Genomic DNA, 57,671 nt, shown 5'->3' with positions numbered 1-57,671 from the left:
CTCGCCCACGGGCTTCCACTGGATGTTCGACACGTACTCGCAGTCGGCCGCCACCGCCCGCGCAGTGGTCGGTGATGGCGGCAAGTCCTGGTACTTCATCACCGTCGACTACGCCTTCGGGCACTCGCTGGAAAAGGACGCCGCCGATATCGTGAAGACGCTCGGCGGCACGGTTGTGGGCCAGTCGCGACACCCGCTCAATGCGTCTGATTACGCGTCGTTCCTGTTGCAGGCGCAAAGCTCGAAGGCGCAGGTCGTGGCACTCGCCAACGGCGGGCAGGACACCGTCAACGTGCTCAAGCAGGCACGCGAATTCGGCATCGTGCAGCGCGGACAGAAGCTCGCCGCATTGCTGGTGTTTCTGTCGGACGTTCACGCCCTCGGCCTCAATACGGCACAAGGGCTGATGTTTACCGACGGCTTCTATTGGGACTTCGACGACGCCTCGCGCAAGTGGTCCGACCGCTTCCAGAAGAAGTACAAGAATCTGAAGCCGACGATGGTGCAGGCCGGTGTGTATTCGAGCGTGCTGCATTACCTGCGCTCGGTCGCGGCGGCAAAGAGTGTTGACGCGAAGGTGGTTGCGCAAAAGATGCGTGAATTGCCGATTCGCGATCCGATCATGCACAACGCGTCGATTCGTCCGGACGGACGCGTGATTCACGACATGTATCTGTTCCGCGTGAAGTCGCCCGCCGAGTCCAAAGGCCCGTGGGATTACTACACTAAAGTGGCCACCGTCCCCGCGACGGAAGCCTTCCAGCCGCTGTCGAAATCGACCTGTTCGCTCGTGAAGACGAACACGGCAGCGAAGTAACCGACATCGGGCCGTCACCCGACGGCCCTCAACCCTTACCCGAATCCCTGCATTCGTTTCGATCTGGAGAGCGTGTCATGTCCCTACCCACCATTCCGCTGCTCATCGACGGCAAGCGTGTTGAATCGAAGACGTCGCAATGGCGCGACGTCGTGAACCCTGCCACGCAGGAAGTCGTCGCGCGCGTGCCATTCGCCACGACCGAAGAACTCGATGCGGCTGTGGCTTCCGCCAAGGCGGCCTATAAGGGCTGGCGCAACACGTCGCAAGCCAATCGCATGCGCGTGATGCTGCGCTTTCAGCAACTGCTGCGCGATCACACGGGCGAGCTCGCCGAACTGATTACGCGTGAACATGGCAAGACGCTGCCCGACGCCGAAGGCGAAGTCGGACGCGGTCTCGAAGTCGTGGAACACGCCTGCTCGATCGCGTCGCTGCAACTCGGCGAGTACGCGCAGAACGCGGCCGGTGGTGTCGACGTCTATACGCTCATCGAACCGCTCGGGGTGTGTGCGGGCATTACCGCGTTCAACTTCCCGGTGATGCTGCCGTGCTTCATGTTCCCGCTGGCCGTCGCCACGGGCAATACGTTCGTGCTGAAGCCTTCGGAACAAGACCCGAGCGCGTCGCTGCGTCTCGCCGAACTCGCACTCGAAGCCGGTCTGCCGCCGGGTGTGCTTAACGTCGTGCATGGTGGCCCGGACATCGCGAACGCGATCTGCGATCACCCGGATATCAAGGCTGTGTCGTTCATCGGCTCGACGCATGTCGGCACGCACATCTATCGTCGTGCATCGGAAGCGGGCAAGCGCTGTCAAGCGATGATGGGCGCAAAGAATCACTGCGTGATCCTGCCGGACGCGGATCGCGAGCAAGCCATCAACCATCTGCTCGGCGCGGCCTTCGGCGCGGCAGGGCAGCGTTGTATGGCGACGTCGGTGGCGGTGCTTGTGGGCGAAGCCCGCGAGTGGGTGCCGGAGCTGGTCGAGCGCGCGCGTGCGCTCAAGGTCGGACCGGGCACGGATCGTAAGGCGGACGTTGGACCGCTCGTCTCGAAGCAGGCCCGTGCGCGTGTGGAGAAACTGATCGGCGCGGGGGCGGAAGAGGGGGCAAAGCTGCTGCTCGACGGGCGCGGTCACTCGGTCAAGGAAGCACCTGACGGCAACTTCGTCGGCCCGACCATCTTCGACGGCGTGACGGCCGAGATGTCGATCTACCGCGAGGAAATCTTCGGGCCGGTGCTGTGCATGGCCGGGGCCGAGACGCTCGACGAAGCCATTGCCTTCGTCAACGCGAACCCCAACGGTAACGGCGTGGCGCTGTTCACGCAGGACGGCGGTGCGGCGCGTCAGTTCCAGAATGAAATCGACGTCGGTCAGGTCGGCATCAACCTGCCGATTCCGGTGCCGGTCGCGTGGTTCAGCTTCACCGGTTCGCGTGCGTCGAAGCTCGGCGATCTCGGCCCGAACGGCAAGCAAGCCATCTTGTTCTGGACGCAGACGAAGACCGTCACTGCACGCTGGCAGGCGCGCGGCACCGGCCCGTCAGGTGTGAACACCACGATCACGCTGAAGTAACGCGCCCTTCCACGGATTTCGGAGACAGACGATGGCTACGGAAACTCAACAAGGGACGCTGCGCGTGGCGTTCATCGGGCTGGGCAACATGGGCGGTCCGATGGCGGCGAATCTGGTCAAGGCCGGACATGCCGTGCGCGGCTTCGACCTGTCCGGCGAAGCGGTGGAGCGACTTGCAGCGGCCGGTGGCCGCCCGGCGAAATCGATTGCCGATGCGGTGCGCGACGCGCAGGTCGTCATCACCATGTTGCCTGCGGGCGAGCATGTGCTTGCGGCGTACGACGGCCCGCAAGGGGTGCTGGCGAATGCTGCACCGGACGCCGTGCTGATCGACAGCAGCACGGTGCCGCCGGAGATTCCCCGTCAACTGGCGAAGCTTGCGCGGCCCGGCACGTTGCTGCTCGACGCACCGGTTTCGGGCGGTACGGCCGGTGCGGCGGCGGGCACGCTGACGTTCATGGTCGGCGGCGATGCGGCGCTTGTCGAGCGCATGCGGCCGCTGCTGGGCAACATGGGACGCGCAATCCACCACGGCGGCCCGCTCGGCGCAGGGCAGACGCTCAAGCTGTGCAACAACATGTTGCTGGGCATTCTGATGGCGGGCACGAGCGAGGCGCTGCGACTGGGCATTGCGAACGGTCTCGACCCTAAGGTGCTCTCGGCCGTGATGCAGCAAAGCTCCGGACGCAACTGGACGCTGGAAGTGTATAACCCCTGCCCGGGCGTGATGGAGAATGCAGCGTCCTCGCGCGGCTACACCGGCGGTTTCGCGACCGATCTGATGGCGAAGGACTTGCGTCTCGCGCACGGTGCGGCCGAGTCGAGCGAGGTGGCGACGCCGCTGGGCGATCTCGCGCGCCGTATCTTCGAAGTGCATCGTGCGAACGGTCATGGCGGGCTCGATTTTTCGAGCATCTTCCAGGACCCGGTCACGCTGGCACAGGCGCTGAACGTGAAGTAAACGCCGCTGCGTCGCACGGCGCAAGACGAATGGCAAGAATGGCGAACGCCTGCCGGCCTTACGGTTGACGGGCGTTTGTCATTGCGACGATTTGACGCGCCTGACCCACGGCACGAGGTTCGGAGATTTCAATGACGCGAATATCGGCGTATCATCCGGCCCCAACGGCTACCCCCACAGCCAGTTTCTCAGCGCTTGCGAGCGCCCATTCGTCATCATGATCGTCCGTCCCAATCTGCATTGGCTGCGCATGCTATTCGTCGTGCGCGGCTCGATCTTGCCCAAGATCGCCCCGCAGCTCATTTTCACCACGATCATTTCGATTGTCGTCACGCTGGCGCACGGGCGCATCTTCGAATGGAAGATCCCGCTCACGTTCATCCCGTTCTCGCTGATCGGTATTACGCTCGCGATCTTTCTCGGTTTCCGCAACACCACCAGCTACGCCCGCTATTGGGAAGCCCGTGTGCTCTGGGGCAGTGTGCTCAACGAGACGCGGGCGCTGTCCCGTCAGTCGATGACGCTTGTGTCGGACACCTCCGATTCGCCGCGCTTCGTCGCCTATCTCATTGCCTTCGTGCATGGAATGCGTCACCAACTGCGCGGCACGGACCCGCGCGCCGACTTCGAGCGTCTGCTCGATAAGGAAGACGTGGCGTGCCTCAAGCGCAAGCAGTTCAAGCCGATCACTATTTTGCTGATGGCGGGCGAGTGGCTGCGCGAGCGCCGCATGCGCGGGCAGATCGAAGCACCGCTGGCGCAGGTCATGGAGATGCATCTGGACCGCCTCGGCGAAGCCATCGGTGGCTGCGAACGCATCGCCACCACGCCGATTCCGTTCACGTACGGCGTGATTCTGCACCGCGTGACGTATCTCTACAGCCTGCTGCTGCCGTTCGGGCTGGTCGACTCCATCGGGCCGATGACGCCCGTGATCGTCGCCTTCATCTCGTACACGTTCTTTGCGCTTGAAGCGGTGAGCGCCGAGATCGAGGAGCCGTTCGGTCTGGAAGCGAACGATCTGGCGCTCGACGCCATGTCCGAGACCATCGAGCAATCGCTGCGGGAAATCCTGCATCGCCAGCACACGGCGCAAGTGCGGGCGCGCGAGCATCACATCATCACCTGAACCGTCTGAGTCCTCGGCGGCCGGGAGATGGAGCGGGTCGCCGAAGCCTTTCCCGAAAAATTTAATACTAAAGTCTTTGCTTTAGTATTTATCGCGACTATACTCAAGCACATGCTTGACCATGACAACACCCTCGATCTGACTTTTCAGGCACTGGCCGACGCCTCTCGCCGAGCGATGCTCGTGCGGCTGGCGCAGGGGCCAGCGTCGGTGAGCGCGCTTGCGCAGCCCTTGTCGATGTCGTTGCAGGCGGTCATGCAGCACCTGTCCGTGCTGGAGAGTGCGGGGCTGGTGCGAACGGAAAAGGCGGGACGTGTGCGCACGTGCCGGATCGAACCTCAGGCGCTGAGCCTTGCAGAGCGATGGATCAACCAGCGCCGTCACGAGTGGGAGGGCCATCTCGACCGATTGGGCGAGTATCTGGCCAGCCTGCCGCCCGAAGGAGACCTTCATGACGACAGCAAGTGAAGCAAAAGCGAGCGCACAAGCGCGTCCGCTCACCGTTAGCCGGACGTACGCTGTAGCGCGCGACGTGGTGTTCAGTGCGTGGACCTCGACCGAGGCCGTCAAGCGCTGGTTCTGCCCAACCGGTTACACGGTGCCCGAAGCGAAGATCGACGCTCGCGAGGGCGGCGCTTTCGATCTGCGGATGCAGTCGCCCGAAGGCGAATCGCACTGGATTCGCGGGCGCTTCGTAGAAGTCGATGCACCGAAGCGTCTGGTCATCGACATGAAAGTGACGGACGAGAAGGGACATGCGTTGTTCAGCGCGCTCACCACGGCGAGCTTTGTCGATGTGGCGCAAGGCACGCAGCTCGACGTCGAGCAACGCTATACGGTGCTCGACCCCGCCTTCGCATGGATGCCGGAAGGCGCGGGGCAGGGCTGGACGCAAACGCTGGACAAGCTGGGACGCGAGGTCATGAAGGAAGCCGAAGCACCGACGCAACGCAGTGTCGTGCATTCGACGTTTCGTCTCGAACGCCAGTACCCGGCATCGCCCGCCCGTGTGTTCCGCGCACTGGCGGAGCGCGAGGCCAAGGATCGATGGTTTGCGCGAAGCGACGGCCTGACGCTGATCGAGCGATCGATGGATGTTCGTCCGGGTGGCCGTGAGACGGCGAAGGCTCGGTGGACGAGCGGCATGGTGTCGACTTTCGATGCGCTCTACTACGATGTGGTCCCCGACACGCGTCTCGTCTACGTGTACGAAATGCATCTGGATACGCGCAAGATTTCGGTGTCGCTCGCGACCATCGACATCAAGGCTCGCGATGGCGGTACCCATCTCGTCATGACCGAGCAAGGCGCATTTCTGGACGGTTACGATGACGCAGGATCCCGTGAGCGCGGCACCAATTCGCTGCTCGACGCCCTCGGCGCATCGCTCACCGACTGAGTCTTCACCCCCACCTTTCTCACCGCTTGCGACGCCGCTGCTCGCCGGGTCTTACCGGACGCAGCGGCGTTTCTATTTTTCTATCGCACCGAAGTGGTGCATTAATTCTCATCAAAAGACGCAATAGTTCCTCGACAAATATCGCGTTTTTCATTGCAAGCGCGAGTTCTAGACTTCTCTCCATCGACGGCGCAATTCAAAACAAAGTCGTCGCAACATGACAGGAGTTAGGAAAATGAACCGCAAGAACATCGCAATCGCCCTTATCGCCGCTGTGGCCTCCCTTGGTGCTGTTGCTAGCAACGCTGCCGAAAACGGCAACAACTACCCCGAAATCGCTTCGCAAGGCCAGCCGCTCACGCGTGCCGCCGTGCAAGCCGATCTGGCTCAGGCTCGCGCCAACGGCCTGATCCCGCAAGGCGATGCCGACTATCCGGTGTACGTCGCTTCGGGTGAGAGCAAGACCCGCGCCGAAGTGAAGACGGAATTGGCGCAAGCCCGCACTGAAGGCCTGATGGCACAAAACGACCAGGACTACCCGGTCGCCGCCGTCGCCCAAAGCTCGAGCGTGTCGCGCGCCGACGTCAAGCAAGAGCTGGCCCGTGCCCGCGCTGCTGGCCAACTGGACGAGTTCCAAGGCAGCTGATCGCCGCGCGGCTGATAGCGCCGCAGCAGTAGAGAGTTAAAAAGCCGTCCCGGGTGTGATGCCCGGGACGGCTTTTTTGCGTTTGCGATCCGTTGCCGACCGCCAATGATGACGGTGTTCGTCAGGCCGTCATGAAGCGCAGCGCCATGCGGGCGAGCCTCGGCACGAGCGTCGGGCGCAGCAGACGCTTGTCGTAGCCGTTCATGCGTCGCGCATCTTCTTCCAGACAAAGCAGGATCAGATCGCGCGGCTTCAGCCCTTCACCGATGTCGGCGGTACTTGTCGCCGGGAAGTTGATATCGCGTGCGACGCCGTCGGTGTCGATACCGCGCGCGATCGCAATGCGATCCCAGATCAGCGTGACCCAGACGGCCGCGACCCGCGCGTAAAACCACGGACGCTTCCAGAACGGCAGCGTGCGCCGGTACCAGGCCACCCAGTTCGCGAAAAAGAGAATGTGGCGCGCCTCCTCCTGAATCACCGGTTCGAACGTCTCGACCAGTGCTTCGGGAAAATAGCCGGAGCGCTGTGCCGAGCGGAACAGACCGAAGGCCACGAAGCTGTCGATGCACTCGCTGAAGCCGGTCTTCATCCACGCCCATTCGGCGTCTTTCGGCGGCGGATAAGGGGGCTCGGCGGCGAGTTCGATGCCATAGGCTTCGACAAGTTTGGAGAGCACGACCTTGTGACGCGCCTCTTCCTCGCCGTCCATGACGAGGGCTTCGCGCAGCAGCGGGTCCTGAATCGTGGCAGCGTAAGTGGCGACGCGAATCGATGCGCGTCCTTCCGTCTGCACGGCGATGTCCCAGATGGGCAGCGCGGTCAGACGCCTGAGGGCGTCGGGCGGCAGCTTCGGCCACTCGATGACGGACGGCTTGTAGGGGTTGTGAGACTCCAGCAGCATGCGGCAGAACATGCGTTTATGGGAGTCCGAACCAATTTTCACGGGGCCGTCGACATCGTATTGCCAATGCCGCATGACATGGTCGGCCTGCGCTACGGCAGCCGCTAACGTGTCGGACATCTGGTCGGGATATCGCATTCGGTATGAGGTCTGTCGGCGTCGACAAAAATCATATCACCAAGCGCCATGCGCGCGCCGTGCAGACCGTCTTGTGGATAGTCCGCACAGCGCCGACGGAACCCGTCAGAACAGATACATCCCCGCGATGAAGATGGCGCCCGAGAACAGCAGCGCCGTCACGCAGTAGCCCATGATGTCGCGCACGCCGAGCCCGGCGATGGCGAGCGCGGGCAGTGCCCAGAACGGTTGCGCCATGTTCGTCCAGGCTTCGCCGTACGCGATGGCCATGGCCGCCTTGCCGAGATCGGCATGCAGCGCCTGTGCGGCAGGCATGACGAACGGCCCCTGCACCACCCAGTGACCGCCACCCGATGGCACGGCGAAGTTGATCACGGCCGAGCTGAGGAAGGCGAGCAGCGGGAACGTGTGGACGTTGGCGATCTCGATGAACCAGTTGGTGATGACACCGGCGAGTCCCGAGTGATCCATCGTCGCCTGAATGCCAGCGTAGAACGGGAACTGAATCATGATGCCCGACGCGCCGCGTGCAGCGTTCGCCACGGCACGCGCATAAGCCATCGGCGTGCGATGCAACAGAATGCCGATGCCGAGGAACGCAATGTTCACGGTGTCGATATCGAGCGTAAAGCCCTTCGTGACGGTGCGCAGCACCAGATACGCGGCAATCAGCACGAACACAAGCAGCGACAGCAGACGGCTTTCTTCGAGCTTTTCGGCAAGCGTGGCGTTCGGGCCGAGTACGCGTTCATGCGTCGGTTCGTCGACCAGCAACTTCGGATCGACGGATACGACTTCGTTCGGACGCGGCATCATCGCGCGCGCCAGCAGCGGCAACATCACGATCAGGCCGATGGTGATAAAGGCGTTATAGCCGGTAAACAGCGTCTGCGAGACGGGAATCAGGCCGACGACTTTTTCCATCGGATTGCCATGCGTTGCGGCCACGAGCGGCACGGAGCCTGAAAGACCGCCGTGCCACGTCAGAAAGCCCATGTAGGCACACGCGACGAGCAAACGGTAATCGGTGCCTTTCACGCGACGCGCCACTTCACGCGCGAACATCGCGCCGAGTACAAGGCCGAAGCCCCAGTTGATCGCACAAGCGACACCGGCGAGCAGTGCCACCATCATCGTGGCCTGCGCGGGGGAGCGGGCCGAACCGGCGAGTGCGGCCATCGCGCGCTTCATCGGCGCGGAGCTGGCGAGGGCGTGACCCGTCACGAGAATCATCGCCATCTGCATGGAGAACGCGAGCAGATTCCAGAAGCCCGAGCCCCAGAGGAGCACGAGATCGCCCGGCGTCTTGGGGGTGAAGCCGAGGGCGAGGGCAAACGTGATAACGGTGAGGAAGATGGCGAAGATGAGCGGATCGGGCAAAAAGCGGTGCACGACCTGCGTGAAAAAACGGGAAATACCTTTGACCACGACTGTCTCTTCCTTTTTGTTAATTTGTTAACCTATTTCTAGCCGTGCATTGTGTCATCGGCTCGAGGCCACGGCATGACGTAAAACTGCGTAATGACAATGCGGCGAACGTTGTGGCAGGAAGGCCAGTGCAGCTATTGAAATATTTGGTAATTGTTGCGGCGCGTGCAACGCAGGTATTCGCGCGACGCGCTATATCGCGTGCGCAGACATGACTAGACTGTAGAGCCGCTGTCGCAGTTTTCGCAGCTACCTTGCAATGGACTCAACATGTCGCTGACCCTTGAGCAACTCTTTCCGCAGCATCGTCCCGAAGGTGAAGCCGTGGCTACGGCTCTCGATAGTCACGCTGTCGTACAGGCGTTGTCGCTCGCCGTTGCCGACCATCCGCTTGCCCTGCTGCGCATGATGTACCCGGCCACCGACGCGAACACGCACCGCAGCCGCGACGAACTCACGGAAGTGCTGCACCGTCACGGCCTGCATCAGGTCGCCGGGTTGATCGAAGAAGAATCGCCGTATCTGATGTTCACGTCGGCCGAGCACGCGCATCTCACGCTCGTGGAAATCCGCCGCTACTCGGCGGCCATCGCCGTGCATCTGTATTACCGTGGGCTCGCCGGTGTGGAAGCGGAAACGCGTCTGCGCGCCGACGCCCGTGTGCCTGCCGACGGCCACTTCAAGCCGTTCGACTGATTGTTCGGTTGATTGGCAGGATGGGGATGCACGCTATCGACGCGATAGCGTGCGTTCGGGAAGGGAGGGTCTCGACGAGAGATCGCTCAGGCGTGAGGTTTGTCGCCCGCGCGCGATGTCCCGGTGCGATCCGTAGACGTTGAGGTGTCGGCGCTGGCTGGCTCCGGCGTCTTTTCGGGGGCGCTGTCGCCGTCCCAACCAAACGTGACCTGTCGCTGCGCGCGACGCGTTGCCCGCTCGCGCGCCATCTGCTCTTCGAACTGACGACGCCCTTCCTTCGCGGTGGCGATCATCTTGTTGCGATCCTGGTAGGAGGGATACATTTCGTCCGTCAACTGCAAATTGGCGCGTCTGAACGCCATCGTCGCTTCACGGGCTTCGGACGCTGGCCACCCCAATGTTTCCAGCACCGAGCGCGCGCTGCGCAGCGACGACTCGAAGACTTCCCGCTCGATGTGCTTCACGCCACGCTCGCGCAACTGGAACAAGTGTCCGACGTTGCGCGCTCTGGCGATGACGGGCACGTCGGGGAAATGCTCGCGCATCAGATCGGCGATTTCGAGCGACTGATCGATATCGTCCACTGCGATGACCACAGCACGCGCGTTGGCCACGCCCGCAATGCGTAGCAGATCGAGACGCGTGGCATCGCCGTAGAACACGCGAAAGCCGAACTGACGCAGACTCTCGATGGTGTCCGGGTCGTGATCCAGCACGGTGACCGACACGCCTTGCGGAATCAGCGTGCGGCCAACGATCTGACCGTACCGTCCGAAGCCGCAGATCACCACATTCGCCGACTGCGGCTCCGAGATCTCCTCCATGCGCGGGGACCCCTTCACGCTGTAACGCGGCAGCAACCACTTGTCGATGGCCACGAGCAGCAGCGGCGAGAGCAACATCGATAGCGCGACGGCACCGATCAGGAACGACGACACCGCAGGTGGCAGCACCTGCGGACCGGCCGACTGGAACACCACGAAGGCGAATTCACCGCCTTGCGCGAGCAACAGTGTGAAGATCGGACGCTCCTGATACGGCAACTGCATCAGACGCGACAGACTGTAGATCGCGAGTCCCTTGAGCGCCATGAAGCCGATCACGACGGCGAGCATGCGCAGCGGTTGAGCCATCAGCACGCCGAAGTCGATGCTCATGCCCACGGCGATGAAGAACAACCCCAGCAGCAATCCCTTGAACGGCTCGATGTCGGTTTCGAGTTCGCGACGGTACTCGCTTTCCGCGAGCAGCACGCCTGCGAGGAAGGCGCCGAGCGCCATCGACAGGCCGACCAGTTGCATCAGTGTCGCAATGGCGACGACCAGTAACAAAGCCGCCGCCGTGAAGATTTCCGGCGTCTTGCTATTGGCAATCCAGCGCAGCAGCGGACGCAATGCGAGACGGCCGCCGAGAATGATGGCGGCAATCACGCCGACGATCTTCAGGGCTTCGAGCGCGCGCTCCGTACCCGTCAACGCGTGGCTGTCGACTGAATCGGCGAGCAGCGGCAGCAACGCGAGAATCGGAATCGCGGCGACGTCCTGGAACAGCAAAATCGAAAAGCCCGCCTGACCGCTGGCAGTAGCGAGCATGTTGCGCTCGGCCATCACCTGCAAGGCGATGGCGGTGGACGACAGTGCGAGACCGAGCGCGGCGACGAGGGCGATGCGCCACGGCGCGCCGAGCGCGACGCCCGCTGCAAACAGCAACACGGCGCACCCGATGACCTGCGCCGAGCCCCAGCCGAAGATCGGCCGTCGCAAGCTCCACAGGCGACGCGGTTCCAGTTCGAGGCCGACGAGGAACAGCATCAGCACCACGCCGAATTCGGCAAAGTGCAGGACATCTTCCACACGCGAGACGAGGCCGAGGCCCCACGGGCCGATGGCGATCCCGGCGGCGAGGTAGCCGATGATCGCGCCGAGACCGAGCGCACGGGACAGCGGCACGACGATGACGGCCGCCGCCAGATAGATGAGACTGGCGAGCAACCAGGACGGCACATGTTCCATCAGGCGGCCCTCCCGGGAGCGGTGTCGGTGGTGTTCTGTGTGGTGTCGCTCGTAGCGCAGCGCGGCCGATCCGTCGACGGGATCACCTGACATTCGTCGGCGTCCGCCATCGAGATCAGCTCGGGCCAGTGCGGGTAAGTGGCGAGACGTCCGGCGAATTCGCGCACGTGGGTGTCGAGCGCGGCGGCGTCACAGCGTCGTGCGCCAAAGAGCACGTGCGGCGGCAAAAAGCGCATGCCGCACAGATGCGACGTCTGCTCGTAAGCGGGCAGGAACGCGGAAAACTCGTGCTGGTTGTACCCTTCGGGACGGTAGCTTTCGAGCGGCCCGCCGGTGCTGGCCACGAGCCAGAGGTCCTTGTTGGCGAGTGCGTGGCCGTCCTGACCGTAAGCCCAGCCCCAGGACAGGACTTCGTCGAACCAGAGTTTCTGCAACGGCGGCATGCTGTACCAGTAGATCGGATGCACGAGTACGATCAGGTCGGCGCGCGCCACGCGCTCCTGTTCGGCGGCCACGTCGATGCTGAAGTCGGGATACGTCGAGTAGAGATCGTTGACGTCGACACCTTCGATGCCGCGTGCGGCTTCGAGCAGGCGTCGGTTGACGCGCGAGTCGCGCCAGCGCGGATGCGCCACGATGACGTAGACGGCGCGCTGCGGGGCACCGTCGCGGGTGTCCTGTGCGGCTTGCTGGAGACGGGAGGAGGCGGGGGCTGTCATGCGGGGGAGGATACTCCATTCGTATGACTCCATCCGTATGAAGTACGGCATCACCCGAAGGTGTGGATTCGGCGCGGTAAGATGCACGGCGCACACGCCACAGATGACCGGTGAGCGGCCGATGAGCGGCCGACGATTCGCTAAAGACTCGGCAGCCAGCGCCGTTAGGGATTAAGTGAGGAATTAAAGGCCCGCGATGCGTTTCGATGCGCACTGCGGATCAAAAAACGAATAACAAGACACTTCGCGCAGGCGGTGCAGTCATGCACACGTCAGTGCTTTTCCGACATGTCGCCGCAAGCCTTTCGCAATACCGTCAATCTGATCTATCACGGACGCAACGTGGCGCTCACGCTGCTGCTCGTCGCCTTGCTCTACAACCAGACGTTCTGGGTGTTCGCGAGCGCGGTGGCGGCGGCGCTCTGCACGGGGGCGCTGCATGAGGCGGGTCGCATGCCGCAGGACGAGGAATTGCCGCCGCGTCCGCTCGTCATTCAGATCATCCGCATTTCCGTGCCCCTGCTGCTCACGATGTTTGCACTCGGCTATGGGGCCGTCTGGCTCAATCGACACTTTGGCTGACCTGTCTGCGCCAACGTTCCCGCACGGGGCGGATGGACACCTCAGTGCCTCCGTGCCCCCGTGCGTTCCGTCGGCCTGTCATCCCTTTACTTCACCCACTGAATATCGTTCGGCGCTTGCGGCGGCAGCTTGATGGCCAGCACTTTGAACTCGCCGCTGGTGTTCTGCGACCCGGCATGCACGGTGCCGCGCGGAATTACGATCAGATCGCCCGGGTGCACTTCGCGCTGCTGATCGCCCAGCCAGAAGGTGCCGCTGCCCGAAATCACGTACTGAATTTCATCGGCGTCCTGATGGGTGTGACGCGGCACGTTCCCGCTTTGCACGGCGACGGTGCCGTTTTGCGTGGCCACCAGTGTGCGCGAACGCAGCGTGCCCACGTTGGGGACGAGCTTGCCGATTTGTTCGTCGGTCATCGCGCCGACGTCGATGATCTGTGGCGTGAGCGCGGCGGGCGGTGCTGCCTGCGCCACGGCGTTCGGCATCAGATGAGAAGAGAGGAAGCCCGCAGCGAATGCGGCAGGCACAGCGGCAAGCAGGACATAACGGCGCATGTTTTGATTCCTTGGCTAAGACGTGTGGTGACGACGGCAAGGGAAAAGCACGGACGAATGAGGCAAAAGAAAGGGCCTCGGGGGCACACCGATGTGTCCCTACGAGGCCCTGTGCCGGACTATACGCCCACTCGCGACGGCGCGCGAGATGGGGAAAGTCGGTGTCGCGAGTATTAGCCTTGCTTGTGCAGCAGCGCGTTGCGACGTGCGTAGGTGAAGTAGATCACCATGCCGATGGCGAGCCACACGACGAAGGCTATCCACGTGGTCGCTTGCAAATGCGCCATCAGGAACAGACAGAGACCCACGGAGATGAGCGGCACGACCGGCGCACCCGGCACGCGGAACACGCGCGGCAGGTCGGGGCGCGTACGACGCAGCACGAGCACGGCGACCGACACCAGCGCGAACGCCGACAGGGTGCCGATGTTGATCAGCTCGGCGAGCACGCCCAGCGGCACGAAACCTGCGATCACGGCGAACACCACGCCAATGATCCACGTGCCCGCGAACGGCGTCTTGTGCGTGGGGTGAATGCGCGAGAGCAGCGGCGGCAGCAAGCCGTCGCGAGACATGGCGTAGGTGATGCGCGTCTGACCGTACGTCATCACGAGAATGACGGTGGTCATGCCGAGAATCGCACCCAGATCGACGAAGCCTGCGATCCAGTTCTGTCCGGCATATTGCAGCGCGAGCGACACCGGGTGATCGACACCGGCGAACTGCGCGAACGGCACGATGCCGGTCATGATCGCGGCCACTGCAACATACAGCAGCGTGCAGACGATCAGCGAGCCTATGATGCCGACGGGCAGGTCGCGTCCCGGGTTGCGCACTTCTTCGGCGGCGGACGTGACGGCGTCGAAGCCGATGAAGGCAAAGAACACGAGCGCGGCGGCGTTGAACATGCCGCTGGTGCCGAACGGCATGAACGGTGTCCAGTTGGCCGGTTTGACGTGCCACACGCCCACGGCGATGAACAGCAGAACGACGCCGATCTTGATGGCGACCATCAGGTTGTTGATACGTGCGGACTCGCGCACGCCATACGACAGCACCCACGTGATGAGCAGCATGATCACGACGGCGGGCAGGTTGATGAACGTGCTCACACCGGGCACGCTGCCGGGCGCTGCGGTAATCGCGGCGGGCAGGTGAAGACCGAAGCCGGCGGCAAGCGACTGGAAGTAACCGGACCAGCCGACGGACACGGCGGAGGACGCGAGTCCGTATTCGAGCATCAGATCCCAGCCGATGATCCACGCGACGATTTCACCGAGCGTGGCGTAGCTGTACGTATAGATGGAGCCGGAGACGGGGATGGTGGAAGCGAACTCGGCGTAGCACAGCGCGGCGAAGCCGCAGGCCATCGCGGCGATCATAAACGAGACGGTGAGCGCTGGACCGGCCGTTAGTGCGCCGGTGCCGGTGAGAACGAAGATACCAGTGCCGATGATGGCGCCGATGCCCATGAGGACGAGGTCGACCGGGCCCAGCACTTTCTTGAGATCGCCGGTGCGACCCGCGACCAGCATGTTCTCGATGTTTTTGGTTCGAAAAAGACTCATTGCCTGCAAAAGGTTCCTGCAACGTATGCCCCTGGCGCTCGCGTGGCAAGCACCATCAGGGGAATCTGCGGGAGACGTGTCCCGCAACCTGGCTGCAAAGGGCACCCGGGCTTGTGGCCGCTCGTTCCCATGCGTGGCGGAAAGCCACAGGGTTTGACGAACCACGTCGTTGCACTAGCGCCGCCCGGACACAATGCGCGGGCAATACGGCCGACACCGACGGGCGCGGGTAGCGCGTGTCGTCGGTGGGGCATGGCGATAGGCATGCCACGACGCCGCCGCTCAGGGAGAGGGCACGCCGGGGCGGGACGAACAAAATCGAGACTTACTGAGGATCCTGCCGGACTGCCGTGACCGCCACGAAGCTTCGATGCTTCGCTGCGGCACACCGGAGATAGGTCTGCTGAAGGGTCTGCAATGTTGGTGCACGGTGGCGCCGGAAGGCGTCGGTGTGCAAGGGCTCGCTGTCCTGCGGTCCGGCCATCGGCGCCCGTTCGGCACCTCCGCCTGGCCGGAATTGCTCACATTTTAAGCGTTTTTCCCAAAGTGCGTGTAGTTGCTGCTTAATTAGGGGCGGATGGGGTACTGGCCGGGGGGCTCCTCAACACCACATCCCGCTAATACCGCCTCGCCTCGGCCAGCCCCCGGGCCGCGGGGGTTGCCGATACCCTGACTGCGCTCCACCTGAAAGTCGCTCCGTCAGGGCACCGACAACCCCCGCCACTCCATTGCCCGAGTTCAAACCATCGGTCGGCATGCACTCACTATCGGTTCGGACCCCCCGGACCCCCGCCCGGCGGACGGCCACCCCCATGACCGCCTCCATGCCCACCGCCATTTCCACCCCCATGGCCGCCTCCGTGTCCGCCACCATTGCCCCCGCCGCCCGGCGGACGCGGACCCTGACCACCACCGTGTCCGGGCGGACGTGGCCCCGGACCTGCACCATGCCCCGGCGGTCTCGGACCCGGACCTGCCCCGTGGCCCGGCGGCCTCGGTCCCGGTCCTGCCCCATGACCCGGCGGACGCGGGTTGCCCGGATAGTAGCCATGTCCCGGCGGTCGCGGACCCGGCCCCGGACCCCAATGCGGCGGACGCGGTCCCGGCGGCGGACGATGCCAGTAACGCTGATCGTTGTACCAAGGCCGATTACGGTAATAGTTGCCCCAGTACGAACCGATCGAGAAGGTGATGATCGGCAAGCCGATCATCGTCCCGTAGCTGAGCACCGGCACCGGATTGCCCTGATAGGGATAGCTCAGCAAAGCGCCATAGATCCATCCGCGTGCGCCAGGCAAGCCGATGTCGCACCACGAATAGCCCGCTACACAGCCGTAAACCGTTACCGGCATGCCGGGCCCCGCCTGCGCGACGACCGGGTAGTCGGACGCCGGGCCTGCCCGCACATTGGCCGATGCATTGATGACCGCCTGACCGGATTGCGCCGACGCGACGCCGGGCAGCACGGCCAACGTCGTCAGCAGGGTCGCGGCCGCGACCGCGAGTGGCAAGGTGGGTTTGTTCATGTTCATCTCCCTGATTCAGCGGCGCACGGCGACGCCCGTCCCGGACTTCGCCACGCTTGCCATGCCCATTCGACCGGACGTTTCGCCCGATGGTTTGCGGTAATGCGTAACGAAACGTTGCCAGAATATTGTCGTCTGTTACGAGGACGGTACTCGCGCTATCCCATGCACGCGCAGTGCTCGGAACAAGCGGGGGAAGCCCCGGAAAAGGCCACCCGACGATACGATGGCGCGGGCAGAGTCAGGCAGATGGCGAGACGAATGCGATGGCGGCGGCGTCGCGCCCGTGCGAGCGGCCCGCCGGCATCGCCGGCGGGGCTGTCGGGCGGGTTGAGTACGCCGCCGCGCATGAAGGTATTTGCGAGATCAGTACAACACGACGGAGCGGATGGACTCGCCGCGCTTCATCAGATCGAAGCCTTCGTTGATCTGGTCCAGACGCAGCGTGTGCGTGATCAGATCGTCGATGTTGATCTTGCCTTCCATGTACCAGTCGACGATCTTCGGCACGTCGGTGCGGCCACGCGCGCCACCGAACGCTGAACCTTTCCACTCACGCCCCGTCACCAGCTGGAACGGACGCGTGCTGATCTCCTGACCCGCTGCGGCCACGCCGATGATGAACGACTGACCCCAGCCCTTGTGGCAGCATTCCAGCGCCTGACGCATGGTCGTGACGTTGCCGATGCACTCGAACGAGTAGTCCGCGCCACCGTCGGTCAGCTGCACGATGGTGTCGACGACGTTTTCCACTTCGTTCGGGTTGATGAAGTGCGTCATGCCGAACTTCTTGGCGAGTTCAACACGTCCCGGATTGATGTCGACGCCGATGATCTTGTCAGCGCCGACCATCTTCGCACCCTGAATCACGTTCAGGCCGATGCCGCCCAGACCGAACACGACGACGTTCGCGCCTGCTTCGACCTTCGCCGAATAGACGACGGCACCGACGCCGGTCGTCACGCCGCAGCCGATGTAGCAGACCTTGTCGAACGGTGCGTCGGAGCGGACTTTCGCCACGGCGATTTCCGGCACGACGATGTAGTTCGAGAAGGTGGACGTGCCCATGTAATGAAAGATGGGCTTGCCGTCGAGCGAGAAGCGCGACGTGGCGTCCGGCATCAGGCCGCGACCCTGCGTGCTACGGATCGCCTGGCACAGGTTGGTCTTGCGCGACAGGCAGAATTTGCACTGACGGCATTCCGGCGTGTACAGCGGAATGACGTGGTCGTCTTTCTTGAGCGTGGTCACGCCGGGGCCGACGTCGACGATCACGCCCGCGCCCTCATGGCCGAGGATGGCGGGGAAGATACCTTCCGGATCGGCGCCGGAGAGTGTGTAGTAGTCCGTATGGCAGATGCCGGTGGCCTTGACCTCGATCAGCACCTCGCCGGCACGCGGCCCTTCCAGATCGACTTCCTCGATGGTCAGGGGTTTGCCTGCTTCCCAGGCAATGGCGGCTTTGGTTTTCATGGCGTTATTCCTCGTTGCTACGTCGTTCGGGGGAATCCCTTCGCGACGTACCATACCGCGTTCTAAAGTCACGCGCGAGTCTTGATACGCCATGTCGACAAAAAAGACGTCGCTGGATACATGAATCGCTCAGCCCCGCTCAGCCGCGCTCGGCCCCCTCATCGCCGCGCACTGCTGCCCAGCGGTGCCACGATGTGATAGAAGCCCTGTGCGTCGATCGGGCGTGCGAACCAGTAGCCCTGCGCCTCGTCGCAGCCCAGCTCGGTGAGCCGCTGCGCCTGCGCCTGTGTCTCGACGCCTTCGGCCGTCACACGCAACCCCAGCGAATGCGCCATTGCGATGACGGCGCTCACGATGGCATGGCTCGGTGCATGCGTGAGCATATCGCGCACGAAGCTCTGATCGATCTTCAGGCGATGAATCGGAAAGCGCGTGAGATAGGCAAGACTCGCGTAGCCCGTACCGAAGTCGTCCACGGCAATTTCCACGCCCATGTCGTGCAGCGAGCGCAGACAGCCGACGGCGGTGCTGGAGTCGCCCAGCAAGACCGTCTCGGTGATTTCGATTTCCAGATGGCGCGGCTCCAGCGCATGGGCGTTAAGCGCGCGCTCGATCATGCCGACGACGTCCTGGCGCGCGAATTGCTGCGCGGAGACGTTCACGGAGATGCGCGGCAAATGGCCGCAGCGTCGCAGTAACCGGCTCGCTTCCCGGCAAGCGGTCTGCATGACCCATTCGCCCAGCGGCAGAATCAGCCCGGATGTCTCGGCAATCGGCACGAATTCCGCCGGGCCGACAGCGCCGAGCGAGGGATGACGCCAGCGCAGCAGTGTTTCCGCACTGCGGATCTCGCCCGTCGAGAGCGTGACCTGCGGCTGGTAGACGAGATGCAACTGCGAATGCGACGCCTCATGCACGGCCACGCGCAGCAGCGTCTCCAGTTCGTTGCGGCGGCGTGCCTGTGAATCCATCTCGTTGCTGAAAAAGCGCAGGCCGCCACCGGCGGCGCTGGCAATGCCGAGCGCCACGTGGGCGCGCCGCAGCAGCGTCTCGGGGGTATTGCCGTGATCCGGGTAGCTGACCGCGCCGATGCTCGCGTCCAGCGCGACCGAGTTCTGATCGACGTCCACCCATTGTGCGAGCCGTGCTTGAATGCGTGCAGCGAGAAGGCGTGCGCCGTCTCCGGTTTCGTTGGTGACGATCACGAACTGGCTGCCGCCCAGACAGGCGAGGGCATCCTCGGGACCGCTGGCCTCGCGCAGCCGCTCGGCCGCGATGCGCAGCGCCAGCTCGGCGGCGGGCGGACCGAAGGTGCTGCGTAGTTTGCGCAGGTGATCGAGTTCGACCAGCATCACCGTGAGTCCGACCTGTTGAATCGCGCAACGATGAATCGCCAGTTCGAGACGTTCGTTGAGCAAGGTCTGATTGGGCAGACTGGTGACCGGGTCGTGGTGTGTGACATACCAGAGCCGCGACGCGACCTGCACTTGCTGCGACAGATCGAGCACGATGCCGACCCAGCGGCGCTCGCCCGGTGCGTGTTCGACGCAGGAGAGCGCGAGACGGATCGGTAACCAGCTACGGATGTGGGTGAGCAGATGCCATTCGTCGTCATACGGCACCGCTTCATGCGCCGACAGACTGGCCAGCGCAGGCAGGCGGCGGCGTGCCAGTTCCGAAGGATCGAGTAGCGAGAGGAAGCTGCGTTTGCCCAGCAGGTCGTCGGGTGTATAGCCGGTCAGGCGCGTGAACGCCGCGTTCATGCGTTCGAGCATGCCGTCGTCGGTACAGACGAACATCGCATACGGCGCGCTGTCGAGCGCGGCACGGCTCAACTCGCCCTGGACGTCGGGCACCCGACGAGGTACGGGATCGTTCACGTCCGTACCTCCCGAAAGCCGGTCCGGCCGGGATTCAGGAACGTCATGCAACACCTCCCTGGCGTCGCGATTTTTTATCTCGAAAATCGAGCGATCTCGTCGCCCGATTCCTCTTGTTTTTCAATTGGTTATGAGCGCCATTCTGCCACGATGCAAGCGTCTTCGTGCAAGGGAAAACGCGGGGTCGGAAGGGGTTCCGAAAAGGCGGCGGCACGCGCATGCTGTGGGCTGGCGACACCGGTGTGGAAATGCCTCGTCGGACCCGATCCGTATGGCTTCGCGAGGAGCCGTTCGGTATCATGCGGCCTGTTTCCGTCGGGATGGCACTGAAATGGCGTCGATCTCACGGGTGGTGCCGACAATGCATTTTGACGGGCAAGCGGACGACCGCGAACATTTGGGTACTGAGGGAAGGCGACGTTGCATAGCGACCGGACAATGACGACCGGTGTGACACGAGGCCTGCGGCAAACATGCGGCAGAGGTCGGTCTGCGCGCGCGCGCTCATGGCTGCGTCTGTTGCGGTTGTGCCTGATGTACCTGAGTGTCCTCATGGTGGGACTGACGGGACCAGGGCAGGCCGCGGCGCAGTCGGCGGCCGCAGGCAATGCAAGCAATGCCGGTGCCGCTTCCGTCAGTGTGCGTGACGCCAATGTCCGGCAAGTCGTACTCGGCATCATCAGTTTCACCCGCTGGCCGACGATGCCCGCGAAAGTGCGTCTGTGCGTGGCAGGCAACACCGACTATGCGCGCGACCTGCTGGCGGCTCAGCCGTCAGGCAGTGCGCCACCGGTGGAAGCGCAGCGCGTCTCGCCTCTGGAGCCGACCATCGGTTCGTTGTGCGACGTGTTGTACCTCGGCGCGATGAGCGATTTCGAGCGTCGCCAACTGCTGGCCAACCTCGCCGGTCATCCCGTGCTGACGATCAGCGAACGCAACGACTCGTGCACCGTTGGCACGATGTTCTGCCTGAACGTCGATGCCGACCGGGTGACCTTCGATATCAACCTCGACACCGTCGCGCGCAGTGGTGTGCGTGTCCACCCGAACGTGCTGAAGCTGGCGCGAAAGCCAGCAACGCCATGACAACCCAATTCCCCCCAGCCCATCCACCGCCGTCCGGACCGGGGACACCCGTGGCCGGACTGCTGTCACCGCAAGCCGCGCCAGACGTGGCGACCGGCGCGGCAGCGCACGAATCGACCCACGAGCCGCCGCCCGCTTCCGCCGGTCTCACATCGACGCCACCCCCTGCTTCAACCGTGCGTCGGCGACGACCCTCCTTGCAGCGCGTGCTGCGACGCACGCATCTGCGTCTCGCGGTCTCCGCCGTGGTCCTCGCTGCACTCTTGCTCTCTGGCGTCGCGTGGATCGCGCTGCGCGCCTACGCCGAAAACAATCTGCTGCTGATCGGGCGCTCGCTGGCCTACACCGCCGAAGCGGCAGTGGTGTTCGGCGACAGGGTGGCGGCGCAGGAAGCGATTGCGCTCATTGCCAAAGACGAAGACGTGGTTCAGGTGCGCGTGCTCGATGCGCGCAACGCGCAGTTTGCGATGTGGCGGCGTCCCGACGGCGGCACGCTGGCACGTATCGAGCGAACTGTCGCCGACATCGCCATGCCCGGTCCGGTGACGCTGCCGATCCGTCATGAAGACAAGGTCGTTGGCACGATCGAAGTCCAGGGGCAGGGCAATCAGTTCTTCGTGTTTCTGATGAGCGGAATCGGTGGCGTGCTCGCGTGCCTTGCCGTCACGTTCGGCGTTGCGAACGTGCTGGCCAAGCGGATGCACCGCGATATCGTCAAGCCGCTGCGTGCGCTGGCGGAAGTGGCGCATGCGGTGCGTCGCGAGCGGGCGTTCCATCAGCGCGTCGCCGCGACGCCGATTGCCGAACTCAAGGAGCTGGGCGACGACTTTAACGCGCTGCTCGACGAGTTCGAAGGCTGGCAAAACCATTTGCGCGCGCAGAATGCGACGCTCGCCCATCAGGCGAATCATGACCCGCTGACGGGCTTGCCGAATCGCGCGTATTTCGAGTCGCGGTTGGTGCAGGCGCTCGATGAGGCACGCGAGTTGGGCACACACGTCGCGCTGTTGTATCTCGACAGCAATCGCTTCAAGGACATCAACGATCAGCTCGGCCACGACGCTGGCGACGCAGTGCTCGTGGCGATTGCCAAGCGTCTGCGCGAGCCGCTACGCGAGGGGGATCTGGTGGCACGTCTGGGCGGCGACGAGTTCGCGGTGATGCTGCCCGGCGTGCGGCAGACGTCCAACGCCGTGCGTCTCGCCCAGAACCTGCTGGCCTCGATGGAACGGCCGATTGCCCTGCCCGACGGCAGCGAACTGGCCACGTCGATGAGCATCGGCGTGGCGTTGTACCCGACACACGCCAACGACGCGGTAGCGCTGCTGCGCGCAGCGGATGCGGCGATGTATCAGGCCAAGCGTGTCGGCGACGGCACCTGGCATGTTGCGGAAAGCCCCAAGGGATAAGGCGGCGAGCAACACCTAAGCTGAAAACATAACCATAAATGACGACCGGATTTCACACCGCAATGGGGATTGGCCTTGGACTTCGCTGCTATCGCTGCTAATACTGCCGACGCTGTCGGCACGGGCAGCTCACAACATTCATCTGCCCGCCGGGGCAACTTCCGTGGCCACTTCACCGCCGCGCTGAATCGCACTTTCTCGCAATACCGGACGCTCCTGCGTCGCGCGCTCGGGCTGCTGGTCCTGCTTGGCTTCGGGGCGCTCGCCGGGTGTCAGACCACGCCTGTGCACGGCCTGACGCCTGAGCAGATCGCAGCGCTCAAGTCGGAAGGCTTCACGCAGACGGACGAAGGCTGGGAGTTCGGGCTCTCGGACACGGTCCTCTTCGACACCGACAAGTTCGTGGTGCGCGACCCTGCGCGCGAGACGGTCACGCGCATCGGGCACACGCTGGTGAAGGTCGGACTCGACGCGGTGCGCGTCTACGGATACACCGACTCGGTCGGCAGCGATACCTACAACGAGCAGCTTTCGGCACGCCGTGCCGACGCTGTGGCCGGTGTGCTGGCTGAGGCAGGCGTCAAGCGTGCAGGCATTCAGACGATCGGGGCGGGCAAGCGTAATCCGGTGGCCGACAACAGCACACCGGCAGGGCGCGCGCAGAACCGGCGTGTCGCCATCGTGATCTCGACGCGCTGACTTCAACGTACTGACTTCAACGTACTGACTTCGACGTACTGATTTCGACGTACTGATTCCTCTCGTCTTAGCTTGTCGGGTTTCGACACGCCAAACCGGGCGGCGGGGCCATGCCTGAAAGGTAATGTAAGTCCTTGCCAACGGCCGCAATCAGGCACAATGACGGCTGCTGCCCGAATCATCCATGTTGGCCTACGCTGTTTTCATGCTCCCGACGTTGTCTACGTTCAAGAACTTCTGGCTTCCCGCTGCCGAGGGCTCGTCCCGAGTGCAACGTGCTTTGCGCGTCGCGCTGACCGTGTTCGCGGCCACCCTCGCCGGTGTGTCCTCGACGGCGTTTGCTCAGGGGCAGGGCGCATTGAATGTTCAGAACGCACGCGTCGGGGCATGGGCGACGGCCCCGCAAGCCGTCGCGCAGCATCCGGCGGCGCCTTCGTTCAACCGGGCACCGGCCGCAGGTGGACGCACCGTCCGTCAGATCGTCTATCCCACGCTGTCCGGCAACGATGTCCGCGTGCGGTTCTCGAACGCTTACGGCACACAGCCGCTGATCATCGAACGCGCGAGCCTCGCTGTCTCCACACGCGGTGCATCCATCGACGCGGGCACGGTGCGAGGCCTGACGTTCGGCGGGCAACCGGCGGCGCGCATTGCACCGGGCGCGTCGCTCGAAAGCGACCCGTTGCCGTTCGCTGTGCGTGCCGGAACGCCGCTGGCCGTCAGTCTTTTCACCCAAGAATCATCGAAGACGCCCACCACGTGGCACAAGATCGCGCAGCAAACCGCCTTTCTGAGCGGCGCGGGGGATTTCGTCGATAACGCACAGGCGGCATCGTTCCCCACGCGCTTCACGAATACGTTGTGGCTGGCCGGGCTGAGCGTCGTGCCCGATGCCCCGTCGCACGCCATCGTCGCGATTGGCGATTCGATCACGGACGGCATGCGCAGCACGCTGAACGCCAATCGTCGCTGGCCGGATGGGTTGGTGCGTCGTCTGGACGCCGCCGGGCGACGCGATATCGCAGTACTCAATCTCGGCATCAGCGGCAATCGCTTGCTGCACGATTCGGCCTGCTACGGCGAGCGGCTGGTGGCGCGCTTTCGTCGCGACGCGCTGGAGCAGCCCGGTGTGAAGACGGTCGTCGTGCAGGTCGGCATCAACGACATCAATTTCGGTTACGTGCCGCCGCACGGTGGGCTCGATTGCGACGTGCCGCACGTGATCGTGACCGCGCCGGAGATGATCGCGGGCTATCAGTCGCTGATTGCGGCGGCGCACGCCCGCAACGTGCGCATTGTCGGCACCACGATCCCGCCGGGCAAACTGCCGCCTGAGCGCGAAGCCGTGCGTGAGGCCGTCAATCAGTGGGTCCGTACCGGCGGCGCGTTCGATGGCGTGATCGATTTCGACGCGGCATTACGCGATCCGTCGCAACCGACACGCATGCTGCCGCGCCTGGATAGCGGTGACGGCACGCACCCGAGCGACGCCGGTTACGCTGCGATGGCAGACGCCGTGTCGCTGCCGCTGATTCTTGGTAGCGGTGCGAAGACGCAACCGTCGGGAGCCACGCGCTGACGTCTGTCAGCGGCCCCCGTCGATCACCATCACGCAGCATCAAGCACGTTCAAGCACCTTCAAGCACCTTCAAGCACCTTCAAGCACCTTCAAGCAGCGTCACTATCAGCGCTCGCGTTTCACGCCGACCGTCACCTGTTGCAGCCGACTGACGTCCGGCGACTGCAGCCATTCCGGATGCGCGAGGCAATGGCGGAACATCGCCGTGGCGTCGTCCCCCCAGTACAACTCTCCGTTATAAGCAAACGTCGGCACGCCGAACACCCCGGCGGCAATCGCCCCTTCGGTGTTCTCGCGAAGCGCCGCTTTGACTTCGGGCGATTCTGCGCGCGCTGTCGCGTCGTCGGGACGCAGGCCGAGGCGCTCGCTCAGATCGGCCCAGCCCTGCGGGTCGGTCACGTCGCGTCCCTCCGCCCAGATGAAGCGGAAGATCGTGCGCACGACGTCGTGCGTCGCGCCTAACGCAACCGCCAGGCGCAACACGCGAATCGGATGGAACGGGTGCACCGGCGGCATCCGGTACGCAATGCCGTCCTGCTCGGCGCGAAACTGCGCCATGCGATAGGTAAAGATGCGCTTATACGGCGTCTCTGCCGGTCCCTGCGTCTGCAAGTGCACGAGGATCGCGCCCAGCACGATGGGTTTGAGTTCGATGTCGAGCGTGCGCGGCAGCGTATCGAAGCGCTCGAATTGCAGGTATGCGAACGGGGAGGCGAAGTCGAAATACCACTGGGCGTGACGGACGGGGGTGTCGGCAGTCTGCGACATGGGGCGCGGTCTCCTGTGTAGAAATTTTTCTCGGCGCGTGCGACTTGACGCTCGGGACAGTGTACCGGGACCGCGCGAACGTCGCTAAAACCCTCATGGAATCAGTGGCTTATCATTGCTCTGAAGATTTATCGGAATTTTGGATGTTTTGTATCCGATATAACGATTTTTATTATTGAAGCGGAGTTTTTAGACTGGCACTCATTCGCAAGGAGTGCCCGACATGACAACAAAAACCCACGCTGCAACGCCCGCTTCGGCCAGCCGTCCCGACACGCTGGTGCCGGATCAGCACAACCCTTGGGCGGGCCTTATTCTGTCGACCGTGATTGCTTTCGTGGCGCTGTTGCTGGGGCGTCAGATGCCGCTCGTCGGCGGTCCGGTGTTCGGCATTCTGCTCGGCATTCTCGTGCGTAATATCTTCGCCCCGGGCGCACGTTACGAGTCCGGCATCAAATTCGCATCGAAGTACGTGCTTCAGTGGTCAATCATCGCACTGGGCTTCGGTCTGTCCCTGTCGCAGGTGGCGCACACTGGGCTCGAATCGCTCGCCGTGACTGCTGTGACGATCACCGCCGCCGGTTTGTCGGCCTGGGGACTGGGTCGACTGCTGGGCGTGCCCGACAAGCTCAAGCTGCTCATCGGCGTGGGCACGGCCATTTGCGGTGGTTCGGCGATTGCCGCCGTCACGCCCATCGTGAAGCCGGACGATCACGAAACGGCGTTCGCCATCTCGACCATCTTCCTGTTCAATATCGCCGCCGTGCTGCTGTTCCCGGTGCTCGGTCACGCGCTGCATCTCTCGGATCTGGGCTTCGGCATGTGGGCTGGTACGGCAATCAACGACACGTCGTCGGTGGTGGCAGCCGGTTACAGCTACAGCAAGGCGGCTGGCGACTACGCCACGATCGTCAAGCTGACCCGTGCCACGTTGATCATCCCGATCTGTCTGACGCTGGCCGCCATCGTGGCTTACCGCGCCAAGCGCGCCGGTGCCGGTAACTTCAGCCTTGCCCGCATCTTCCCGTGGTTCATCCTCGGCTTCCTGATCGCATCGGGCATCCGCACGGCAGGCCTCGTGCCCCCTGCGCTGCAACCGTGGATTCACGACGCTGCCGAATTCCTGATCATCGTGGCGCTCACCGCCATCGGACTGTCGTCGAACCTGCGCCGCATGGCATCGACCGGTGTGCGTCCGATCCTGCTCGGACTGGGCGTCTGGGCGGCGGTGTCGGTCAGCAGCCTCGTGGTGCAACTGACGATGGGGCAACTCTGAGATAGCGGCAAGGATGAGACCCCGACGTTAGGGCAGACCCGGCGGGCAAGCCGGGTTTCGTCGCCTAGAATGCAAACACGGACGGCCGCCGGTCGTCCGTGATGCATTTTCGGCGTTTCCGGGAGGCCGTTATGTCAACCTCATTCGGCGAGATCTGGTACACCATCGGCGCACTCGTGCTGATCGCCGTGCTTGCGGGCATGGTGTGGGAGATGGGGGTCTGGTGGACACGTCACCCGGATAGTCCTGCGGTGAAGCGTCTTGAGCACGCGTGGGCACGCATCCGTCACCCACGGCACTGATTCACGGTTTCAACGGTACTGGCGCGAGGCCGGACGTCTCAGTCCAGCTTGAGATGTTGCGGGACGTTGGCGTCCCAGCGCGCAAGGTCTTCAAGCGGGTAGGGCTTGCTGCCGTGCAGCGCGCGTTTGATGCGGCTCTTGCCGCTCGGCATCGGCACGTTGGGCAGTGCCGCGCCTGCGGGCGTGCCCGCGAGATCGAGATAGTCGCGCTTGAACTCGGCCTGCGTCATCCCCCACTTCATCAGGAATTCGCGACTGCCGCGATTCTTCACCACGCGTCCGGTCGAGCGGCAACCGAAGTGATAGACCACACTCTTGCCGACGATACGAAACGTCCGGCAGCCGACCAGCCAGAGCTTCATCAGGAAGTCGTCGTCGCTGCTCATGCCGGGGCCGAACTCGATGCTGTAGCCGCCGACCAGATGCCACAACGCGCGGCTCACGAGCGTGGGTTGCGTCGGTACGCCATTCACGTCACTGCGTCCCAGCGAGGCGGCGAAGGCGAGCATCGCAGCTTCGTCGAACGTCTCCGGCGTGGTGCCGAAATCCTTCGAAACGACTTGCTTGCTGACCCCGGCGTTGGGCTCGACCATGACCGACGAGAGGTAATAGACGGGCGTGCCGAGTGCCTGGAGCGCGCGGGCGGCATCGATGAGTGCGGTATCCCAGCCGGGCGTGACGAACATGTCGTCGTTCAGGAACAGCAACTGATCGTGCGACGCGAGCGGTGCGAGCTGATTGAGCGCGAGGCAAACACCCACGTTGCCGCTGCTGTGCGTGTGACGCAAGCCCTGCTCGCGCACCCAGTCGAGCGTGCCGTCGCTGCCGTCGTTGACGTGCACGAGAATCTCGTGCGCCTCGCCGGAGTGTCGGCGAACGCTATCGATGCACAGCTTAAGGAACGGCAGGTTGTTCCAGGTGGGAATCAGGATGCTTAGCATGGGGGAACAGCGCTATCGCCTGGCAACGGGCGATTTGTCATCTGAGGAGCCGACAGGATAGGCGAACGCGGCAAACAGAGCCAGCATCGTCGCATAGAAGGCGACCGTCACCTTGAGGTTGAAGGTCTCCACGGTCAGTCCGAAGACGGCGAAGGCGACGGCCGTCATCAATCCCATCAACGCCGCGCGATTCTTGACGCGGTCGTGTTCCAATTGCGCCGAGCGAATGAAGAAGATGGCCGGGCCGAGGTAGACGCCGAGAATGCACAGCAGGCCAAGCAATCCGTAATCGACGAAATAGGCGAGGATCTGATTGTGCACTTCGCCCTTGCCAAGATCGGCGGCCTGCGGGGTCAATTCGCCGGATGCCGCCATGGCGGGCATTGCATCGCGATACCCATGCGCGCCGAGGCCGAGCAACGGGTGCTTACCGATGAGTTTGCCGGCGACCTTCCACAATTCGACCCGGATACCGGTCGAGGTGTTGGGGTTGCCTGCGGAAAGACTGACGAGATCCGATCGGATCATCTCGAAGCGGTCGCGCACGACATGCGAGCTGAAGGTGGCTGCCAGCAGCACCACGGCGAAGACGCCGATCGTCACGCGCCGCGCGGCGCTCAGCGGCTGATTGCGCCACAGCAGCCAGACGACCAGCAGCACCGGCAGCACGATCCAGCCGCCCCGGGACTGGCTGGCCCAAGACGCGTAGCAGCCTGCGGCAGCCCCCAGCAGCTTGAATGCGACGATCCACGGCTTGTCGTGCGACAGCCAATGAATCGACACGACCGACAGAATGCCCAGAAGGACGGCGATATCGCCAAAGTGGATCGGGTTCAGGAACGAGCTTTCGGCGCGCGCGGCGAGAATGTCCGCGGTGGAATACCAGGCCATGACGGCAGCGCAAATGGCGCCGGTGGCGAACGACAGATCTGTCCACTTCGGCATGACGTCGACGATCCGACGCAGCCCGAGGAATACGAAGGTGGCGAGCAGGAAGCGCAGGGGGGAGTCGAGGGTGTTCGCGACAATCCGCCCGTGCAGAATTTCGACGAGCAGAATCGAGAAAAACGGCAGCAGCAGCGCGACGAGCAGCAGGCGGACGTGGGGATTCGCGCGTACGAGCGAACAGATTTCGCCTCGTTCGCGGCCCGTGAAAAGGACGATGGCGCCAAGGGCCACCGTCAGGAACATCGCCGTGTTCCCGCCGCGTGGAACGACCAGGGAAACGGCGGGAAACAGCAGGATCAGCGTGCCGAAAATGTTGGCAAAAAGGTGCCGACGGGGAATCGGTGCCGGCGCGGCGGACTTGCTCATTGGTTACCAGGCAGACTGCGGGAATTTACTTTGCACGAAGTATGCCAGAAATGCCCACAGCGCCACGGTTTCCGTCGACGCCACGCAACGCCCAAAACATCGATCTGCTCAAAATTTCACAATTACAGATTCATCGCGCCGAGAACGCCGCACAAATGGAGCGCCACGTGCGTCCAGGCCGCTTCGTCATAATTGTTACCGTCGCGCGCCAGTTGTTGCGCTTCGTGGAACGTGCGCCAGATCGCTGCGGCGCTCGACGGCGTGCCGCCTGCCAACTGATATTGCCGTTGCAGCGCTTCGGCCAGCCAGGGCTGATCCTGCGCGCAGGCCTCGGCGTAGGCTTCGACCGCAATGCGGGCGTACGGATCGCCTGCCGGATCGAGGACGACCGGCTGGCGTGCACGGGCGGACGAATGGGCCGAGGACGGCATGGTAGCCAGGGCGTGCCGCTCGGCGGCGCTGTGACGGGTGTGGTGATGTTTCATGGTCTCGTCTCGTTGGCCGCGCCAGGGCCGCTGGCGCGGAATCACTTACGTGGACTCAGTCGTTTTCCATATTGCGGATAAACAGCATGGCCGCATGCTTGGCCTGATCGATGCTCGAATACGTCCGGCCGTCCATCGGCCAGATGTCGACCAGCACCGCATAGCTGCCGGGATTCTCAGCCTGCATGATGCGGATGTAATGCTGCCGGAACACGCAACGCGCGAGTTCCACTGTCGGATGCGGTCGGCGGAAATGGGCGCTTGACATGACAGTCTCCAGAGATTTGGCCCTCCGGCCTCGACGGGCCGTTGCAAAATACTCAGCAAATCCCGTGCCAATTCTCTTGAAGCCATTAACTGCTTGATTTGTAAGGAGTGTGGGCGAACGCGGCGCGCGCCGATATCAAAAAACGTTACGGAAACGAAACACGGCAGGAACGCGCTGCCGTAACAGTGGCCCGTGGGGTGGCGGCGGATGTGGGCGAGGGATGCCGAACGTGATTCGTGTTTCATGGGTGGAATGTGGCGGGCGACGTCTTTTGTGTTCCCGCTAAAATGCGCATTTCCCCAAGACTTCTGCGTAGACAAGTCATCACGTCTGCGTTCCTATGCCGCATGAATCTGCGTTTTCTCGAAACCTTCGTCTGGCTCGCCAAGCTGCGTAATTTCCGGCTGACGGCCGAACGTCTGCACACGACGCAGGCGGGGGTGTCGAGCCGGATTGCATCGCTGGAACAGAGTTTCGGCGTGCGCCTGTTCGACCGGAGCGCGCGCGAGGTCACGCTCACGGCCGCAGGCCAGAAAGCGTTGGCGTATGCCGAGCGCATCGTCATGCTCGGGCAAGAGATGAAGCGAGAACTGAGCGATCCGGACATGCCGCCGGGCGTGCTCAAAATCGGCGTCGTCGAGTCCATCGTGCACAGCTGGTTTCCGGATCTGGCGGCGCGAATTCACCGTGAATATCCGCAACTCGAAATCGAGGTCACGAGCGAGACGACCATCAATCTGTGCAAGCAGCTTGAGGCGGGCACGCTCGATCTCGTATTGCAGACGGACATGCAACACGGTGCTGGCGTCGAAAACCTTCCGTTGGCCGAATTCCCGATGCGCTGGGTCGCGAGCCCCAAGCTCAATCTGGAGGGCGAAACGCTCGACGTGGCCGACCTGGCCGCGTATCCGTTGGTGAGCTTTTCGCGCAATTCCGGGCCGCACAAGACGCTGGAGCGCATGTTCTCGGTCGCCGCCGAACGGCCGGTGCGGGTGAACTGCATGACGTCGGTCGCGGCAATCATCCGGCTGGTGGCCGACGGGTTCGGGGTGGCGATGCTGCCGCCCGCCATCATCCAGCGCGAACTGGGTGAGCACAGCCTGCATTTGCTGCGTGTGAACGCCAACTTTCCCAATCTGCCGCTGGTCGGCTCGTTCCGCACGGGCGCGCTGCTCGCCGAGAACGTGGCGCGTCTGGCGCAGCGCACGGCCAGCGAGTTCGCCCTGAACATGGGGCCGGATATCGCGATTCCCCCCGCCGCTGCCATGACCGCCCCGGCATGGGGCGCGACCGACGCCTGAGCCACCCGGCACGAAACAGCGAAACGCCGCACGAAGGCCCCGCCCGGCAAGGGTTTGGGGCCGGTCATAAGAATTTGCTGTCGCCGCGAATTTGATTTCTTGTTGGACGCTCCCATCCATCGTTTTGCACACTCAAATGGACGGTCGGCCTCATGCGTGCTGATGCTGCTTAGCGGCGCACCCCGGCCGGCCCCCGATTGTCGACACCGATGGATGCCTCATGACTGTGACCACCCCGCGCGCCCAACTCTGTATCTGGACGAATATCGATCCGGCCTTCGAAACCGATTTCAACCGCTGGTACGACCGCGAACACATGCAGGAGCGCGTCGCGATTCCGGGCTTCCAGTTCGCCCGACGCTTCAAGGCGCTGCATGACAGCGCACGTCCTTACCTCGCGCTGTACTGCACACAGGACGCTGGCGTGTTCACCAGCGAGCCGTATGCGCAGGCCTTCAATCATCAGACGGAATGGTCGCTGCGCAACTTTGCGCGCATGCAGGGCACGCAACGCCGCGTCGGCACGCTCGATGTAGAGGCCGGTGAAGGTCAGGGCGGCATGCTCGCTGCTTTCGTGCTGACGGAAGCGGCCGTGGCGCAGGCGCGCCCGCGTCTTGACGCCCAACTCACCGAAATCGCGCAGGGCGACGCCATCGTGCGCGCCACGCTTCAGGTCACCGTGCCCACGCTCTCCGTGTCGCTCACGGCGAAGGACGCCGCACTGCCGCCGGCCGACGCCGTCGTGCTCATCGAAGGCACCGATCCGGACGCCGTCCGTATCGCCGCCGAAACGCTGGCGGCGAGTTACGGCCTGCCCGCAACCGACGTGACCCGCTTCGCCATGCTGTGGCGTCTCGGTGCCAACGACGACTGACGTCGCGTTCTTCGTTCCCTTTGCTCCCCTACTCACGGGGTCGGCCTGCCCGGCTGATCCCGCGCACCCCCGGAGACATTCATGACAACGTATTCGAACACGCGGGACTCCCGGAACACACCGGACACCGGCACCGCATCAGGTGCCGCTGCCGCGCCCGCCAAACAAGGCGCGAACAAGGGCAGGCTGGCGACGGCCAGCATGGTCGGCACCACGCTTGAGTGGTACGACTTCACGGTCTACAACACGCTTGCCGCACTCGTCTTCAACCATCTGTTCTTCCCCTCGATGGACCCGCTCGCGGGCACCATCCTCGCCTTGTCGACGTACGCCGTCGGCTACGTCTCGCGCCCGCTGGGCGGCTTCGTGTTCGGCAACCTCGGCGACAAGATCGGACGACGTGCCGTACTGGTGCTAACACTCGTCGTTATGGGCCTGACCACGGGCCTGATGGGCCTGCTGCCGACCTATGCCTCGATCGGCATCTGGAGCCCGGTGCTGCTCGTCGCATTGCGTTTCGTGCAGGGCGTGGCGCTGGGCGGCGAATGGGCCGGTGCGGTGCTGCTCTCGGTCGAGCATGGCGATCAGCGCAAGCGCGGGTTGAATGCCTCGTGGACGCAGGTCGGGCCGTCGTTCGGCACGCTGCTCGCGACCGGTCTGATTGCGCTCATCACGCTGTCGATTTCGCCGGACGAGTTCCTCGCCTGGGGCTGGCGCATGCCGTTCCTGCTGAGCCTCGTGCTGGTGGCGTTCGGCCTGTGGGTGCGTCGCGGCGTGGAAGAAACGCCGATGTTCGAAGAGATGCAGCATTCGGACCGTCAGGCGGAAATGCCGATTGCGGACGTCTTCCGTAAGCACTGGCGCAACCTGCTGGTCGCGGGCGGCTCGCGTATCGGCTCGGACGTGCTCTATGCGTTGATGGTCGTCTTTACGCTGACGTATGTGACCGGCACGCTGCACCTGTCGCGACCGCTGGCGCTCACGGCGGTGCTCGTCGGCACCGCGTTCAATGCGCTGACGGTGCCGCTATTCGGCGCGCTTTCCGACAAGCTGGGCCGCCGCCCGGTGTATGGCTTTGGCGTGCTGTGCGCAGTGGTCTGGGCCTATGGTTTCTTCGTGTTGCTCGACACGTCGAGCCCGGCGCTGATCGTGCTGTCCGTGGTGATCGGTCTTGTGATCCACGCGATCATGTACGGCCCGCAGGCGGCGTTCGTCACAGAGCAGTTCCCGACACGCGTGCGCTACGCCGGGTCGTCGCTGGCTTACACGCTGGCGGGCATTCTCGGCGGTGGCTTTGCGCCGCTGATCATCGTGACGCTCTACAAGGAATACGGCACGACGCTGTCGGTGTCGCTGTACGTGACGGCGGCGCTCGCCATCACGGCCATCGCGTTGTTCGCGGCGAAGGAGACGGCCCACAAGCCGCTTCGCGACTGATGTAACCGACATCGGATAATCGACGGCACGCTCTCGGGCGTGCCGTTGTCGTTTGGGGCGTCTTCATGCGGCGTCGTTATCGGCAACGCGCTGCTTCACTGCGTCGGCGTCACTGCGTCGGCGCGCACAACTCCGTGAGACTGGCGAGATCGCCACGTTGCGCGAGTTGATGGACGTGACGAGCGAAGACGTCGTACTGCGGGGCCTGTGTGCTGAGATCGCGCGACCAGTCCATCAGATCGGTAATCGCCCCCATCGCGATCAGCTGACGGGCTTCCACCAGCCGCTCGCGCGGCGGACGCACCATGGCACGCTCCTGTTCCACTTCGCTCGCCGGTACCTCGTCACGTTGCAGGTCGAGCAGACGCGCCAGCGTGTTGCGCAGGTCCGCCAGTTCGACGGGCTTGAGCAGACACGCGTCATAGCCGTGCTCGCTACCGTCCCCCTCGCTGCCTGCGCCCGCAACGACCTGCGGCGACGCGGAGACAGCCAGCACAGGCACATCGGGCCAGCGACGGCGCGCGGCGCGTGCCACCGCCAGTCCGTCGGCGTTGGGCATCATGTGGTCCGTCAGCACGAGGTCCGGCTGCGGCGCTTTGGGATTGCCCAGCGCGGCGATGAGCGCCACGCCGTCGCCGAAGGTGCTCACGGTAAAGCTCAGACTGGCCAGTTCGTCATGCAGGAATTGGCGGATTTCGGGGGAGTCTTCGGCGAGCCAGATGTGATACCCCGTGCCGTCGAGCGACGGCAAGGCGTGCGTGGCGCCCGCGAACGATTGCGGCACGAGATCCGCTTCGCGCGCCACGCGCAGCGGTAAGGTGAACGTCACCTTCGTGCCGACATCAGGCTGGCTGTCGATCACGATAGTGCCGTCCATGCGCTCGATCCATTGCCTGACGATGGCGAGTCCCAGCCCCACGCCGGGCAGACGCCGCGCGCGGTCGAGCCGGGCGAACGGTTCGAACACACGCGGCAGGTCGTCCTTTGCAATGCCACAGCCGGAGTCCTCTACGCCGAAGCTCACATGCACGATGTCCGCGCGTGTTGCGTCGGGGGTGGCGGACAGCGACAACGTGATCGTGCCGTCCGAGGTGTACTTCGCCGCGTTGTCGAGCAGATTGCCGAGCACCTGACGCACTCGCTTGGCGTCGAAGGCCAACAGCGGCGGAAGCGGCGCACGTACGTCGAGCAGGAAGGCGTTGTCGTGCTTGCGTGCGAGGCTCATGCCTTCGTGCGCCATGCCGTCGACGAACGCGTGCGTGTAGACGGGGGCGACGTGCAGCGCGTCGGCTGCGCCACCGCCCGCGTATTCGATCAGGTCGTTGACCATCGCGAGCATGTGATGCGCGCTGCGACGGATGATGCGGCCGCGGTCGGCGTCTTCGCGTCCGCCCGATTGCACCAGATCGGCAAAGCCGATGATCGATGTGAGCGGCGTGCGCAGATCGTGGCTGATGCGCGCAAGGAAATCGCTCTTTGCGCTGTTGGCTTCGTCGGCGGCGATGAGGGCGGCTTGCAGTTCGCGCGTGCGGGTGTTGACGGCATTGGCCAGCCGCGCTTGTTCTTCGCGGCGCGTTTGCAGCACCTCGCGCTGTGCAGCACGTTGTTCGCGCACGAGTTCGCGCGAGCGTCCGGCCACGATGATGGTCAGCATCAGCAGCACGGAGAAATTGGTGCTCCATGCCATCGCAGTGTTGGCGAGCCAGTCCTCCGGCAGCAGGCCGTTGACGATCGCGAGCCGCCAGAACAGCACGAGACAACCAGGCGAGAACGAGAGCAGGCTCAGGCGTGCGTTCTTGAACCCGCGTCGCCAGCCGTCGGCCAGCGAGACGACCCAGATCACGTTGAAGACGGTGAGCAGTTGCAGATGCGTGAAGGCGGCCACACGGTGATCGCCGAACAGCACCCACAGCGCCATAAAGCCCATGAGGCCGATCATTGCGCGATAGACCCAGCGCCACAGGGTGACTCGCTCAAGGCCGGTGAAGATCATCAGCATCGCGCTGAACACGCCAGCGGTCAGCGTCGAGAAGAAGCTCGGCGCGCGCACGATGAACTCGCCGCCCTGCGGCAGGAAGTAGCGATACAGGAAGCCCTGGAACGCCATGTCCTGCGCCACCTGCGTGATGGTCGTGAGCGCGAGCAGCACGAACACCGGATCGCGGCGGGCGATGCCCAGTACGAACGCATAGAGCGCGATGGAGAGCATCGAACCGGCGAGCAACATGGCGATCATGGCGTTGCGCGATTCGGACTGACGGAAGTCGTCCGGCTGCCAGAACTGCGGCACGATGCTCACCGACGAGCGTGTCTCCACACGCAAGAGGAACGTGAGCCTTTCCCCCGGAAGGAGCGTGACGGGGAAGACCGACGTCTCGGACACGATAGGGTGCTGGTCGAGCGGCACGGTGTGTCCGGCGCGCCATATGTCGGCTGGCTGTGTTGCACCGAACGGCATCGCGTAGAAGCGCACATCCTCCAGACGCACGATGCCGACGCTTAACCACCGCGTGACGGGTTCGTTACTCGGATTCGAGACGTTACCCGTGAGCCAGAACGCCGAGCGGCTGTAGCCCGCATTGAGCATGTTTGGCACGACGTTGCGCCAGCCGGGTGCGGCGAGTGCCTGGGTGGCATCGAGGCGCCGGGTCGGGTCTTCGAGCAGGCGTAGCTGCCTGTCGAGCTTGAGGGGGGATGGCGCGTCGGCGAGATCGATGAAGCTCGGGGCGGGCTGAACGGCGGCAGGTGCGACGTTGGTGGCCGTCGTGGCTGTAGTGGCGGTGGTGGCGGTAGTAGCGGTCGCCGTGCCCGGCAGGCAGAACGTCACGACCAGCGCGACGAGCGCAATGAACGTGAGCGCGAAGCGCGTCAGCCAGAGAGAACGAGGCGAGGAGGCCCGGCGCGTCGCGTGCGCCGTTAAGTCCGATGGGGCAGTGCTCATGCCTGCGTCGATCCCGAATTGTCGGGTGCGATATACGTCTGTGCGCCCTGTTCGCGGAACCCGCTGGGCGGCATGCCGAAGCGTTCGCGGAAGGCCGTGGCGAAGTTGGCGGCGCTGGCGAAACCCACGGCGCTCGCAATGTCCTGCACGTCCAGCGACGTCTCGGAGAGCAGGCGTCGCGCCTCCTTCATGCGTTCTTCGCGCAGGAAGTCGAACACCGTCACGCCGACACAGCGGCGGAACGCGAGATTGAGACGGCGTGTGTTCGTGCCGACTGCGCTTGCCAAACCGGCCAGCTCGGGCGTCGTGCCGAGCTGGTCGAGCAGCAGCGCACGCGTGGCACGAAACAGCACGGCGTCGAGCGTGTGGGCCTGCACGGGGAGCGGTGCGTGTTTGTCGGTGTCGGCTGCGGTCGTGACGTTGGCTGTCGGCGCTGCGCCGTGGGCAGGCGTGGACGGTGTCGTCTTCAGATGGATCGACAGACGCAGCCGGACCTCTTCGAAGTCGTACGGTTTGGTGACGTAATCGACCGCACCGGCCGACAGGCCTGCGACGCGCTCGCCGGGCAAGGCGGCGGCCGTCAGAAAGATGAGCGGGATGTGGCGGGTGCCAGGGTCGGCCTTGAGCAGGCGGCACGCGCCGAGGCCATCGCAAACCGGCATGCGGATGTCCATGAGGATCAGATCGGGCTGCACGGTGCGCGCTTTGGTGTACCCGTCGCGCCCGTCTTGTGCGATGTAGACCCGGCAGCCTTGCTGGCTGAGGAAGTCCATCAGCAGCATGCGGTCTTCCTGATTGTCGTCGACGACGAGCACTCGCACGCCCGACAACTGACGGGCATGCGGCGACGCAGGCCATGCGCCGCTCTGACGCGGGGCTGCCGTCGCCACAGCAGCAGGCGTGGCGGACGTGGCTGGCGTGGCAGGCGACTGCGGGGGCAGGTGACGATCGCTCATGATGCTCGCCATTCTTTCACATTCGTCTGGATGCGCCGCACCGATCCGGGGCGAATATCGGCGCGCGGGAAATAAATTTCCACCGGGCAAACGAGAGATGCCGTCGGGCAAAGGTGAAGTCATGGCGCGCCGTACCGGCTCAGGTAAGGTCAACCGTCGGGTTCGCAGCGGCGGACGACCGGCGTGTAGGTGATCGGGGGGTCGTCTGCCGCTGGCGTGTGCCGCAGGGCGAGCCCGGCCCCCCCGGGGGGGCGCCGGTGCACGTCGGAGAGTCTTACTCGGGTGCCGTCCAGACCACGTTCGCGCCGACCGAGCACAGATTCTCGACGAAGCGCGGGTGGGCGCGGCGGATCGGCTGAGCGTTCTTGATGGTCGACTGACCGTCGATGCTCGCGGCCACCATCAGCAAGGCAATCGCCACGCGAATGATGTACGGGCTTTCCACGACGGCAGGCGACAGCGGCACGCCACCGAACGTGATCAGCCGGTGCGGATCCGACTGGAACACGTGCGCGCCGAACTTCGACAGCTCCGTCGACCAGCCCATCGCGCCGTCGTAGACCTTGTTCCAGAACATCGCGCTGCCTTCGGCCTTCACGCCCAGTGCGATGAAGATCGGCAGCAGATCCACCGGGAAGTACGGCCACGGGGCCGCTTCCACCTTCGTCAGAATGTTCTGCGTGAACGGGGCCTGCACCTTGAGCTTGCCCTGCGCCGTGGCCGTCGACCAGCCGTCGCGGTGCTCGACCTTGATGCCGAACTTCGCAAACGTGCGGTCGATCAGCGGGAACTGATCGGGGGCCGTGTTCTTGACCGTGATCTCACCGCCGGTGATTGCGCCGAGCGCGAGGAACGTGGTGATTTCGTGGAAGTCCTCGGCGAAGCGGAATTCGCCGCCGCCGAAGCGCTCGACGCCTTCAATCGCCAACTGTGACGTACCGACGCCTTCGATGGGCACGCCCAGCATCTGCATGAAGCGGCAGAACTCCTGCACGTGCGGCTCGGACGCGGCGTTGTTCAGTTGCGAGCGACCCTTCGCGGTGGCGGCGCACAGCACGAAGTTCTCGGTGGTCGTCACCGAGGCGTAGTCGAGCCAGTGATGGATCGCCGGGCGGGCCTCGTCGGCGTGAATCAGCAGCGAGCCGGCGGTGCGCTCGACACGTCCGCCGAAATGGCGCAGCACTTCGATGTGCGGATCGATCTCGCGCACGCCAAGCGTGCAGCCCTTGATGTTGTCCTCGATGCGCGCGACGCCGAAACGCGCGAGCAGCGGCGGCACGAGCATGATCGACGAGCGCATCTCTTCGGGCAGATGGTCGGTGCGCGGATCGAACTTCGTATTCAGATGGTGGACGTCGAGAATGCCCGCGTCGAAATCGACGCTCACGTCGCTGCCGAGCTGACGGAAGATGTCGAGAATCTTGCGAACATCGGTGATCTCGGGCACCCCGATCAGGCGCACGGGCTGGTCGGTCAGCAGCGTGGCGCACAGCACCGGGAGAACGGCATTCTTGTTGGCGGAGGGCGTGATGCGGCCGCGTAGCGGCTGGCCGCCGTGGACTACCAGATGGGACATGGGCTTCCTTCGGGCTTGGTGCCTTAATACGTTCGAGCGGGGGGCGAAAGTGGCTGGCGGGCCGCAGGCCCGTCGCGATCAGGCGCAATATACTCCGATTTGGGCATCCGTCTCATGCAACACTCGCACACGTGGTGTGATGTCGGGTCATGCCTCGCCCGCGAACGCCTCGGCGAAGATCGCACGGAAGTCCGGCGTCTCGGCGGCCGCAGCCCGCGTCAGCACCCGCGCTTCGAGTTCGTCGAGGTGCGCGGTGGCCAGCGAGATGGCCGCCTGCGTCTCGCCGTCACGCAGTTGGCTCACGAGCTGCGCGTGTTCGGTGGGCGCGCAATGCATGAATTCCGCCGGGTCATACAGCGCCTTGTATAGCTCCGTCTTGGCGACGAGCTGATGCGCGAAGGCATCGAGTTCCGCGCTGTCGGCCATGCCGATCAACTTCAGATGAAACTCGCCCGCGAGACGGATCGAGCGCTCATGCGTGCCGTCGGCGTGCGAGCGCGCTTCGGTCTCGACGTGGGCGTCGAGCACCGCGAGCTGCGCGTCGTTCAAGCGCCCGCAGATGCTCGCAATCACACCGGTTTCCAGAACGCGTCGCGCCCGGTAGGTCTGGCGGATGTCGTCGAGCGAGGGTTGCGGCACGAACGCACCGCGATTCGGTTCGAGCACCAGCTTGCCCTCGAAGCCGAGTCGCGCGAGCACCTTACGCACTGCGCCGCGTGTGCAATCGAGCGCCTGCGCCAGATTGCGTTCGCGCAGCGGCATCCCCGGCCGGAGCTTGCCCGAGAGCAACGCCTGCGAAATCGCGGCGTACACGCGGGCCTCGATCTGCTGACCTGCGCTGCCCGGCGCGCCATCTCCCTCGACGTCGACCGCTGCCGGGTCCGGCTCCGTGATGGGGGCGGCCTGAACGCGAGGGGCGTTGTCAGACGCGGCGGTGAACGAGGGCGGTGCTGCGGTGCGGCTCAAGCCTGATCTCCTGAAATTTGGCCCTTCACATCAAAGTGCGCGGGCGTGGGGCGAATTGTACCTGCCGCCCCGGGCCATCCGATATGGCGTGACATCGCCGATCGACACCCATCCGACACCAACCTTCCCACGATGCCCATTTCCCGGAAAACCCTAGGTTTGGCCTCTGCGCGCCACGCGACCTTGCATTTCGGCAAATCGTTACCGATAATGGTCAACAAAAATGGTTAACCATTTATCGATGTTTGGTTGATGATATGGCAAATTTTCGCGATGTGCCATTCCCCGCGACGTCGACGACATGGGCAAAGCCACCGAACGCATCAGGCCGCCGGGATTGCAAACGAGCGGCTGCCTTATGAATCCTTTGGGTCTGGAGACATCATGAAACCTGTACATTGCCTGGCCGCGCTTCCTATCGCGGCCTTTTACAGCGGCGGCTGGCTCGCCGAACACGTGGGCACCCGGCTGGCCGGGCTACCTTTTCTGATGACGTGGAACATCGTGTGGCTGTTGCTCACGTCGGTGATCATGCTCGTGATGTTCCGCTTCGACGGTTCGCGCGATGCGGCCCAGCGCACAGCACAACAAGTCGCGAGCGAGCGCCGCGACCACGACGGAGCCGCATCATGAACGCCGCACTTGCCGTCATCGCGGCGTTTCTGGCCTTTGCGCTTTTCGTGGGGCTGCGCGCGCGTCGCGGGCGCACGATGAGCCTCGAACAATGGGCGGTGGGCGGCCGGGGCTTCGGCACGCTGCTCGTGTTCCTGCTGATGGCCGGTGAGGCCTTCTCGACCTTCACGTTTCTGGGCGCGAGCGGCTGGGCGTACAGCAAGGGACCGCCCGCGTTCTACATCCTCGCTTACGGGGCGCTCGCGTACCTGCTCGGCTACTGGATGTTGCCCGCGGCGTGGCGTCACGCGACGAAGCACAACTGCGTGTCGTTCTCCGACTTCTTCGCCACGGCGTACCGGTCGCGGGCGCTGGGCGTTGTGGTGTCGCTGGTGGCCGTGCTGGGCATGAGCGCGTTGCTCATCATTCAGTTGCGCGGGCTGGGCATCATCGTGTCCGAAGCGTCGTACGGCACGATTCCTCCGGCCGTGGCGATCTGGTGCGGTGCGATTGCGATGGTGGTCTACATTACCGTGTCGGGCATTCATGGCTCGGCGAGCATTGCGATTTACAAGGACATCCTGATCCTCGTGATCGCGATCTTCCTGGGCATCTATCTGCCGCTGCATTACTTCGGCGGTTTCGGCGAGATGTTCGACCGCATCGAGGCGGCGCGTCCGGGCTTCCTGCAAATGCCCACGAGCGGGCTGACGCTGTCCTGGTACAACTCGACGATTCTGCTCACGTCGCTCGGCTACTACCTGTATCCGTACGTCTTCACGTCGGTGTATGCCGCGAAGACGGAAAGCGCCGTGCGCAAGAATACGATTCTGATGCCGCTGTATCAGATGGTCATCGCGTTCATGTTCTTCGTGGGTTTCGCGGCCATTCTGCAAGTGCCTGGACTGACCGGTGCGGACTCGGATCTGGCGTTGCTGCGCATCGTCAAACAGACGTTCTCGCCGTGGTTCGTCGGCGTGATCGGCGGGGTGGGGGTGTTGACCGCGCTGGTGCCCGGTTCGATGATCTTGCTCAATGCGTCGACGCTGATTGCCAAGAACATCTATCGCGACGGGTTTGCGCCGCAGGCGAGCGAAGCGGTGATCGGCAAACTGGCCAAGCGCGTGCTGCCGGTCTTCGGTCTGGTGGCGGTGTTCTTCGTGCTGCGTGGCGGTGCGACGTTCGTGGCGCTGGCGCTGTTTGCATCGAGCCTGCTCACGCAGTTGTTCCCGTCGTTCGTGGCGAGCTTGCTGCCGCGTCCGTTCGGCAATAAGTATGGCGCGTTTGCAGGGATCGGCGCGGGCGCGCTCGTGTTGCTGGCGGCCGTCGGGTTCGACGTCACGCTGCGTATGTTGCCCGGCGCGTCGGATACCGTGGCGTCGATCAACATGGGGCTGGTGGCGCTGGCGGTGAACGCGGTGACGTTCGTCACAGTGAGCATGCTGACTCGCTCGCAGAATGTGGACGGGAATGTGGACGGAAGCAGCGTTGATAGCGACGCCGAAGCAGGACTCTTGAGGAAAGTATGACAACACTGGAAATTCGCAATGCGCGCGGGCTGGACGGCACGTCGGTGGATGTGCGCGTCGAGCACGGCAAGATTGCGGCCATCGGGCCGTCGTTGCCTGCATCGGTCGACGGCACTGACGGCATCCCCCGCAGGATCGACGCGCGCGGCGCTTTGCTGATGCCCGGACTGGTCGAGGCGCACACGCACCTCGACAAGACAACATGGGGCATGCCCTGGTACGTGAACGAATGCGGCTCGCGACTCATCGACCGCATCGACAACGAGCGTCAGTGGCGTGCCGCGAGCGGCCACGATGCCGCAGCGGCGTCGCTCGCGCTCGGTCGTGCGTTCCTCGCGGCAGGGACCACGCGGCTGCGCACGCACGTCGACATCGATACCGACGCAGGCCTGCGTCATCTCGATGGCGTGCTGGTCACACGCGAGACGCTGGCGGACACGCTCGACATGCAGATCGTGGCGTTCCCGCAATCGGGCGTGCTCGATCGCGAGGGCACCGTCGAATTGCTCGATGCGTCGCTCGCGCGCGGGGCAGATGTACTCGGCTGGCTCGATCCGTGCGCCATTGACCGCGACCCGAAGGCGTCGTTCGACGCGATGTTCGCGCTTGCCGACAAGCATGGCTGTCCGGTGGACATCCATCTGCACGAGCCGGGCGAGATGGGCGTGTTCTCGTTCGAGTTGATGCTCGAGCGCATTGTGGCGCTGGGCATGCAGGGCAAGGTGGTTGTGTCGCATGCTTTCTGTCTGGGCGAACTCGACGCCGCGCGCGCCGACGCATTGCTGGCGCGTCTGGCCGATGCCGGGGTGGCGCTCATCACGACGGCACCGCCGTCGCGCGTCGTGCCGCCGCTTATGGCGTGCCGTCGTGCGGGTGTGACGCTGGCCGGGGGCAACGACGGCATTCGCGACACGTGGACGCCGTACGGGTCGCCCGACATGCTGGAGCGCGCCATGATGATCGGGCTGCGCTACAACCTGCGTCGCGACGATGAACTGGACATCGCGCTCGATTGCGTGACGCATCAGGGCGCACGTGCGTGCTGGTTCGACGATTACGGTCTGCACGTGGGGGCGCGCGCCGACCTCGTGCTGGTCGATGCGCTGAACGCGGCGCAGGCCATCGTGACGCGTGCGCCGCGTCGCTGGGTGGTGGCGAACGGTCACGTCGTCGTGAGCGAGGGCGTGGTGGTATGACGCTTTGGCTGGCCATCGTCGCAGTCGGGCTGACGCTGCGACCGACGCTCACCTCCATCAGTCCGCTGTTGCCGCAAATTCGCGAGGCGACCGGGATGACGTATCCCGTGGCGGCGTTGCTCACGTCGCTGCCGGTGCTGGCGATGGGCGCGGGCGCATTCGCGGCGAGCGGGCTGACGCGTCGCTTCGGTGAGCGTCGCGGTGTCTTGCTCGGTCTGGTGGCGCTAGCGCTTGCCTGTGGCGTGCGCTTTTTCGCCGACGATACCGTGACGATGATTGCGACGGCGCTGGCGTCGGGCATCGGCATCGCCATCATTCAGGCGTTGCTGCCGGGCGTCGTGAAGGCGAACTACAGTGCGGCGCGCATGACGTCGATGATGGGGTTGTACTCCGCTGCGCTCATGGGGGGTGGTGGCCTCGGGGCGGCGGCGAGTCCGTGGGCGGCGTCCGAGGCGGGCGACTGGCGCGTCGGGTTAGGTATGTGGCTTGCGGTCGTCGGCGTCGCGGCGCTGGCGTGGTGGCGCGCGCCGCTGAAGGTGCATGCCGTTGCCCAAGCCGTCGCCCCGGCCGCGCACACGACCGCTTCTGCCGAAGATCTGCGTGCGGCGTGCCGCGCCGCAACGACCGGCATTTCCGGCAAGCCGCCGTCGATGCTCGACCTGTTGCGCAAGCATCGTGCGTGGACGCTGGCCGTCTACTTCGGTCTCATCAACTGTACTTACACGACGATGGTCGCGTGGCTGCCGCCGTTTTATCAGCAGCGCGGCATGAGCGCGACGCAAAGCGGCGCGTTGCTCGCCGGACTCACGGCGTGTCAGGTCGTGGCGGCGTTGATGTTGCCGTGGCTGGCGCGGCGCAATGTCGACCGTCGCCGGTGGCTGACGCTCGCGCTGGCCGCGACGCTGGCCGGTCTCGCCGGGCTCGTCGTGGCACCGGACGCCGCGCCGTGGTGGTGGATCGGCGGCATCGGCTTCGGACTGGGGGGCACCTTTTCGCTCGGACTGGTGCTGGCGCTCGATCACCATGCGCACCCGCGTCATGCGGCTGCGCTCGCGGCGTTCATGCAGGGCGTGGGCTTTTGCATCGCGGCTGTGGCCCCGTTTGCATCGGGTGCGGTGATGGCGACGACCGGCAGCTTCATGCCGTCGTGGATCGGTCTCATCGTGCTCAACGTGGCGCTGATCGCACTGACGTGGCGCTTCGATCCGCAGGGCTACGCGTCGGCGCTGGGTCTGTCGCGAGACGGGCATGTCGGACGGCATCGAAGCGCCTGACGCCCTATGCCAGACTTGCTCCGGCGGTGGCGTCGATGAGCGATTGATGAGTTCGGGAATCATCCCGTGCGTTGCGCACGCGAGACAGGTAGGCGCGGTGCAAAAATCATGCGAGCACCTACGCAATCCGCGCTAAGATGGCTCATCGTGTGATGTCGCAGCGGAGCTTCGTCGCGAGACCGTCGCTCCCGGCCTAACCCGTTCCCTCGGTGGTTCGAGCTTAGCAAGATCAGGGACAAGTGCCCCTTGGGCCAGGTTGGCTGCGTGCTGCCGGAAACCAGGGGAGAACGGATGCTCGGAAAGTCGCGCAGGGCGGTGGGACGATCGTTCGGGACGTTACGCGTCGCGCTCGGTGCCTGCAGCGTCGGCGCGTCGCTGTTCGCAGCATTGTCGCTCGTCGCGTTGCCGTCTCACGTTTTGGCTGCCGACACCGTCTTTCCGGGGACCACGCCTGCGAAAGCCGCACCTGCGCCGTCCGCCGCATCCTCCGCATCCCCCGCATCGGCGAAACCCGTGACCGCGACCCCGGCATCCGCCGCGACCGGTGTCGATCAGCGCGTCATGCGCAGCGACGGCGCGTATGCCAACCTCCATGTCTTCCGTCCCCAAGTCGCCTGCAATGGCGTTGTGGTGGTGAGCCCCGGCGCGGGCGACGACCGCGACGCGATGTCGTGGCTCGGGCGAGCGCTCTCGCAATACGGCTGGCTGACGGTGACGATGGCGCATCAGGAGAGCGGACGCGATTCGCTGCGCGACCGGGTGCGCAACGGCGGTTTGCGCGACGGATTGCTGGCCCTCACTACGGACCCCGAAGCGTATGACGACCGTCTCGAAGATGCGGGGGCGGCGCTGCGCTGGGCGCGTAATCAGTGCCATGCAGGGCCTGCCGTGCTGGCGGGACATTCGATGGGCGCGGTGACCGTCATGATCGAGGCGGGTGCGAAGAACAAGCTCGGGCTCGACAGCGACGACCGCTTCGACGCCTACATCGCGCTGTCGCCGCAGGGTAAGGGCGCGATCTTTCCGGCGGGCGCGTGGCATGACGTTCGCAAGCCTGCCCTGCTCGTGACGGGCACGCGCGACGATCCGCTCGAAGGCAAATGGCAGACGCGCACCGAGCCTTTCGCCGACATGCCGCCCGGGTGCCACTGGCTGGCGGTGGTCGATGGCGCGACGCACTTCAACTTCGCGGGTTTCGGTTACGGACACGGCGATATCGAAGCGAAGATTCTGCCGTTGATCGAGCGGTTTCTCGACAATGTGCGCGGCCATCGGTGTGCCGTGCCTGCGCCCGCAGCTGGCGTGAAGTTCGACACGAAGTAAGACGGCGATGGCGGAACAGGACCTCACACGCGGCCCCATCGGCAAGACCCTGTTCTGGTTTTCGCTGCCGGTGCTGGGCAGCAACGTGCTGCAATCGCTCAATGCGTCGATCAATGCGATGTGGATCGGCCATTACCTTGGCGAGTCGGCGCTCACTGCGGCGTCCAACGCCAACATCCTGCTGTTCTTCCTGCTGGGTGTCGTGTTCGGCATCAGCATGGCCAACACCATCCTCATCGGTCAGTCCATCGGCGCGAAGAATCCCGAACTGACCCGGCGCATCGTCGGCACGAGTGCGACGTTCTTCGTCCTGCTGTCCACGGCCGTGGCGGTGTTCGGCTACATCTTCACGCCGGAGTTGCTGCGCGTGCTGGGCACGCCGAGCGATGCGCGTGAGTTTGCGGTGGCGTATCTGCGCATCATCTTCGTGGCGTTGCCGGTGATGTACTTCTATAACTTCGTGATGATGGCATTACGCGGGGCGGGCGATGCGCGCACGCCGTTCCGTTTCATGCTGTTGTCCGCCGGGCTGGACGTCGCGCTCAACCCGCTGCTCATCTTTGGCTGGGGGCCGATTCCGCCGTTCGGCATTGCGGGGTCGGCGGGCGCGACGCTCATCGCGCAGACCGTGAGCCTTGCTGCGCTCATGTACACCTTGTACAAGCGCCGCGATCCGTTGTGGCTCACGCGCAAGGATTGGAAGTATCTGCGGATCGACATGGGGTTGCTGCGGCTGATCGTCGTCAAGGGTTTGCCGATGGGGTTGCAGATGGTGGTGATCTCGTCGTCTGCGATGGTCATGATGGGATTCGTCAACGGCTATGGATCGCAGACCACGGCGGCCTACGGGGTCGCATCGCAGTTGTGGACGTACGTGCAGATGCCCGCGTTGGCGATCGGTGCAGGGGTGTCGTCCATGACGGCGCAGAACGTAGGGGCGGGCTTGTGGGATCGTGTGACGAAGATCGGGCGTGTGGGCGTCGGTCTGAACTTCGTCATGACCGGCACGCTGGTGATCGCGATTCTGTTGTTCAACCGTCAGTTCATGAATGCGTTCTTGCCGGACGACGGCTACGCCATTTCCGTCGCGCAGCATATCAATGCGGTGGTGGCGTGGTCGTTCGTGCTGTTCGGCGTGACCATCGTGCTCTTCGGCGTGGTGCGGGCGACGGGGGCGGTGGCAGCGCCGCTCGTCATCCTGTTCGTTTCGCAGTGGGTGATCCGGCTGCCGTTTGCGTGGCAGATGCAAAAGACGTGGGGCGCGGAGGCGATCTGGTGGAGCTTCCCGCTCGGGTTCGGTGTCTCGCTCGTGATGGCGCTCGCGTTTTACAAGTGGGGCAATTGGCGCGGTGTGCGCATGTTGCCCAAGGGGCCACCTGCCGTGGCGCAGAGCAAAGATGCGGCGGGGGCTGCTGCCGGACCGGCGCCTGTGCCCATTCCACCGACCTCGCCAACGGCCGGGCCGTCCTTGTCCCCTAACACGCAGAACACGCAGAACACGCAGAACACGCAGAACACGCAGAACGAACCGCGTGCCTGAAGAATCTCCCTCACGCTTTGCCTTCCCCTTTGTCACTGCACATTCGCGACCCAAGGCGATGCGGATTCTGTCAGCGCCGTGCGCAGCCAGTTCAGCAGTGTTGCCTTCGCCGGATTGTCGGCAAACGGTTCGCGCGAGAGTGCGACGTAGCCTGAGCCATCGCGGATGAAACCTGCGGGGGCGACGAGGCGTCCGGCGTTGAGTTCGTCGCACACCATGTAGACCGATCCGATGGCGGCCCCGAGGCCTGCACCGGCGGCTTGCAGACTCAGATAGAAGTGTTCGAACGGCGGCGTTGCCGGGTTGGCGCTCGTCTCGAAGCGTTCCAAGTGCTTCAGGCGTTCGGGCGACGACGCGGCGCGCATGGCGCGCTGCCAGTCCTGCCAAGCGTGCGCGCGCGTGCGCGTGTGGAGGTGCGAAATCGGTGGCGAGTCGAAGGCCGAAGGGAGGCCGACGGGGCCGATCCATTCGTCGGCAAGCGGCTCGGCGATGAGCGAATGTCCCCAGAAGAAGTCGTTGCGTCGAATGGCGACATCGACACCGGCGCTTTCGAAGTCGAGCGGGCCACCGGCCGAGTGGAGGTGAAGGGAGATGCCGGGGTGGGCTTGCGAGAACGAGGCGAGGCGGGGGATCAGCCACCGCATGGCTAGGGTGGGTTCGCAGGAGACGACGAGCGTGTCCGAGGGCGACGGGGGATGAAGCGAGGCGACCGTGGTGGCGAGTTGCTCGAACATCTGCCGGGTCGTGGCGTGGAGTTTTTCTCCGGCGGTGGTCAGGAAGACAGCGCGGTTACGGCGTTCGAAGAGGGGGAGGCCGAGGGCGAGTTCCAAGGTACGGATTTGTCGGCTGACCGCGCCGTGGGTGACGAAGAGTCGGTCGGCGGCGCGGGCGAAGCTGAGTTTGGTGGCGGCGACGTCGAAGACCTGAAGGGCGTTCAGGGGAAGGGAGCGGTGTGCGGATCGCGTCATACGTGAGAAATTATCACGGATAGGCGGGCCAATTGATCGTTTTTCCGCGGAGGTGGAAATGGCGAGAATGCAGCCTGAGAAGCGGCGGTTCGGATGGGCGAAATAAGAACGTAGACGCAAAAGGTGCGATGAGCGGGGGACCAGGGCCCTGTTCTGAACCGAGTTGGGTCTATGTCTGAGGGGCGGAATAGGGCCCTGGTCCCGCGCGGCGCCGAGTACGGAACGGGAAGTTCGGGCACAAATAAGAAAGGTGAAAGAAAGTCATGCAAGAGCTGATAGCGGTAATGACGATCACGGTCTTGGCGGTGATCAGTCCGGGTGCGGATTTTGCGATGGTGACGCGCGAGAGTTGGCGTCATGGTCGGCGCGCCGGGTTATGGGCGGCGTTGGGGATCGCGGCGGGCGTGCAGGTGCACGTGGCGTACACGTTGGTGGGCGTGGGGCTGCTGATCGTTCAGGTGCCGTGGCTGTTCACGGTGATCAAGTGGATCGGTGCGGCGTATCTCGTGTACATCGGGTGGCGAACGTTGCGGGATCGGTCGCCGGTCGTGGATGTGACGCAAGAGGAGGGCGCTTCAGCTTCGTCACCATCACCGGAATCATGGGACGCAGCCCCCGCCCGCTGGCGCGAGGCGTTGCAGGCGTTCCGCACCGGCTTTTTCACTAACGCATTGAATCCGAAGTGCACCTTGTTCGTGGTGAGCACCTTCACGCAGGTCGTTCACCCGGGCACGGGCTGGGCGCTCGGCCTCGCGTACGGGGCGTTCATGTCGTTTGCGCATTGGGCGTGGTTCAGCCTGGTGGCGCTGGGGTTCTCGGCGGGATGGATGCGCGAGGCGATGGTGCGGCGACAGCATCTCGTGAGACGAACCATCGGCGGCGCGCTGATGACGTTGGGCGGGTTACTGGCGATGGCGAGTCGCTGAAGGCGGGGCGGGGTGGGCAACGGGAACGGCTTTCGGACGATTCCGCCCCGAATGCCATAAAAATGGCGCAGGAATGGCCAAAAAATGACGGAAAACTGGCAGAAGTGAGAGTGAGAAGGGAGTGAAATCCTTTCATTTCGCGGCATGGTCACAAAAAGTCACAAATTTGTGACGCGCCGGAAGCACCGTCACAGCAGACGATTGGGGTAATGTGAGTACCCGCTTCGAAGGTTTTGCCGATGCATCTTTAGTCAATCGGTGAATGAACGGGTAAAATTGCGCGTTCGGCGCACGCTGGCTGTGGCCAGCACGCGCGTTACATGCCATTCCCCACTGCCGATGGAATTCCTGCTCAACGCGGTTCCCCGCAAGATTTCCCACCGTGCCCTACACCTGGCGATTGCCGGCGTACTTAGCGTCTGTGCGCTCGTCTCGGGCGCGGCGCATGCATTCTCGTTCGACGACGTCGCCAAACAAGCGCGTACGCTGGCGAACAACCGCTATAAGCCCAAGGATCCGAATCTCCCCAAAGAGCTTCAGAATCTGACCTACGACCGCTATCGCAACATTCGCTTCAAGCCTGAAAAGGCGCTGTGGCGTGCGCAGAAGCTGCCGTTCGAGCTGATGTTCTTCCACGAGGGTTCGTATTACGACCGCCCCGTCAAAATCAACGAACTGATCGGCAACAGCGTGCGCGAAGTGCGCTACAGCCCCGACATGTTCGACTTCGGCGCACTCAAGGTCGACCCGAAACAACTGCGCGGCCTCGGCTTCGCGGGTTTCCGTATTCACTTCCCGGTCAACACGCCCAAGTACAAAGACGAAGTCATGGTCTTCCTCGGCGCGAGTTACTTCCGTGCGCTGGGCAAGAACCAGACGTATGGCTTGTCGGCTCGCGGCCTCGCGCTCGATACCGCACTGAATTCCGGCGAAGAGTTCCCGCGCTTCACTGAGTTCTGGATTCAGCGTCCCGCACCCGGTGCGAAAGAGCTGACCATCTACGCGTTGCTCGACTCGCCGCGAGCGACCGGAGCGTACCGCTTCACGCTGCGCCCCGGCGTCGACACGACCGTCGACGTCAAATCCGAACTGTACCTGCGTGAAAACGTCACCAAGCTGGGCATTGCCCCGCTGACCAGCATGTTCTTCTTCGGCGAAAACCAGCAGGCCCCCGTGCCCGACTATCGCCCCGAAGTGCATGACTCCGACGGCCTGTCCATCCAGTCCGGCACAGGCGAATGGATCTGGCGTCCGCTCGTCAATCCCAAGCGGCTGCTGGTGTCGTCGTTCTCGCTGTCCAACCCCGGCGGTTTCGGGCTGGTGCAACGCGACCGCGATTTCACCAACTATCAGGACCTTGAAGACCATTATGAGTTACGTCCGAGCGCCTGGGTCGAACCGAAGGGCAAATGGGGACAAGGCCGCGTAGAGTTGGTCCAGATTCCCACGCCGGACGAAACGAACGACAACATCGTCGCCTATTGGGTGCCCGATGCACCGCCCAAGCCCAAGCAGCCGTTGTCGCTCGAATACCGGCTCTCGTGGCAAAAAGATAACGATAAGCGCCCGCCTTTGGCGTGGGTGACGCAAAGCCGCCGGGGACACGGCTACCGGGGAAAACCAGACGACAGTCTGCTCTTCGCGCTCGACTTCGAAGGCCCGGGGCTCAAGAAGCTACCGGAAGATGCCAAGGTCGAAGGCAATGTGTCCATCGATGGCAATGGCAAGATCCTCGAAGTGCAGACGCAGCGCAATGACGTCACGGGAGGCTATCGCGTCATGCTTCGCATGCGCCGCCTCGATTCCGAGAAACCCGTCGAAATGCGCGCTTACCTGCGCAACGGCAGTAACACCCTATCCGAAACGTGGAGCTACCTGTTACCCCCCGAGTGAGCGACCGCTCCGACATTCCGGTCGACGAACTTTACGTCGACCGGTTGCCCCTGCCCGCCGAAAAGCGTCGTGCGCTGCTCGCACAAGCGAAGCATGACGGCGGCGATTCGCTCGACGTTCTGACCCGCTTGCAGCGCTTGCTCGCTGCGCGCGGTTCGAACGTCGCAGGCGAGGCAACCGATACGATCGATACGACCGATACGATCGATACGACCGCGACAGCTTCCGATGGCACGGAGGCCACCGCGACCGCCGGTCAGACCGACGGCGCCACCACGACGGTGGCGACGGCGGCGTGGCACGCCCACGATCTCGCCGAGATCGAGTCCGACAGCGACGCGGTACTCGCGTCGCAACCCGTGCGCCTCTCGCTCACGGAAGGCGGCTCACTGGCCGCTGCCGCAGGCCTGAACGAAGTGCGCGGCGTGCAGACGCTGCGCGTCTCGCCGCCGGTGCGCCGCACGTCGCTCATTCCGCGTCCGTGGTCGCTCAATCCGCTCGCACGGCTGTGGCGCAAGCTCATCGGTCGCAAAGACCCCGATCCGCTCGTGCGCGACGCCCCAGATCCCAAGGGACGCTGGTCGCAGGCAGGACGTCGTCGTCGCTGGATGCTGCTCGCGCTGATGATCGCGCAGACGGCGCTCGCCACGCACTTCATGGCTTCGGTGCTGCCGTATCACGGCGCCGATCCGCTGGAGTTCTCGGTGCTCGTGCTGTTCGTACTGCTCTTCGGTTGGGTCTCGGCCGGTTTCTGGACGGCCATCTTCGGCTTCTTCGTCCTGCTGTTCGGCGGCGAGCGTCACATGATCTCGAAGATGGCGGCGGGTGACGCGCCCATCGAGCCCGATGCGCGCACGGCCATCGTCATGCCGATCTGTAACGAAGACGTCGGCCGAGTGTTCGCCGGTTTGCGCGCGACCTACGAGTCGCTCGCCAAGACCGACTCGCTCGAACGCTTCGACTTCTTCATCCTGTCGGACTCCAACGAGGCCGATAACTGCACCGCCGAAGTCGACGCATGGCAGGCGCTGTGCCGGGAAGTCGGTGGCTTCGGGCGCATCTTCTATCGTCGGCGTCAGCGCCGCGTGAAGCGCAAGAGCGGCAACCTCGACGACTTCTGCCGTCGCTGGGGCAGCGATTATCGCTACATGATCGTGCTCGACGCGGATAGCGTGATGAGTGGCGAATGCCTGACGAAGCTCGTGCGCATGATGGAGGCGCATCCGAGCGCGGGCCTGATCCAGACCGCGCCGCTCGCTGCGGGCCGCGAAACGTTCTACGCGCGATTGCAACAGTTCGCGGGGCGCGTCTACGGCCCGCTGTTCACTGCGGGGCTGCACTACTGGCAACTCGGTGAATCGCATTACTGGGGCCACAACGCGATCATCCGCCTCAAGCCGTTCATGGAGCATTGCGCGCTTGCGCCGCTACCGGGCAAGGGCGCGATGTCCGGCGCGATTCTCTCGCACGACTTCGTGGAAGCCGCGCTCATGCGACGCGCAGGCTGGGGCGTGTGGATCGCCTACGATCTGCCGGGCAGCTATGAGGAAATGCCGCCGAACCTGCTCGACGAACTCAAACGCGACCGCCGCTGGTGTCAGGGCAACCTGATGAACTTCCGGTTGTTCCTTGCAGAAGGCATGCACCCGGTGCACCGCGCGGTGTTCGTCACCGGTGCAATGGCGTATGTGTCCGCGCCGCTGTGGTTCATCTTCCTGATTCTCTCGACGTGCATGTTGGCCCAGCACACGCTGGTGGTGCCGGAGTACTTCACGGCGCCGCGTCAGTTGTTCCCCGTGTGGCCGGAATGGCACCCCGAACGGGCGCTGGCGTTGTTCTCCGCGACGGCGACGCTGCTCTTCCTGCCCAAGATCCTGGCGGTGTTGCTGATCTGGGTGAAAGGGGCGAAGCGCTTTGGCGGTGCCTTCGCGGTGACCGTCAGCATGTTCATCGAGATGGTGTTCTCTGCGGTGCTCGCACCGGTGCGCATGCTGTTCCATACGCAATTCGTGCTGGCGGCGCTCACCGGTATCGCGATCCAATGGAAGTCGCCGCCGCGAGAAGATGCCGAGACGCATTGGGGCGAAGCGATTCGCCGCCACGGACTGCAAACGGTGATTGGCATGGCGTGGGGCGGTGTCGTCTACTGGCTCAACCCGGACTTCATCTGGTGGCTGATGCCGATTGTCGGCTCGATGATGATTTCGATTCCGGTGTCGGTCTTCTCCAGCCGTGTGTCGCTGGGGCGCGGACTCAAGCGTGCGCGCCTGTTTCTGATTCCGGAGGAGTCATGGCCGCCCAAGGAACTGCGCATGACGGAGAAGTACACGAGCGAGGCGGGTAAGCACGTCGACTTCGTGGACGCCGTGGTCGATCCGATGGCCAACGCGCTGGTGGCGTCGAGCGTCAAGCCGACATTGGACGATGCGAAGCGCGACGCCTTGCGCGCCGACCGTGTCGAGACGGCGCTGCTGCGCGGCCCGACCAAACTCTCGAACACGCAGAAGTGGGAGTTGCTCAACGATCCGCGCGCATTGGCGGCGCTGCATCTGCTGGTGTGGACCGATCCCCGCGCGCATCCCGAGTGGTGCGACGCACGCGCCAACGGGTTGTCGCAGGGTTTCCTCGCGTCCGCCTGAGGGTTGCAAGCAAGGTCGGCGAGATAAAAAAACGGCAAGGCATCGCGCCTTGCCGTTTTTTCATGGATGCGGCGAATGCCGTTGGCCGGATCAGCGCGGCGGCAGAAAGTCGTTCGGATTGAACGGCGTGCCTTTCTGACGCACCTCGAAGTGCAGCTTCACGACGCCGTGCGAGTCGGTGTCGCCCATCTCGGCGATCTGCTGCCCCTTGCTGACCGACGCGCCTTCCTTCACGCGCAGCGCGCGGTTGTGGGCGTAGGCGGTGAGGTAGCCGTTTTCATGCTGAACCATCACGAGATTGCCGTAGCCGCGCAATCCATTGCCCGCATACACGACCTTGCCCGCCGCAGCGGCGTAAATCGGATCGCCTGCCTGGCCGCCGATGTCGATGCCTTTATTGCTGCTGCCGTTGTAGTTGGCGAGGATTCTGCCGGTCGCGGGCCACGTCATCGGAATCTTGTTCGTCGCCGTACGCGGTGCGGCGGGGGCTGGCGCGGGTTTCGGCGCAGGCTTGGCCTGAGGACGAGGACGTGCCGCACCCGACGACGCGCTGCCGCCTGAGGATGCCACAGCCGCCGGGGCACTCGACGATCCGGGCGGTGGCACGACGCGCAACACCTGACCGACTTCGATCTTGTCGGCGTCGGACAGACTGTTCCAGCTCACCAGATTGGCCGTGCTGGTATTGTTGGCGCGGGCGATGCCGTACAGCGTGTCGCCGGACTGCACACGATAGCTGCCGGCTGGCACTGGGCCGTAGTTCGGCGTGCCGGCGCAGGCGGCGAGCGTGGCGCAAACGGCCAGACTGATCAGGTGGGTACGGCAGCGGGCAAGCCATCGCGGCTGGCCGGACATGAGAATTTCAGGTTGCGATCGCAGGGATCGCGCGAGGTAAATAGGCTCCATCCGTGGGCAGGTTGAAAAAAACTTGAGGGTGGAGGCCCGCTGACGGTCGCAAAACGCGATGGCCGGCCAACTTTCGCTGGAATGTGCGCAGTAGGGGAAAAACGTCGGAAAACGGTTTCACACAGCACAAAACATGGGCCAAACGGGCGACAACGGCACGGGCGCGGGACAAAACGCCTATTGTACGGGCTGCGATTGTCGGTCGGACATTCAAACAGTGCCCAAATTCCCCGCTAATTGCGGAAATTGTTACTCTTTTTACGGCATTTTCCCGGTTGACAAGCATCGGTCCACCGCGTATAAAACAGCTTGCAGATTGTCAAGCCGCGAAGTTGTTGTCAGACGTAGTTTTCCTGCTTCTCGCTGGTTTCTAGTCCTTCATTTTCCCTTGATTGTCAGCGCTTCACGAGGTCAATTCCGACCTCAGGCTATTGTTTTATTAGGAAAAAACATGGAAACCGGTACCGTTAAGTGGTTCAACGACGCAAAGGGCTTCGGCTTTATTACCCCGGACAACGGTGGTGAAGACCTGTTCGCTCACTTCTCCGAAGTGAAGGTGGACGGCTTCAAGTCGCTGCAAGAGAACCAAAAAGTGTCGTTCGAGGTCAAGACTGGCCCGAAGGGCAAGCAAGCTGCGAACATCAAGCCGGTTTAAGGCTGATTCGCTTCACGTGATGCCGCGCTAGCCTTCGGGCGGCGCAGTATCCCGCGACCGACAGGCCCGATGACGAAAGTCATCGGGCCTGTTTGTTTTTCGGCACGCCGTCGTGCGGTTTGACGAGATCCCGCAGATTCGCATGAGACGTGCACGCGAACGATGTCACCGTCACGGTTCGACGCTACAATGCCTGATCGAATTCGCGTAAGCATTTTTCCGGGGCAATCATGAGCCTGCAAACGTGGTGGCTATACGTAGTCACCGTTTTTTTCGTCTCCGCCACGCCGGGCCCGAACATGTTGCTCGTCATGACGCATGGCGCGCGCCACGGGCTGCGCGCATCGCTCGGCACGATGGCCGGTTGCATGACGGCGCTGATCGCAATGATGTCGATTTCTGCTGCTGGTCTGGGGGCTGTGCTTAAAGCCTGGCCGATGCTGTTCGACACGCTGCGCTATGTAGGCGCGGCCTATCTCGTCTACCTCGGTTACAAGAGTTGGCGCTCGCCGGTGAACGCGCAGGACGAGGCCGCCAAACTCGCGACGCCCGCGCTGGTCGCCGATTCGAGCTTCGGCAAACTGTTCAAGTCGGGCTTCCTCGTCGCAGCCAGCAACCCCAAAGCCATTCTTTTCGCAGCGGCATTCCTGCCGCAGTTCATCGATCCGACGGCCGCCAAGCTGCCGCAATTCTCGATCCTGCTCGGCACGTTCGCCGTCATCGAGATGAGCTGGTACATGGTCTACGCGACAGGCGGGTTGCGCATTGCACCGTATCTGCGTGAGGCGCGCGTGCTCAAGGCATTCAACCGCATCAGCGGCGGCGTGTTCATGGGCTTCGGCGCATTGATGGCTGCGGTGCATCGCTGATCGGCGGCGCAGCACGGGAAAGGTAAGGAAAGGGCGTGGAATGGCCCGAGTGTGGCGCACGGCACGGGGAGCGGTAGGCTCGTGCGCCGGAGCACTCAATATTTCCGGCCAGTGACCGTTAACGTTCATGACCAGATGCATGAGACGGCTTTATTACGTACGGTGGGCGAGGTTGCGCGCGCGCCGTCACGGGGACAAATAGAAGATCAGGTATGGAAACGACAGAACCGCAGGTGACACCGGCGCCCACGGACGAAGAGTCTCAACTGCATGACTCGTATCGCATCAGCAACCCGCTGGAAATCGGCGGCGTGCTGCGTCATCTGGCGACCCGCGGCGATTTCATGACGGTGTACTTCGCGAACGGCCAGCGTCAGCTCGTCACGCGACTCCTCAAGGTCGAACCGCAGGTGCGCGGTTTCTATTTCGACTGGGGCGGCATCGAGACGGAAAACCGGGCACTGCTCGCCAACAAGCGCGCGTTGTTCGTCGGGGTGCCCGAAGGCATTCAGGTGCATTTCCCCATCGGTGACGTGGAGGAGCGCGAGTACGAAGGCTATCCCGCGTTCTATTCGTCGTATCCGGAAACCCTCGTGCGCTTGCAGCGTCGCGACTATTTCCGTGTGAAGACGCCGATCCTCGATCCATATCAGTGCACGGTCAAATTCCCGGACGACACGCCGATGCGTCTCGCGGTGTTCGATCTGTCGCTGGGGGGCGTGGGGCTGCGCACGAAGGCTGAAGCTGCCGCCGAGATTCCGAAGGGATCGATGCTGATGCACGTCGAGATCGAGCTGCGCGACTACGGGACCGTGCAGGTCGATCTGGAAGTGTGTGCGGTGCGCGCCGTGCCGCTCGCTAGGGACATCGAGTATCACATCGGCTGCCGCTTCATCGCGCTGTCGCGTACGGCCGAGTCGCGTCTGCAAAAGCTGATCACGCAACTCGAACTCAATCGCAAGGCGTTCGCTCGGGGCTAAGGTCTGCGGCGAAAGCAGTGACGTCATCCGACGTTGCTCGACAAAAATGGGCGGCCTTTCGGTCGCCCTTTTTGCATCTTCGTGATTCGTTCAGCGCATTGCCCGTTTCCGATTGTCCTGAGATCACCCCGGCGCATGAATTCGCAGCGCCGGAATGGCGTGCAGCAGACGGAG

51 protein-coding genes and 1 pseudogene (2 of these 52 cut by a window edge) are annotated in these 57,671 nt (G+C 63.9%); 30 read left to right on the top strand and 22 right to left on the bottom strand.

What is annotated here, in order from left to right:
• The 7 genes from PCO31010_RS12665 to PCO31010_RS12635 form a co-directional block, all read left to right on the top strand.
• Positions 1-817: the 3' portion of an ABC transporter substrate-binding protein gene (locus tag PCO31010_RS12665; protein WP_150664549.1), read on the top strand. The gene continues 422 nt to the left of window position 1, outside the view; 817 of the gene's 1,239 nt are visible here — the last part of the coding sequence; the start codon falls outside the window, past its left edge; its stop codon occupies positions 815-817.
• A 77-nt stretch (positions 818-894) separates the two neighbouring features.
• A complete protein-coding gene (locus PCO31010_RS12660) occupies positions 895-2,394 on the top strand; it encodes a CoA-acylating methylmalonate-semialdehyde dehydrogenase (RefSeq protein ID WP_150664548.1) in 1,500 nt (499 codons plus the stop codon).
• 31 nt (positions 2,395-2,425) lie between these two features.
• A complete protein-coding gene (gene mmsB / locus PCO31010_RS12655; RefSeq protein WP_150664547.1) occupies positions 2,426-3,355 on the top strand; it encodes a 3-hydroxyisobutyrate dehydrogenase in 930 nt (309 codons plus the stop codon).
• A gap of 217 nt (positions 3,356-3,572) precedes the next feature.
• The gene (locus tag PCO31010_RS12650; RefSeq protein ID WP_150664546.1) at positions 3,573-4,484 is read left to right on the top strand and encodes a bestrophin family protein; all 912 of its coding nucleotides are present in this window, start codon (positions 3,573-3,575) and stop codon (positions 4,482-4,484) included.
• 111 nt (positions 4,485-4,595) lie between these two features.
• Positions 4,596-4,952, top strand: coding sequence for an ArsR/SmtB family transcription factor (locus tag PCO31010_RS12645; protein ID WP_039401336.1), 357 nt, complete (start codon positions 4,596-4,598; stop codon positions 4,950-4,952).
• Entirely contained in the window at positions 4,936-5,883 is a 948-nt protein-coding gene (locus PCO31010_RS12640; protein WP_150664545.1) for an SRPBCC family protein, read from the top strand. Before PCO31010_RS12645 ends, PCO31010_RS12640 begins: the two co-directional genes overlap by 17 nt.
• 235 nt (positions 5,884-6,118) lie before the next feature.
• A complete protein-coding gene (locus tag PCO31010_RS12635) occupies positions 6,119-6,529 on the top strand; it encodes a DUF4148 domain-containing protein (protein WP_174984668.1) in 411 nt (136 codons plus the stop codon).
• Between the two features lie 121 nt (positions 6,530-6,650).
• Here the strand turns inward: PCO31010_RS12635 and PCO31010_RS12630 are convergent, their stop codons facing one another.
• Positions 6,651-7,553 carry a ferritin-like domain-containing protein gene (locus PCO31010_RS12630; protein WP_150664543.1) on the bottom strand — a complete coding sequence of 301 codons (903 nt, stop codon included), beginning with the start codon at positions 7,551-7,553 and terminating at the stop codon, positions 6,651-6,653.
• 123 nt (positions 7,554-7,676) lie between these two features.
• Complete coding sequence (locus tag PCO31010_RS12625; protein ID WP_150664542.1) at positions 7,677-8,999, bottom strand: TIGR00366 family protein; 1,323 nt, start codon at positions 8,997-8,999, stop codon at positions 7,677-7,679.
• 270 nt (positions 9,000-9,269) lie between these two features.
• On the opposite strand from PCO31010_RS12625, the gene PCO31010_RS12620 reads away from it, so the two are divergent.
• Positions 9,270-9,695, top strand: coding sequence for a hypothetical protein (locus PCO31010_RS12620; protein WP_052252296.1), 426 nt, complete (start codon positions 9,270-9,272; stop codon positions 9,693-9,695).
• A gap of 86 nt (positions 9,696-9,781) precedes the next feature.
• Here PCO31010_RS12620 and kefC read toward each other — a convergent pair whose 3' ends face one another.
• Positions 9,782-11,707 carry a glutathione-regulated potassium-efflux system protein KefC gene (kefC, locus tag PCO31010_RS12615; protein WP_246184577.1) on the bottom strand — a complete coding sequence of 642 codons (1,926 nt, stop codon included), beginning with the start codon at positions 11,705-11,707 and terminating at the stop codon, positions 9,782-9,784.
• Positions 11,707-12,426 (bottom strand): glutathione-regulated potassium-efflux system oxidoreductase KefF, encoded by a 720-nt coding sequence (gene kefF, locus PCO31010_RS12610; RefSeq protein WP_150664541.1) that lies wholly within the window; start codon positions 12,424-12,426, stop codon positions 11,707-11,709. Before kefF ends, kefC begins: the two co-directional genes overlap by 1 nt.
• Before the next feature lie 288 nt (positions 12,427-12,714).
• Here kefF and PCO31010_RS12605 point away from each other — a divergent pair, with 288 nt between their 5' ends.
• A complete protein-coding gene (locus PCO31010_RS12605) occupies positions 12,715-13,008 on the top strand; it encodes a hypothetical protein (RefSeq protein ID WP_039392996.1) in 294 nt (97 codons plus the stop codon).
• An 86-nt stretch (positions 13,009-13,094) separates the two neighbouring features.
• On the opposite strand, the gene PCO31010_RS12600 is transcribed toward PCO31010_RS12605, so the two are convergent.
• The 5 genes from PCO31010_RS12600 to PCO31010_RS12580 form a co-directional block, all read right to left on the bottom strand.
• On the bottom strand, positions 13,095-13,562 hold the full coding sequence (locus PCO31010_RS12600; RefSeq protein WP_039392993.1) for a cupin domain-containing protein: 468 nt from the start codon (positions 13,560-13,562) through the stop codon (positions 13,095-13,097).
• Positions 13,563-13,735: 173 nt separating this feature from the next.
• Positions 13,736-15,130 (bottom strand): branched-chain amino acid transporter BcaP, encoded by a 1,395-nt coding sequence (gene bcaP / locus PCO31010_RS12595; RefSeq protein WP_150664540.1) that lies wholly within the window; start codon positions 15,128-15,130, stop codon positions 13,736-13,738.
• A 764-nt stretch (positions 15,131-15,894) separates the two neighbouring features.
• Entirely contained in the window at positions 15,895-16,656 is a 762-nt protein-coding gene (locus PCO31010_RS12590; RefSeq protein ID WP_150664539.1) for an SH3 domain-containing protein, read from the bottom strand.
• Positions 16,657-17,022: 366 nt separating this feature from the next.
• Complete coding sequence (locus PCO31010_RS12585; protein WP_150560610.1) at positions 17,023-18,129, bottom strand: S-(hydroxymethyl)glutathione dehydrogenase/class III alcohol dehydrogenase; 1,107 nt, start codon at positions 18,127-18,129, stop codon at positions 17,023-17,025.
• 158 nt (positions 18,130-18,287) lie between these two features.
• Positions 18,288-20,009: a putative bifunctional diguanylate cyclase/phosphodiesterase gene (locus PCO31010_RS12580; protein WP_150664538.1), complete on the bottom strand. Its 1,722-nt coding sequence runs from the start codon at positions 20,007-20,009 to the stop codon at positions 18,288-18,290.
• Positions 20,010-20,561: 552 nt separating this feature from the next.
• Here PCO31010_RS12580 and yfiR point away from each other — a divergent pair.
• The 4 genes from yfiR (at position 20,562) to PCO31010_RS12560 (ending at position 24,782) form a co-directional block, all read left to right on the top strand.
• The gene (gene yfiR, locus PCO31010_RS12575) at positions 20,562-21,095 is read left to right on the top strand and encodes a regulatory sequestration protein YfiR (RefSeq protein ID WP_246184576.1); all 534 of its coding nucleotides are present in this window, start codon (positions 20,562-20,564) and stop codon (positions 21,093-21,095) included.
• Between the two features lie 176 nt (positions 21,096-21,271).
• Complete coding sequence (gene dgcN / locus PCO31010_RS12570) at positions 21,272-22,504, top strand: diguanylate cyclase DgcN/YfiN (protein WP_246184594.1); 1,233 nt, start codon at positions 21,272-21,274, stop codon at positions 22,502-22,504.
• Positions 22,505-22,579: 75 nt separating this feature from the next.
• Positions 22,580-23,203 carry an outer membrane lipoprotein YfiB gene (gene yfiB, locus PCO31010_RS12565; protein WP_308340624.1) on the top strand — a complete coding sequence of 208 codons (624 nt, stop codon included), beginning with the start codon at positions 22,580-22,582 and terminating at the stop codon, positions 23,201-23,203.
• Positions 23,204-23,387: 184 nt separating this feature from the next.
• On the top strand, positions 23,388-24,782 hold the full coding sequence (locus tag PCO31010_RS12560; RefSeq protein WP_246184575.1) for an SGNH/GDSL hydrolase family protein: 1,395 nt from the start codon (positions 23,388-23,390) through the stop codon (positions 24,780-24,782).
• A gap of 105 nt (positions 24,783-24,887) precedes the next feature.
• Here the strand turns inward: PCO31010_RS12560 and PCO31010_RS12555 are convergent, their stop codons facing one another.
• Positions 24,888-25,550, bottom strand: a complete 663-nt coding sequence (locus PCO31010_RS12555; RefSeq protein WP_150664535.1) for a 2-hydroxychromene-2-carboxylate isomerase — start codon at positions 25,548-25,550, stop codon at positions 24,888-24,890.
• A 223-nt stretch (positions 25,551-25,773) separates the two neighbouring features.
• Between PCO31010_RS12555 and PCO31010_RS12550 the strand changes: the two genes are divergently transcribed.
• Together PCO31010_RS12550 and PCO31010_RS26625 are read left to right on the top strand one after the other, a co-directional pair.
• Entirely contained in the window at positions 25,774-26,826 is a 1,053-nt protein-coding gene (locus PCO31010_RS12550) for a YeiH family protein (RefSeq protein ID WP_150664534.1), read from the top strand.
• A gap of 131 nt (positions 26,827-26,957) precedes the next feature.
• Positions 26,958-27,128, top strand: a complete 171-nt coding sequence (locus PCO31010_RS26625) for a hypothetical protein (protein WP_157127433.1) — start codon at positions 26,958-26,960, stop codon at positions 27,126-27,128.
• Positions 27,129-27,166: 38 nt separating this feature from the next.
• On the opposite strand, the gene PCO31010_RS12545 is transcribed toward PCO31010_RS26625, so the two are convergent.
• From PCO31010_RS12545 to PCO31010_RS12530, 4 genes are all read right to left on the bottom strand, one after another.
• A complete protein-coding gene (locus tag PCO31010_RS12545) occupies positions 27,167-28,069 on the bottom strand; it encodes a glycosyltransferase family 2 protein (protein WP_150664533.1) in 903 nt (300 codons plus the stop codon).
• A 12-nt stretch (positions 28,070-28,081) separates the two neighbouring features.
• Positions 28,082-29,383, bottom strand: coding sequence for an O-antigen ligase family protein (locus PCO31010_RS12540; protein ID WP_150664532.1), 1,302 nt, complete (start codon positions 29,381-29,383; stop codon positions 28,082-28,084).
• 122 nt (positions 29,384-29,505) lie between these two features.
• Entirely contained in the window at positions 29,506-29,868 is a 363-nt protein-coding gene (locus PCO31010_RS12535) for a hypothetical protein (RefSeq protein WP_150664531.1), read from the bottom strand.
• Between the two features lie 55 nt (positions 29,869-29,923).
• Positions 29,924-30,136, bottom strand: a complete 213-nt coding sequence (locus PCO31010_RS12530; RefSeq protein ID WP_150664530.1) for a hypothetical protein — start codon at positions 30,134-30,136, stop codon at positions 29,924-29,926.
• A 347-nt stretch (positions 30,137-30,483) separates the two neighbouring features.
• On the opposite strand from PCO31010_RS12530, the gene PCO31010_RS12525 reads away from it, so the two are divergent.
• From PCO31010_RS12525 to PCO31010_RS12515, 3 genes are all read left to right on the top strand, one after another.
• Positions 30,484-31,437: a LysR family transcriptional regulator gene (locus PCO31010_RS12525; RefSeq protein WP_039392975.1), complete on the top strand. Its 954-nt coding sequence runs from the start codon at positions 30,484-30,486 to the stop codon at positions 31,435-31,437.
• Positions 31,438-31,657: 220 nt separating this feature from the next.
• Positions 31,658-32,311 carry a DUF4286 family protein gene (locus PCO31010_RS12520; protein WP_150664529.1) on the top strand — a complete coding sequence of 218 codons (654 nt, stop codon included), beginning with the start codon at positions 31,658-31,660 and terminating at the stop codon, positions 32,309-32,311.
• Positions 32,312-32,392: 81 nt separating this feature from the next.
• Complete coding sequence (locus PCO31010_RS12515) at positions 32,393-33,748, top strand: MFS transporter (RefSeq protein ID WP_246184574.1); 1,356 nt, start codon at positions 32,393-32,395, stop codon at positions 33,746-33,748.
• A 109-nt stretch (positions 33,749-33,857) separates the two neighbouring features.
• Here PCO31010_RS12515 and PCO31010_RS12510 read toward each other — a convergent pair whose 3' ends face one another.
• The 4 genes from PCO31010_RS12510 to PCO31010_RS12495 form a co-directional block, all read right to left on the bottom strand.
• Positions 33,858-36,689 (bottom strand): hybrid sensor histidine kinase/response regulator, encoded by a 2,832-nt coding sequence (locus PCO31010_RS12510; protein ID WP_150664528.1) that lies wholly within the window; start codon positions 36,687-36,689, stop codon positions 33,858-33,860.
• The gene (locus tag PCO31010_RS12505) at positions 36,686-37,471 is read right to left on the bottom strand and encodes a response regulator transcription factor (RefSeq protein WP_246184592.1); all 786 of its coding nucleotides are present in this window, start codon (positions 37,469-37,471) and stop codon (positions 36,686-36,688) included. Before PCO31010_RS12505 ends, PCO31010_RS12510 begins: the two co-directional genes overlap by 4 nt.
• A gap of 448 nt (positions 37,472-37,919) precedes the next feature.
• Positions 37,920-39,221: a UDP-N-acetylglucosamine 1-carboxyvinyltransferase gene (locus PCO31010_RS12500; RefSeq protein ID WP_150576086.1), complete on the bottom strand. Its 1,302-nt coding sequence runs from the start codon at positions 39,219-39,221 to the stop codon at positions 37,920-37,922.
• A 147-nt stretch (positions 39,222-39,368) separates the two neighbouring features.
• On the bottom strand, positions 39,369-40,187 hold the full coding sequence (locus PCO31010_RS12495; RefSeq protein WP_246184573.1) for a GntR family transcriptional regulator: 819 nt from the start codon (positions 40,185-40,187) through the stop codon (positions 39,369-39,371).
• 384 nt (positions 40,188-40,571) lie between these two features.
• Here PCO31010_RS12495 and PCO31010_RS12490 point away from each other — a divergent pair, with 384 nt between their 5' ends.
• From PCO31010_RS12490 to PCO31010_RS12465, 6 genes are all read left to right on the top strand, one after another.
• On the top strand, positions 40,572-40,820 hold the full coding sequence (locus tag PCO31010_RS12490) for a DUF3311 domain-containing protein (RefSeq protein WP_150664526.1): 249 nt from the start codon (positions 40,572-40,574) through the stop codon (positions 40,818-40,820).
• Positions 40,817-42,328, top strand: a complete 1,512-nt coding sequence (locus PCO31010_RS12485) for a sodium:solute symporter family protein (protein ID WP_246184572.1) — start codon at positions 40,817-40,819, stop codon at positions 42,326-42,328. The genes PCO31010_RS12490 and PCO31010_RS12485 overlap by 4 nt, the downstream gene beginning before the upstream one ends.
• Positions 42,325-43,524: an amidohydrolase family protein gene (locus PCO31010_RS12480; protein WP_150664525.1), complete on the top strand. Its 1,200-nt coding sequence runs from the start codon at positions 42,325-42,327 to the stop codon at positions 43,522-43,524. Before PCO31010_RS12485 ends, PCO31010_RS12480 begins: the two co-directional genes overlap by 4 nt.
• Positions 43,521-44,798: an MFS transporter gene (locus PCO31010_RS12475; RefSeq protein WP_150664524.1), complete on the top strand. Its 1,278-nt coding sequence runs from the start codon at positions 43,521-43,523 to the stop codon at positions 44,796-44,798. Before PCO31010_RS12480 ends, PCO31010_RS12475 begins: the two co-directional genes overlap by 4 nt.
• A 291-nt stretch (positions 44,799-45,089) precedes the next feature.
• Complete coding sequence (locus PCO31010_RS12470; protein ID WP_150664523.1) at positions 45,090-46,121, top strand: alpha/beta hydrolase family protein; 1,032 nt, start codon at positions 45,090-45,092, stop codon at positions 46,119-46,121.
• 7 nt (positions 46,122-46,128) lie between these two features.
• Positions 46,129-47,661: an MATE family efflux transporter gene (locus PCO31010_RS12465; RefSeq protein WP_150664522.1), complete on the top strand. Its 1,533-nt coding sequence runs from the start codon at positions 46,129-46,131 to the stop codon at positions 47,659-47,661.
• Positions 47,662-47,693: 32 nt separating this feature from the next.
• Here the strand turns inward: PCO31010_RS12465 and PCO31010_RS12460 are convergent, their stop codons facing one another.
• Both PCO31010_RS12460 and PCO31010_RS26955 read right to left on the bottom strand, forming a co-directional pair.
• The gene (locus PCO31010_RS12460; protein ID WP_246184591.1) at positions 47,694-48,395 is read right to left on the bottom strand and encodes a LysR substrate-binding domain-containing protein; all 702 of its coding nucleotides are present in this window, start codon (positions 48,393-48,395) and stop codon (positions 47,694-47,696) included.
• 84 nt (positions 48,396-48,479) lie between these two features.
• Positions 48,480-48,629, bottom strand: a pseudogene (locus tag PCO31010_RS26955) (LysR family transcriptional regulator); the annotation flags it as partial.
• Between the two features lie 263 nt (positions 48,630-48,892).
• Here PCO31010_RS26955 and PCO31010_RS12455 point away from each other — a divergent pair.
• From PCO31010_RS12455 to mdoH, 3 genes are all read left to right on the top strand, one after another.
• Entirely contained in the window at positions 48,893-49,555 is a 663-nt protein-coding gene (locus PCO31010_RS12455; RefSeq protein WP_150664520.1) for a LysE family translocator, read from the top strand.
• Between the two features lie 339 nt (positions 49,556-49,894).
• Positions 49,895-51,448 carry a glucan biosynthesis protein G gene (locus PCO31010_RS12450; RefSeq protein WP_246184571.1) on the top strand — a complete coding sequence of 518 codons (1,554 nt, stop codon included), beginning with the start codon at positions 49,895-49,897 and terminating at the stop codon, positions 51,446-51,448.
• Entirely contained in the window at positions 51,445-54,087 is a 2,643-nt protein-coding gene (gene mdoH / locus PCO31010_RS12445) for a glucans biosynthesis glucosyltransferase MdoH (RefSeq protein WP_246184570.1), read from the top strand. Before PCO31010_RS12450 ends, mdoH begins: the two co-directional genes overlap by 4 nt.
• Positions 54,088-54,177: 90 nt before the next feature.
• Here mdoH and PCO31010_RS12440 read toward each other — a convergent pair whose 3' ends face one another.
• Positions 54,178-54,942 carry a peptidoglycan DD-metalloendopeptidase family protein gene (locus PCO31010_RS12440; RefSeq protein WP_150664519.1) on the bottom strand — a complete coding sequence of 255 codons (765 nt, stop codon included), beginning with the start codon at positions 54,940-54,942 and terminating at the stop codon, positions 54,178-54,180.
• 502 nt (positions 54,943-55,444) lie between these two features.
• Between PCO31010_RS12440 and PCO31010_RS12435 the strand changes: the two genes are divergently transcribed.
• The 3 genes from PCO31010_RS12435 to PCO31010_RS12425 all read left to right on the top strand — a co-directional run bounded on the left by PCO31010_RS12435 (position 55,445) and on the right by PCO31010_RS12425 (position 57,497).
• A complete protein-coding gene (locus PCO31010_RS12435) occupies positions 55,445-55,648 on the top strand; it encodes a cold-shock protein (protein WP_039392958.1) in 204 nt (67 codons plus the stop codon).
• Positions 55,649-55,878: 230 nt separating this feature from the next.
• Positions 55,879-56,517, top strand: a complete 639-nt coding sequence (locus PCO31010_RS12430; protein WP_039401294.1) for a LysE family translocator — start codon at positions 55,879-55,881, stop codon at positions 56,515-56,517.
• A gap of 212 nt (positions 56,518-56,729) precedes the next feature.
• A complete protein-coding gene (locus PCO31010_RS12425) occupies positions 56,730-57,497 on the top strand; it encodes a flagellar brake protein (RefSeq protein ID WP_150664518.1) in 768 nt (255 codons plus the stop codon).
• A 123-nt stretch (positions 57,498-57,620) separates the two neighbouring features.
• On the opposite strand, the gene PCO31010_RS12420 is transcribed toward PCO31010_RS12425, so the two are convergent.
• A protein-coding gene (locus PCO31010_RS12420; RefSeq protein WP_150664517.1) for a helix-turn-helix transcriptional regulator crosses the window boundary here: on the bottom strand, positions 57,621-57,671 show its 3' end. 1,089 nt of this gene lie beyond the right edge of the window; the window shows 51 of its 1,140 coding nt (coding positions 1,090-1,140); its start codon lies off the right edge, out of view — the gene reads right to left on this strand; the stop codon is at positions 57,621-57,623.

Origin of the sequence: Pandoraea commovens (assembly GCF_902459615.1) — a bacterium.
Lineage (GTDB): Bacteria > Pseudomonadota > Gammaproteobacteria > Burkholderiales > Burkholderiaceae > Pandoraea > Pandoraea commovens.
The sequence above is the reverse complement of the archived record's forward strand: the minus strand, read 5'-3'. Positions and strand labels throughout refer to the sequence as shown.

Coding starts and splice junctions, on each gene's coding strand:
- PCO31010_RS12660 (WP_150664548.1), top strand. CDS start 895: ATGTCCCTACCCACCATTCCGCTGCTCATCGACGGCAAGCGTGTTGAA.
- mmsB (WP_150664547.1), top strand. CDS start 2,426: ATGGCTACGGAAACTCAACAAGGGACGCTGCGCGTGGCGTTCATCGGG.
- PCO31010_RS12650 (WP_150664546.1), top strand. CDS start 3,573: ATGATCGTCCGTCCCAATCTGCATTGGCTGCGCATGCTATTCGTCGTG.
- PCO31010_RS12645 (WP_039401336.1), top strand. CDS start 4,596: ATGCTTGACCATGACAACACCCTCGATCTGACTTTTCAGGCACTGGCC.
- PCO31010_RS12640 (WP_150664545.1), top strand. CDS start 4,936: ATGACGACAGCAAGTGAAGCAAAAGCGAGCGCACAAGCGCGTCCGCTC.
- PCO31010_RS12635 (WP_174984668.1), top strand. CDS start 6,119: ATGAACCGCAAGAACATCGCAATCGCCCTTATCGCCGCTGTGGCCTCC.
- PCO31010_RS12630 (WP_150664543.1), bottom strand. CDS start 7,553: ATGTCCGACACGTTAGCGGCTGCCGTAGCGCAGGCCGACCATGTCATG.
- PCO31010_RS12620 (WP_052252296.1), top strand. CDS start 9,270: ATGTCGCTGACCCTTGAGCAACTCTTTCCGCAGCATCGTCCCGAAGGT.
- kefC (WP_246184577.1), bottom strand. CDS start 11,707: ATGGAACATGTGCCGTCCTGGTTGCTCGCCAGTCTCATCTATCTGGCG.
- kefF (WP_150664541.1), bottom strand. CDS start 12,426: ATGACAGCCCCCGCCTCCTCCCGTCTCCAGCAAGCCGCACAGGACACC.
- PCO31010_RS12605 (WP_039392996.1), top strand. CDS start 12,715: ATGTCGCCGCAAGCCTTTCGCAATACCGTCAATCTGATCTATCACGGA.
- PCO31010_RS12600 (WP_039392993.1), bottom strand. CDS start 13,562: ATGCGCCGTTATGTCCTGCTTGCCGCTGTGCCTGCCGCATTCGCTGCG.
- bcaP (WP_150664540.1), bottom strand. CDS start 15,130: ATGAGTCTTTTTCGAACCAAAAACATCGAGAACATGCTGGTCGCGGGT.
- PCO31010_RS12590 (WP_150664539.1), bottom strand. CDS start 16,656: ATGAACAAACCCACCTTGCCACTCGCGGTCGCGGCCGCGACCCTGCTG.
- PCO31010_RS12585 (WP_150560610.1), bottom strand. CDS start 18,129: ATGAAAACCAAAGCCGCCATTGCCTGGGAAGCAGGCAAACCCCTGACC.
- yfiR (WP_246184576.1), top strand. CDS start 20,562: ATGGTGGGACTGACGGGACCAGGGCAGGCCGCGGCGCAGTCGGCGGCC.
- PCO31010_RS12560 (WP_246184575.1), top strand. CDS start 23,388: ATGTTGGCCTACGCTGTTTTCATGCTCCCGACGTTGTCTACGTTCAAG.
- PCO31010_RS12555 (WP_150664535.1), bottom strand. CDS start 25,550: ATGTCGCAGACTGCCGACACCCCCGTCCGTCACGCCCAGTGGTATTTC.
- PCO31010_RS12550 (WP_150664534.1), top strand. CDS start 25,774: ATGACAACAAAAACCCACGCTGCAACGCCCGCTTCGGCCAGCCGTCCC.
- PCO31010_RS26625 (WP_157127433.1), top strand. CDS start 26,958: ATGTCAACCTCATTCGGCGAGATCTGGTACACCATCGGCGCACTCGTG.
- PCO31010_RS12545 (WP_150664533.1), bottom strand. CDS start 28,069: ATGCTAAGCATCCTGATTCCCACCTGGAACAACCTGCCGTTCCTTAAG.
- PCO31010_RS12540 (WP_150664532.1), bottom strand. CDS start 29,383: ATGAGCAAGTCCGCCGCGCCGGCACCGATTCCCCGTCGGCACCTTTTT.
- PCO31010_RS12535 (WP_150664531.1), bottom strand. CDS start 29,868: ATGAAACATCACCACACCCGTCACAGCGCCGCCGAGCGGCACGCCCTG.
- PCO31010_RS12530 (WP_150664530.1), bottom strand. CDS start 30,136: ATGTCAAGCGCCCATTTCCGCCGACCGCATCCGACAGTGGAACTCGCG.
- PCO31010_RS12525 (WP_039392975.1), top strand. CDS start 30,484: ATGAATCTGCGTTTTCTCGAAACCTTCGTCTGGCTCGCCAAGCTGCGT.
- PCO31010_RS12520 (WP_150664529.1), top strand. CDS start 31,658: ATGACTGTGACCACCCCGCGCGCCCAACTCTGTATCTGGACGAATATC.
- PCO31010_RS12515 (WP_246184574.1), top strand. CDS start 32,393: ATGACAACGTATTCGAACACGCGGGACTCCCGGAACACACCGGACACC.
- PCO31010_RS12510 (WP_150664528.1), bottom strand. CDS start 36,689: ATGAGCACTGCCCCATCGGACTTAACGGCGCACGCGACGCGCCGGGCC.
- PCO31010_RS12505 (WP_246184592.1), bottom strand. CDS start 37,471: ATGCTGCTGATGGACTTCCTCAGCCAGCAAGGCTGCCGGGTCTACATC.
- PCO31010_RS12500 (WP_150576086.1), bottom strand. CDS start 39,221: ATGTCCCATCTGGTAGTCCACGGCGGCCAGCCGCTACGCGGCCGCATC.
- PCO31010_RS12490 (WP_150664526.1), top strand. CDS start 40,572: ATGAAACCTGTACATTGCCTGGCCGCGCTTCCTATCGCGGCCTTTTAC.
- PCO31010_RS12485 (WP_246184572.1), top strand. CDS start 40,817: ATGAACGCCGCACTTGCCGTCATCGCGGCGTTTCTGGCCTTTGCGCTT.
- PCO31010_RS12480 (WP_150664525.1), top strand. CDS start 42,325: ATGACAACACTGGAAATTCGCAATGCGCGCGGGCTGGACGGCACGTCG.
- PCO31010_RS12475 (WP_150664524.1), top strand. CDS start 43,521: ATGACGCTTTGGCTGGCCATCGTCGCAGTCGGGCTGACGCTGCGACCG.
- PCO31010_RS12470 (WP_150664523.1), top strand. CDS start 45,090: ATGCTCGGAAAGTCGCGCAGGGCGGTGGGACGATCGTTCGGGACGTTA.
- PCO31010_RS12465 (WP_150664522.1), top strand. CDS start 46,129: ATGGCGGAACAGGACCTCACACGCGGCCCCATCGGCAAGACCCTGTTC.
- PCO31010_RS12460 (WP_246184591.1), bottom strand. CDS start 48,395: ATGTTCGAGCAACTCGCCACCACGGTCGCCTCGCTTCATCCCCCGTCG.
- PCO31010_RS12455 (WP_150664520.1), top strand. CDS start 48,893: ATGCAAGAGCTGATAGCGGTAATGACGATCACGGTCTTGGCGGTGATC.
- PCO31010_RS12450 (WP_246184571.1), top strand. CDS start 49,895: ATGGAATTCCTGCTCAACGCGGTTCCCCGCAAGATTTCCCACCGTGCC.
- PCO31010_RS12440 (WP_150664519.1), bottom strand. CDS start 54,942: ATGTCCGGCCAGCCGCGATGGCTTGCCCGCTGCCGTACCCACCTGATC.
- PCO31010_RS12435 (WP_039392958.1), top strand. CDS start 55,445: ATGGAAACCGGTACCGTTAAGTGGTTCAACGACGCAAAGGGCTTCGGC.
- PCO31010_RS12430 (WP_039401294.1), top strand. CDS start 55,879: ATGAGCCTGCAAACGTGGTGGCTATACGTAGTCACCGTTTTTTTCGTC.
- PCO31010_RS12425 (WP_150664518.1), top strand. CDS start 56,730: ATGGAAACGACAGAACCGCAGGTGACACCGGCGCCCACGGACGAAGAG.